This is a genomic window from Pseudoalteromonas sp. J010, assembly GCF_003934235.1.
Classification (GTDB): domain Bacteria; phylum Pseudomonadota; class Gammaproteobacteria; order Enterobacterales; family Alteromonadaceae; genus Pseudoalteromonas; species Pseudoalteromonas peptidolytica.
Window position 1 is genome coordinate 1 of the sequence record NZ_RDBW01000052.1, and the last position, 50,325, is coordinate 50,325.

Annotated in this window: 47 protein-coding genes and 5 tRNA genes; 27 read left to right on the top strand and 25 right to left on the bottom strand. The window is 42.2% G+C overall.

Annotation, left to right across the window (positions count from 1 at the left end; genetic code table 11):
- Positions 1 to 67: 67 nt before the first annotated feature.
- From EAG18_RS20930 to EAG18_RS20950, 5 genes are all read right to left on the bottom strand, one after another.
- Positions 68 to 143, bottom strand: a tRNA-Gly gene (locus EAG18_RS20930).
- Between the two features lie 210 nt (positions 144 to 353).
- Positions 354 to 899, bottom strand: coding sequence for a CDP-diacylglycerol--glycerol-3-phosphate 3-phosphatidyltransferase (pgsA, locus tag EAG18_RS20935; RefSeq protein WP_125254293.1), 546 nt, complete (start codon positions 897 to 899; stop codon positions 354 to 356).
- Positions 900 to 941: 42 nt separating this feature from the next.
- Entirely contained in the window at positions 942 to 2,765 is a 1,824-nt protein-coding gene (gene uvrC, locus EAG18_RS20940; protein WP_125254294.1) for an excinuclease ABC subunit UvrC, read from the bottom strand.
- A gap of 13 nt (positions 2,766 to 2,778) precedes the next feature.
- Positions 2,779 to 3,429, bottom strand: coding sequence for a UvrY/SirA/GacA family response regulator transcription factor (uvrY, locus tag EAG18_RS20945; RefSeq protein WP_125254295.1), 651 nt, complete (start codon positions 3,427 to 3,429; stop codon positions 2,779 to 2,781).
- A gap of 221 nt (positions 3,430 to 3,650) precedes the next feature.
- Positions 3,651 to 4,796: a dicarboxylate/amino acid:cation symporter gene (locus tag EAG18_RS20950; protein WP_125254296.1), complete on the bottom strand. Its 1,146-nt coding sequence runs from the start codon at positions 4,794 to 4,796 to the stop codon at positions 3,651 to 3,653.
- A 216-nt stretch (positions 4,797 to 5,012) separates the two neighbouring features.
- Between EAG18_RS20950 and EAG18_RS20955 the strand changes: the two genes are divergently transcribed.
- The 3 genes from EAG18_RS20955 to EAG18_RS20965 all read left to right on the top strand — a co-directional run bounded on the left by EAG18_RS20955 (position 5,013) and on the right by EAG18_RS20965 (position 9,420).
- Entirely contained in the window at positions 5,013 to 7,307 is a 2,295-nt protein-coding gene (locus tag EAG18_RS20955; RefSeq protein ID WP_125254297.1) for a carbohydrate binding family 9 domain-containing protein, read from the top strand.
- Positions 7,308 to 7,435: 128 nt separating this feature from the next.
- On the top strand, positions 7,436 to 8,404 hold the full coding sequence (gene cysK, locus EAG18_RS20960; protein WP_125254298.1) for a cysteine synthase A: 969 nt from the start codon (positions 7,436 to 7,438) through the stop codon (positions 8,402 to 8,404).
- Positions 8,405 to 8,520: 116 nt separating this feature from the next.
- Positions 8,521 to 9,420 (top strand): transporter substrate-binding domain-containing protein, encoded by a 900-nt coding sequence (locus EAG18_RS20965; RefSeq protein WP_125254299.1) that lies wholly within the window; start codon positions 8,521 to 8,523, stop codon positions 9,418 to 9,420.
- A gap of 259 nt (positions 9,421 to 9,679) precedes the next feature.
- Here the strand turns inward: EAG18_RS20965 and queE are convergent, their stop codons facing one another.
- A complete protein-coding gene (gene queE, locus EAG18_RS20970; RefSeq protein WP_125254300.1) occupies positions 9,680 to 10,345 on the bottom strand; it encodes a 7-carboxy-7-deazaguanine synthase QueE in 666 nt (221 codons plus the stop codon).
- Between the two features lie 123 nt (positions 10,346 to 10,468).
- Between queE and queC the strand changes: the two genes are divergently transcribed.
- Positions 10,469 to 11,125, top strand: coding sequence for a 7-cyano-7-deazaguanine synthase QueC (gene queC / locus EAG18_RS20975; RefSeq protein WP_125254301.1), 657 nt, complete (start codon positions 10,469 to 10,471; stop codon positions 11,123 to 11,125).
- A gap of 438 nt (positions 11,126 to 11,563) precedes the next feature.
- On the opposite strand, the gene cysB is transcribed toward queC, so the two are convergent.
- Positions 11,564 to 12,541 carry an HTH-type transcriptional regulator CysB gene (gene cysB, locus EAG18_RS20980; RefSeq protein WP_125254302.1) on the bottom strand — a complete coding sequence of 326 codons (978 nt, stop codon included), beginning with the start codon at positions 12,539 to 12,541 and terminating at the stop codon, positions 11,564 to 11,566.
- Positions 12,542 to 13,197: 656 nt separating this feature from the next.
- On the opposite strand from cysB, the gene EAG18_RS20985 reads away from it, so the two are divergent.
- Entirely contained in the window at positions 13,198 to 13,959 is a 762-nt protein-coding gene (locus EAG18_RS20985) for a hypothetical protein (protein ID WP_125254303.1), read from the top strand.
- 301 nt (positions 13,960 to 14,260) lie between these two features.
- Here the strand turns inward: EAG18_RS20985 and EAG18_RS20990 are convergent, their stop codons facing one another.
- On the bottom strand, positions 14,261 to 15,550 hold the full coding sequence (locus EAG18_RS20990) for an NCS2 family permease (protein WP_125254304.1): 1,290 nt from the start codon (positions 15,548 to 15,550) through the stop codon (positions 14,261 to 14,263).
- 122 nt (positions 15,551 to 15,672) lie between these two features.
- On the opposite strand from EAG18_RS20990, the gene EAG18_RS20995 reads away from it, so the two are divergent.
- The 3 genes from EAG18_RS20995 to EAG18_RS21005 all read left to right on the top strand — a co-directional run bounded on the left by EAG18_RS20995 (position 15,673) and on the right by EAG18_RS21005 (position 17,498).
- The gene (locus EAG18_RS20995) at positions 15,673 to 16,122 is read left to right on the top strand and encodes an SEL1-like repeat protein (protein WP_125254305.1); all 450 of its coding nucleotides are present in this window, start codon (positions 15,673 to 15,675) and stop codon (positions 16,120 to 16,122) included.
- A 476-nt stretch (positions 16,123 to 16,598) separates the two neighbouring features.
- Positions 16,599 to 16,994 carry a hypothetical protein gene (locus EAG18_RS21000; protein ID WP_125254306.1) on the top strand — a complete coding sequence of 132 codons (396 nt, stop codon included), beginning with the start codon at positions 16,599 to 16,601 and terminating at the stop codon, positions 16,992 to 16,994.
- A 42-nt stretch (positions 16,995 to 17,036) separates the two neighbouring features.
- A complete protein-coding gene (locus tag EAG18_RS21005; protein WP_275557362.1) occupies positions 17,037 to 17,498 on the top strand; it encodes a YchJ family protein in 462 nt (153 codons plus the stop codon).
- A gap of 251 nt (positions 17,499 to 17,749) precedes the next feature.
- On the opposite strand, the gene EAG18_RS21010 is transcribed toward EAG18_RS21005, so the two are convergent.
- Entirely contained in the window at positions 17,750 to 18,271 is a 522-nt protein-coding gene (locus EAG18_RS21010) for a VC2046/SO_2500 family protein (protein WP_125254308.1), read from the bottom strand.
- 112 nt (positions 18,272 to 18,383) lie between these two features.
- Here EAG18_RS21010 and EAG18_RS21015 point away from each other — a divergent pair.
- From EAG18_RS21015 to EAG18_RS21040, 5 genes are all read left to right on the top strand, one after another.
- Positions 18,384 to 18,468, top strand: a tRNA-Tyr gene (locus EAG18_RS21015).
- Positions 18,469 to 18,493: 25 nt separating this feature from the next.
- Positions 18,494 to 18,578: transfer RNA gene (locus EAG18_RS21020), tRNA-Tyr, on the top strand.
- 28 nt (positions 18,579 to 18,606) lie between these two features.
- Positions 18,607 to 18,691: transfer RNA gene (locus tag EAG18_RS21025), tRNA-Tyr, on the top strand.
- Positions 18,692 to 18,719: 28 nt separating this feature from the next.
- A tRNA-Tyr gene (locus EAG18_RS21030) sits at positions 18,720 to 18,802 on the top strand.
- Between the two features lie 444 nt (positions 18,803 to 19,246).
- Positions 19,247 to 19,648, top strand: coding sequence for a helix-turn-helix domain-containing protein (locus tag EAG18_RS21040; RefSeq protein ID WP_125254309.1), 402 nt, complete (start codon positions 19,247 to 19,249; stop codon positions 19,646 to 19,648).
- Positions 19,649 to 19,658: 10 nt separating this feature from the next.
- Here the strand turns inward: EAG18_RS21040 and EAG18_RS21045 are convergent, their stop codons facing one another.
- Entirely contained in the window at positions 19,659 to 20,276 is a 618-nt protein-coding gene (locus EAG18_RS21045; RefSeq protein ID WP_275557363.1) for a YgjP-like metallopeptidase domain-containing protein, read from the bottom strand.
- A 263-nt stretch (positions 20,277 to 20,539) separates the two neighbouring features.
- Between EAG18_RS21045 and EAG18_RS21050 the strand changes: the two genes are divergently transcribed.
- Complete coding sequence (locus EAG18_RS21050; protein ID WP_125254311.1) at positions 20,540 to 21,520, top strand: ion channel; 981 nt, start codon at positions 20,540 to 20,542, stop codon at positions 21,518 to 21,520.
- Between the two features lie 109 nt (positions 21,521 to 21,629).
- Here EAG18_RS21050 and EAG18_RS21055 read toward each other — a convergent pair whose 3' ends face one another.
- Positions 21,630 to 22,271 carry an HD domain-containing protein gene (locus tag EAG18_RS21055; protein WP_125254312.1) on the bottom strand — a complete coding sequence of 214 codons (642 nt, stop codon included), beginning with the start codon at positions 22,269 to 22,271 and terminating at the stop codon, positions 21,630 to 21,632.
- 138 nt (positions 22,272 to 22,409) lie between these two features.
- Here EAG18_RS21055 and EAG18_RS21060 point away from each other — a divergent pair, with 138 nt between their 5' ends.
- Positions 22,410 to 23,600: a class I SAM-dependent methyltransferase gene (locus tag EAG18_RS21060; RefSeq protein WP_125254313.1), complete on the top strand. Its 1,191-nt coding sequence runs from the start codon at positions 22,410 to 22,412 to the stop codon at positions 23,598 to 23,600.
- Positions 23,601 to 23,908: 308 nt separating this feature from the next.
- On the opposite strand, the gene EAG18_RS21065 is transcribed toward EAG18_RS21060, so the two are convergent.
- Entirely contained in the window at positions 23,909 to 24,373 is a 465-nt protein-coding gene (locus EAG18_RS21065) for a DUF3291 domain-containing protein (protein ID WP_125254314.1), read from the bottom strand.
- Between the two features lie 119 nt (positions 24,374 to 24,492).
- On the bottom strand, positions 24,493 to 25,575 hold the full coding sequence (locus tag EAG18_RS21070; protein WP_275557364.1) for a phytanoyl-CoA dioxygenase family protein: 1,083 nt from the start codon (positions 25,573 to 25,575) through the stop codon (positions 24,493 to 24,495).
- Positions 25,576 to 25,752: 177 nt separating this feature from the next.
- Here EAG18_RS21070 and EAG18_RS21075 point away from each other — a divergent pair, with 177 nt between their 5' ends.
- Both EAG18_RS21075 and EAG18_RS21080 read left to right on the top strand, forming a co-directional pair.
- Positions 25,753 to 26,202: a carboxymuconolactone decarboxylase family protein gene (locus EAG18_RS21075; protein WP_125254315.1), complete on the top strand. Its 450-nt coding sequence runs from the start codon at positions 25,753 to 25,755 to the stop codon at positions 26,200 to 26,202.
- A complete protein-coding gene (locus tag EAG18_RS21080; RefSeq protein ID WP_125254316.1) occupies positions 26,192 to 26,941 on the top strand; it encodes a helix-turn-helix domain-containing protein in 750 nt (249 codons plus the stop codon). The genes EAG18_RS21075 and EAG18_RS21080 overlap by 11 nt, the downstream gene beginning before the upstream one ends.
- 270 nt (positions 26,942 to 27,211) lie before the next feature.
- Here the strand turns inward: EAG18_RS21080 and EAG18_RS21085 are convergent, their stop codons facing one another.
- Positions 27,212 to 27,772 (bottom strand): helix-turn-helix transcriptional regulator, encoded by a 561-nt coding sequence (locus tag EAG18_RS21085; RefSeq protein WP_125254317.1) that lies wholly within the window; start codon positions 27,770 to 27,772, stop codon positions 27,212 to 27,214.
- A 110-nt stretch (positions 27,773 to 27,882) separates the two neighbouring features.
- On the opposite strand from EAG18_RS21085, the gene EAG18_RS21090 reads away from it, so the two are divergent.
- Both EAG18_RS21090 and EAG18_RS21095 read left to right on the top strand, forming a co-directional pair.
- The gene (locus EAG18_RS21090) at positions 27,883 to 28,656 is read left to right on the top strand and encodes an SDR family oxidoreductase (RefSeq protein ID WP_125254318.1); all 774 of its coding nucleotides are present in this window, start codon (positions 27,883 to 27,885) and stop codon (positions 28,654 to 28,656) included.
- 80 nt (positions 28,657 to 28,736) lie between these two features.
- Positions 28,737 to 29,486 (top strand): carboxymuconolactone decarboxylase family protein, encoded by a 750-nt coding sequence (locus EAG18_RS21095; protein WP_125254319.1) that lies wholly within the window; start codon positions 28,737 to 28,739, stop codon positions 29,484 to 29,486.
- 94 nt (positions 29,487 to 29,580) lie between these two features.
- Here the strand turns inward: EAG18_RS21095 and EAG18_RS21100 are convergent, their stop codons facing one another.
- The 11 genes from EAG18_RS21100 to EAG18_RS21150 all read right to left on the bottom strand — a co-directional run bounded on the left by EAG18_RS21100 (position 29,581) and on the right by EAG18_RS21150 (position 41,468).
- Positions 29,581 to 30,540: an ATP-binding protein gene (locus EAG18_RS21100; protein ID WP_125254320.1), complete on the bottom strand. Its 960-nt coding sequence runs from the start codon at positions 30,538 to 30,540 to the stop codon at positions 29,581 to 29,583.
- Positions 30,541 to 30,544: 4 nt separating this feature from the next.
- Positions 30,545 to 31,084: a heme NO-binding domain-containing protein gene (locus EAG18_RS21105; RefSeq protein WP_125254321.1), complete on the bottom strand. Its 540-nt coding sequence runs from the start codon at positions 31,082 to 31,084 to the stop codon at positions 30,545 to 30,547.
- Positions 31,085 to 31,520: 436 nt separating this feature from the next.
- The gene (locus EAG18_RS21110) at positions 31,521 to 32,939 is read right to left on the bottom strand and encodes a hypothetical protein (protein WP_125254322.1); all 1,419 of its coding nucleotides are present in this window, start codon (positions 32,937 to 32,939) and stop codon (positions 31,521 to 31,523) included.
- Positions 32,940 to 33,323: 384 nt separating this feature from the next.
- Positions 33,324 to 33,728 (bottom strand): VOC family protein, encoded by a 405-nt coding sequence (locus tag EAG18_RS21115; RefSeq protein ID WP_125254323.1) that lies wholly within the window; start codon positions 33,726 to 33,728, stop codon positions 33,324 to 33,326.
- Positions 33,729 to 33,842: 114 nt separating this feature from the next.
- On the bottom strand, positions 33,843 to 34,604 hold the full coding sequence (locus EAG18_RS21120; protein ID WP_125254324.1) for an SDR family oxidoreductase: 762 nt from the start codon (positions 34,602 to 34,604) through the stop codon (positions 33,843 to 33,845).
- A 6-nt stretch (positions 34,605 to 34,610) separates the two neighbouring features.
- Positions 34,611 to 35,498, bottom strand: coding sequence for a 3-hydroxyisobutyrate dehydrogenase (gene mmsB / locus EAG18_RS21125; RefSeq protein ID WP_125254325.1), 888 nt, complete (start codon positions 35,496 to 35,498; stop codon positions 34,611 to 34,613).
- Between the two features lie 12 nt (positions 35,499 to 35,510).
- Positions 35,511 to 36,650, bottom strand: a complete 1,140-nt coding sequence (locus EAG18_RS21130) for an enoyl-CoA hydratase/isomerase family protein (protein WP_125254326.1) — start codon at positions 36,648 to 36,650, stop codon at positions 35,511 to 35,513.
- Complete coding sequence (locus tag EAG18_RS21135) at positions 36,650 to 37,426, bottom strand: enoyl-CoA hydratase (protein WP_125254327.1); 777 nt, start codon at positions 37,424 to 37,426, stop codon at positions 36,650 to 36,652. The genes EAG18_RS21130 and EAG18_RS21135 overlap by 1 nt, the downstream gene beginning before the upstream one ends.
- A gap of 10 nt (positions 37,427 to 37,436) precedes the next feature.
- The gene (locus tag EAG18_RS21140) at positions 37,437 to 38,594 is read right to left on the bottom strand and encodes an acyl-CoA dehydrogenase family protein (protein ID WP_125254328.1); all 1,158 of its coding nucleotides are present in this window, start codon (positions 38,592 to 38,594) and stop codon (positions 37,437 to 37,439) included.
- A gap of 107 nt (positions 38,595 to 38,701) precedes the next feature.
- The gene (locus tag EAG18_RS21145; protein ID WP_125254329.1) at positions 38,702 to 40,192 is read right to left on the bottom strand and encodes a CoA-acylating methylmalonate-semialdehyde dehydrogenase; all 1,491 of its coding nucleotides are present in this window, start codon (positions 40,190 to 40,192) and stop codon (positions 38,702 to 38,704) included.
- Positions 40,193 to 40,289: 97 nt separating this feature from the next.
- Positions 40,290 to 41,468 carry an acetyl-CoA C-acyltransferase gene (locus EAG18_RS21150; RefSeq protein WP_125254330.1) on the bottom strand — a complete coding sequence of 393 codons (1,179 nt, stop codon included), beginning with the start codon at positions 41,466 to 41,468 and terminating at the stop codon, positions 40,290 to 40,292.
- A 316-nt stretch (positions 41,469 to 41,784) separates the two neighbouring features.
- Here EAG18_RS21150 and EAG18_RS21155 point away from each other — a divergent pair, with 316 nt between their 5' ends.
- Genes EAG18_RS21155 through EAG18_RS21190 form a run of 8 tightly spaced genes read left to right on the top strand, consistent with a single transcriptional unit; the run spans position 41,785 to position 50,044 of the window.
- Positions 41,785 to 42,177, top strand: coding sequence for a MerR family DNA-binding transcriptional regulator (locus EAG18_RS21155; RefSeq protein ID WP_099643874.1), 393 nt, complete (start codon positions 41,785 to 41,787; stop codon positions 42,175 to 42,177).
- Positions 42,178 to 42,201: 24 nt separating this feature from the next.
- On the top strand, positions 42,202 to 43,377 hold the full coding sequence (locus EAG18_RS21160; protein WP_125254331.1) for an isovaleryl-CoA dehydrogenase: 1,176 nt from the start codon (positions 42,202 to 42,204) through the stop codon (positions 43,375 to 43,377).
- Positions 43,378 to 43,386: 9 nt separating this feature from the next.
- The gene (locus EAG18_RS21165) at positions 43,387 to 44,994 is read left to right on the top strand and encodes a carboxyl transferase domain-containing protein (protein WP_125254332.1); all 1,608 of its coding nucleotides are present in this window, start codon (positions 43,387 to 43,389) and stop codon (positions 44,992 to 44,994) included.
- Between the two features lie 9 nt (positions 44,995 to 45,003).
- Positions 45,004 to 45,786 carry an enoyl-CoA hydratase-related protein gene (locus EAG18_RS21170; RefSeq protein WP_125254333.1) on the top strand — a complete coding sequence of 261 codons (783 nt, stop codon included), beginning with the start codon at positions 45,004 to 45,006 and terminating at the stop codon, positions 45,784 to 45,786.
- An 8-nt stretch (positions 45,787 to 45,794) separates the two neighbouring features.
- Positions 45,795 to 47,738 (top strand): acetyl/propionyl/methylcrotonyl-CoA carboxylase subunit alpha, encoded by a 1,944-nt coding sequence (locus EAG18_RS21175; RefSeq protein ID WP_125254334.1) that lies wholly within the window; start codon positions 45,795 to 45,797, stop codon positions 47,736 to 47,738.
- On the top strand, positions 47,738 to 48,646 hold the full coding sequence (locus tag EAG18_RS21180) for a hydroxymethylglutaryl-CoA lyase (protein WP_125254335.1): 909 nt from the start codon (positions 47,738 to 47,740) through the stop codon (positions 48,644 to 48,646). The genes EAG18_RS21175 and EAG18_RS21180 overlap by 1 nt, the downstream gene beginning before the upstream one ends.
- Positions 48,647 to 48,673: 27 nt before the next feature.
- On the top strand, positions 48,674 to 49,372 hold the full coding sequence (locus tag EAG18_RS21185) for a CoA transferase subunit A (protein WP_125254336.1): 699 nt from the start codon (positions 48,674 to 48,676) through the stop codon (positions 49,370 to 49,372).
- 9 nt (positions 49,373 to 49,381) lie between these two features.
- Positions 49,382 to 50,044, top strand: a complete 663-nt coding sequence (locus EAG18_RS21190; RefSeq protein ID WP_125254337.1) for a CoA transferase subunit B — start codon at positions 49,382 to 49,384, stop codon at positions 50,042 to 50,044.
- The last annotated feature ends 281 nt before the right edge of the window (positions 50,045 to 50,325 follow it).

Genomic DNA, 50,325 nt, shown 5'->3' on the forward strand with positions numbered 1-50,325 from the left:
CCGGAGTCGAACCGAGGTAGACGGATTTGCAATCCGCTGCATGGCCACTCTGCCATTCCGCCAAATTTGGAGCGAGTAACGAGGTTCGAACTCGTGACCTCGACCTTGGCAAGGTCGCGCTCTACCAGCTGAGCTATACTCGCATTCCAACATTTAAAACTATTTAAATTATTTATCTAGCTTTAAACTTTTATCATTAGGAAGTGTTATCAAAATTTCATTTCGATGACACACTGCCCTCTCAACACGGACGCATTCTACAGAAGTTCTTGTACGCGTCAACATAAAAAATGAATGTTTTTAATCGTTTGCTCAATTTTTATCTAAACCGATGAGTTAATAGACTATAACAGTCAAGAATTAGTCAATTCTCCTTTCGCAGCATATAGATACTGCACCATAGAAACTAAAGTTAGTATGGTAGCAATAGCTAAAAGCGCATAACTTAGCATTGTCATCCAATCAGAGAATTGCCAAATTAGCCCGATGATTGCGAGCATCTGCGCAGCTGTCTTGAATTTACCTAACCAGGACACTGCAACACTTCCCCTCTTGCCTTGTTCCGCCATCCACTCTCGCAATGCAGATATAACGATTTCTCTACTAATTATCACCAGCGTTGATATTGTAATAAAGTAATCATTATAGTGTGTGGCAAGAATAACAAGTGCAACACTGACCATCACTTTATCAGCAACTGGATCAAGAAAAGCACCAAACGGTGTTGACTGTTCAAGCTTTCTCGCCAGATATCCATCAAGGATATCAGTAACTGAAGCTAACCAAAAAATAAACGCGGCGGCAAAAAATGCCCATGAATATGGTAAATAAAAAACGACTGCGAATACAGGAATGAGCAGCAACCGAAATGCTGTGAGCGTATTTGGAATATTCCACATAACTACTTGGTATTGTCTTTTTTTCTATGTTCGCATGATTGCTTAAGCTTTGTCATGCAAATGATTAAATATCTTTTCAGCCATGTCAGGGCTGATCCCAGGAACTTGCTTTAATTGATGTATATTTGCAGATTTAACTCCCTGCATGCCTCCTAAAAATTTAAGTAGTGCTTGACGTCGTTTTTGACCAATTCCTTCTATCTCTTCCAGCATTGACTGTGTTCTTTGCTTTTGTCTTTTGTTACGGTGTCCTGCAATTGCAAACCTATGAGACTCGTCGCGGATATGTTGTATCAAGTGTAATGCCGGAGAGTCACTGGCTACATTGATAGTTTTACGGCCACCATCAATCAGTAGCGTCTCCAAACCGGGTTTTCTACTCGTGCCTTTTGCAACACCGATTAAAATAGGCATTTTATCAAGTTGCCAACTTGCAAAAAATGATTCAGCCCTACCTAATTGCCCCTTACCACCATCAATAAAGATAATATCAGGGACTTTGCTCTCATCAGCCATTTTGCCGTAGCGTTTTTTTAACGCAAAATCCATAGCTGCATAATCATCACCTGGCGTAATCCCTGTGACATTATAACGGCGATATTCTTTATTGTTTGGCCCTTGACCGTCAAACACTACGCAAGATGCTACGGTATTTTCTCCCATGGTATGACTGATATCAAAACACTCCATTCTTTGAATGTCAGATAGCCCTATTGCCTCTTTTAGTTTTGCATAGCGCTTTGTGATCGAATCCTGTGCACTTTGTTTTACTTCAATGCTGTTTTGAGCATTTTTATTTGCCAATGCAAGATACTGGGCGCGCTCACCACGCACATTAAACTTAAAGCTTACTTTGCGTTCCGATACCTGACCTAAAGCAGCTTCTAGTGCAACGTAATCATCAACCTTAAACGGCAAAACAATTTCTTTTGCAATTCGAGATTGATTGCCAGATGAAATATAGTATTGTCCTAAAAATGCAGTGAGAACCTCATTTGCACCTGAATCTTTAGGCACCTTGGGAAAATGCGTTTTAGTGCCTAGTACTTTGTGCTCTCGGATCATAAGTACATGAATTGCAACCAAGCCATTTTTTTGCTCAAAGCCAATTACATCCAGCTCTGCAAAATTGCCAGCAATAGACTGCTGCTCTTGCATTTGCCGAAGCAATACGATTTGGTCTCGATATTTAGCAGCCATTTCAAAGTCAAGTGAAATACTTGCTTGCTCCATTTTCTCTACAAGTGCAGCTATCACATCTTGCGAGCGACCAGTTAAAAATTGGCGTACCATGGATACTTGCTCTTGATATTCACTATCCTTGACTTTGCCGACACATGGGCCAGAACACCTTTTTAGTTGGTACTGCAGACAAGGCCTACTCCGAGCGCGATAATAAGCATCTTCACATTGTCTTACTGGGAAGATTTTTTGCATTAGCCGAAGACTTTCAGATACCGCAGAGCTGCTGGGGAATGGCCCGAAGTACTCACCTTTTAACTTTCTACTCCCCCGGTGGAAGGCCAACCTTGGATGTTGATGAGCACTCAAAAAGATATAAGGATAGCTTTTATCATCTCTTAGTAAGATATTATATCTAGGCTGATATTTTTTGATTAGGTTGTTTTCTAGTAACAGCGCCTCTGTTTCTGTGTTTGTCAGGGTAACTTCGATACTCGCTATATTTCCGACCAATACCCTCGTTTTACTGTCGGTGATATTCGCCCGAAAATAACTTGAAACACGCTTTTTTAGGTTTTTTGCTTTGCCAACATAAATAACCTGACATTCCACATCATACATGCGGTATACGCCAGGCTCTGTCGTTAATGTCTTTAGAAAAGATTGATAATCAAATGCTGTCATTTAAAAAATGAACTTAATGATTGCTGTCAATATCTATCATTTTATGGCGGATCGCTAGGTGGGTTAACTCTACATCACCGTTAACATTGAGTTTTTCAAACATTCTGTATCTATAACTATTTACTGTTTTAGAACTTAGGTTTAATCGGTCTGCTATATTTTGCGCTTTTTCGCCTTTTGTGATCATAAGCATTATCTGCAATTCTCTTTCAGATAATGATTGGAACGGATTTTCATCATTTCGACCACTAAATTGAGCAAGTGCTATTTGTTGCGCGATTTCAGGTGCGATATAACGCTGTCCTGCATTAACAGCACGAATGGCGTTAATCATTTCATCTGGCCCAGCTCCTTTGGTCAGGTAGCCGTGCGCACCTATTTGCATCACTTTACTTGGAAATGGATCCTCACAATGTACAGTCAGCACAATCACTTTGACATCTGGACAATAACGGCAAATCTTTTTAGTCGCTTCCAATCCACCAATACCGGGCATGTTCATGTCCATAAGTACTATATCAGGCTCGCTTTGGCGGCAAAAAGTTACAGCTTCTTCACCTGTTTTAGCCTCTCCGACAACTTTAAAACCACGCACATCATCTAAAATGCGTTTTATGCCAGTCCTGACAAGTTCATGATCATCAACTAAAAGCACATTAATCAATGGCACACCCTCTACATATATTTTAGTAAACGGAGCAAAGCAACCTATTACTTCACTTCCTGAAGCATGAGGTTACCACATATTTTTTAAAAGCATAACGATAGAAACAAGAGAAAAATACAAATTTGATATGAAATAACTAAATTGTTAAGAGCTGAAGAAATGTTTGCATATAATTTAAACACCGCTATCGAATTTAATGGCGATAGCGGTGTTTTTGATTAATCTTTTTTGGAAAATTTGTCGACCCAAAGCGCAATAACGCCGTCACCAGTCACATTACATGCAGTACCAAAGCTGTCTTGAGCTAAATACAAAGCAATCATTAATGCGACAGCCCCTTCATCGAATCCAAGCATCGATGTTAATAGTCCTAAAGCAGACATAACAGCGCCGCCCGGTGCCCCAGGAGCAGCTATCATGACGATCCCTAACATAAAAATAAACGGCAAAATTTCAGTAATTGACGGCACAACCATCTCAGGTGATAGCAGCATCACAGCCATGGCACAGGTCACTATCGTAATTGTAGAGCCTGACAGATGGATAGTCGCACACAATGGTACAGTAAAGTTTGCTACTTCATCATTCACGTTATTTGCTTTACTCGCACACAGTGATACAGGAATTGTCGCAGCACTCGACATGGTTCCTATCGCTGTAAAATACGCAGGCAGCATATTTTTTATTAGCTCTATGGGGTTTTTACCCAGCAAGACACCACTTGCCAAAAACAGCACGCTAAGCCATAACCAGTGCATTACGATTGCTGCTAACAGCACAATACCGAAAGTGCTTAAGGTATCGAAAACAGTTCCTGCTACCGCCATTTCAGCAAACACCCCAGCAATATAGAATGGCAAAACAGGGATAATCACTTTGGCAAGCAACATGTCAATAACATCCCTTGCTTCGTCAGTGACCTGCTTTAAATTACTCAAGCCACACTGGCTCATCGCGATACCAAAAATAAAAGCGCTAGCCAGAGCAGTCATTACCCCCATCAGCGGTGGGATTTCTATATTGATGAAGCTCGTAAGATGAGACTCCTCGACAACTTGATAAGCAACTCCACCTTCAAAAAATGGGATAAAGGCATTAACGAGTAAAAATGCCAAAGTTCCGGCAATAACAGTAGAGCTATATGCAAAACCTACTGTTTTACCCAGAAGATGACCCGATCCCTTTGGTAAGCCTGCTATGCCAGAGGCGATAAAAAACAGGATTATCAGAGGAATTGTAAAATTAATGAGTTGCCCTATGATGACTTTAAAAGTGTATAACAGCTCGACCAACACTGTTGGCATGTAAAGCCCTGCCAACATACCAGCAACGATACCCGCCACTAGCTTTAATACGAGAGACATAGATTACTTCCTAGCATATTTTTAAAGACGCTGTTTTAACATGTTTTTGACCCATTTTGCTATTAATTCGATAGAGATAAACTAATTTGTACATTTTATGTATACTGAGTAGCTATCTAACGTAAATAATTGCAACCCAACGAAAACAAATTGTTTCTCTTTATTGCATATCATCTAATAAGCAGTATTCAGTCTCTGTAATCTACTTTTGTCCTTATGTTAAAAGCTGTAACCTGCTCATTCGCTGCACTTTTGTTGTCTAAACCAGTATCCGCCTTGAACACCAATCAAATCCCATTTATTCAACAGGCTGCCAAAATCGATGGGCTCATTGATGATAATGTCTGGCATCAAGCGCTAGAAATTGATATCAACAACGTCACTTGGCCGTATGAAAATGAAAAGAGTCCAGTAAAGACAAGAGCCTATATCTATGAAAATGGTCAATCACTATTCGTTGCTTTTGATGCAAAAGATCCAAACCCAAACTTGATCAGGGCATTTTACAGGGATAGAGACAGGGCGTGGGAAGACGACTTAGTCGGGATCAAAATAGACTCTTTCAATAACGCACAAAGCGCTTATCAGTTTTTTATCAACCCGCTTGGAGTACAGCAAGATTCAATTGAAAATGAGCTGACAAAAAGTGAGAACGGCTCTTGGAATGGTATATGGGATAGTGCTGGTACAATAAACGAAGATGGTTTTATAGTAGAAATTGAGATACCACTGCGTGTACTTAATTTTAGTAATTCAACTGGCAACAAAACCATGGCGATGGAGTTTCTACGATTTTTTCCTAGAAATGAACGACTACGTATCTCTAGCATGACACTGCAACATGCAAATCCCTGTTGGATTTGCCAAATGCCTAAATACCAAGGGCTAGCCAACGCGAAGCAAAGCAGTGATATCGCGATCATTCCCACTTTAGTCGGTAATAGCCAAGAAACTCGCGATATTGAACAAGGCAAAGCAAAACCATGGCAAAAAGAGCACAATATTGAGCCTGGCCTAGACATAAAGTGGGCAATCACCCCCGACACTACTTTCAATGCAACGCTAAATCCTGACTTCTCCCAAGTTGAAGCTGACACTGGTCAATTAAGTGTTAACAATAGTTTTAGCTTATTTTTTCCCGAAAAACGCGCTTTCTTTTTGGATAACTCAGACTATTTCTCATCACACCTAAACCTGATCCATACACGTAACATTTCAGCACCTGACTACGGAGTAAAATTAACTGGCAACAAAAGCGGTCACACTTTTGCTGGCTTTATCGCGAATGACGAGCGACTCAATGTTGTCATTCCCGGAAATCTGGGCTCTCGTGTGGTTTCATTGGAACGCAAAAGCGAAAACATGGCACTTAGATATCGTCGTGACGTAAATAAAGCTTTTTCATTTGGGCTTACATCAACAACGAGGCAGAGTGAAACATACAAGAACCAAGTGGCAAGTTTTGACGCAAAATATAAACCAACGAAAAGTGACTTATTTGAGTTACAACTGCTTGGTTCTGATACCCAATATGACCAACAATTTGTAGATTACCTATGTGACAGCACGCTTGCTAACTGTGATTTAACAGAAAGCGTACTGCGCGTAACAGATGATGATGCGCGTGGTGTAGGCTACTACCTAAATTATGAACATAACCAAAAACACTGGAAAGCATTCTCAAGTTATCAGTCACGCGATGCCGCCGTAAGAACAGACATGGGGTTTATCACTCAAGTAGATTTCAATAAGTTTGTATTTGGAGGAGAGTATCGCTGGTATGGCACTGAGCAAAACTGGTGGAATCGAGCAAAATGGTATGGTGATTGGGATATTTCTCATAATGAGAACGGTGAACTACTAGAAAAGGAAGTGCAAACTAATTTTTCAATTAATGGACCACTCCAAAGCTTTATTGATTTCGGTGTGGAACATAGAAAGCGTACTGGATTAAGGCATGACGAAACCCGCATAGCGATTGATGGTAACACCAGCTTATTCACCGAAAACTCGCAATGGACTTATTTGGAGCTAAAACCAATGGCTGGTATCTTTGCAGGGTTAAAATTAAGTAAAAGTAATCGCGTTGATTTAGCGAATAACAGACTTGGCGATCTAACTTTTGTTCGACCCGTTATTAACCTCAATATTGGCAAGCACTTCGAACTTAGGTTTCGACATACCTATGAGAAAATGAATGCTGAGGGTGCTGATGTATATTCAGCCAACTTAACCGATGTCAGATTAACTTATCAATTTAATATAAATAGCTACTTACGGTTGGCCATCGTCAACACTAACATATCGAGAAACCCCAATAATTATATCAATGAAGTTGACGCAACCTATAAGAGTCTAAGTACGCAGCTACTGTACTCGTACAAGTTAAATCCTCAAACGGTATTCTTTGCAGGTTATTCTGATCATGGCTTCCAAGATGATGATTTATCTAAAATTATTAAAGACGATAAGCGTATTTTCATGAAGTTTAGTTATGCCTGGTTGATGTAAAAAAGCACTTTTAAATAACAATTGGCTATAAGCAAAATTGATATATCTTATAGCCAATCTTTCCTTTTATTTTGTGAAATGCGCRGTAAAGTGATGGAATACAAGCAAACCTAGATTAGGGAACACAAATGACTAAAGTATACTCAGATAACAGTCTCACTATCGGTAATACGCCTTTAGTAAAAATTAACCGCGTTTCTGGTGGTAACGTTTACGCAAAAGTTGAAGCGCGAAACCCAAGCTTCAGCGTAAAGTGTCGTATTGGTGCTTCTATGATCTGGGAAGCTGAAAAATCTGGACTATTAACGGAAGGTAAAGAGCTAATTGAGCCTACTTCAGGTAACACAGGTATTGCATTGGCTTTTGTTGCTGCTTCACGAGGCTATAAATTAACATTAACGATGCCAAATACAATGAGCCTTGAACGTCGTAAACTGTTAAAAGCACTTGGTGCAAACTTAGTACTCACTGAGGGTGCAAAAGGCATGAAAGGTGCTATCGAAAAAGCAAATGAAATCCAAGCAAGTGACCCTGATAAGTACATTCTGCTTCAACAATTTGAAAACCCAGCAAACCCTAAAATCCACTTTGAGACGACAGGTCCAGAGATTTTTGAAGCGCTAGAGGGCAATATTGACTACTTCGTCGCAGGCGTAGGTACTGGTGGTACAATCACGGGGGTTTCTCGCTACCTTAAAAATGAAAAGGGCTTAAATGTTAAATCAATTGCAGTCGAGCCTTCTGACTCACCTGTGATAACACAGACATTGGCAGGCGAAGAAGTTAAACCCGGTCCTCATAAAATCCAAGGTATTGGCGCAGGTTTCATACCTGGCAACCTTGACCTTGAGCTTATCGACGGAGTCGAGTTAGTTTCTAACGAAGACGCTATTGCCATGGCTCATCAGCTAATGAAAGATGAAGGGATCCTTGTTGGTATTTCTTCTGGCGCTGCACTTGTTGCCGCCAAGCGCATTGCTGAATTACCTGAAAATGCAGATAAGAATATTGTTGTTATCTTACCAAGTGCCGCAGAGCGCTACCTTACCAGTCCTCTATTTGCAGATACATTCTCTGAGCAAGAACTAGTGCAATAGGTAAACAGCGGTATATATCAAAATAAAGGGGCCTAGGTGCCCTTTTATTTTTTAAGTTGTTCCTTTTAATTCCCTTCACTACACTTTAGCTATCTTTTACTTTTACGGTTTAGATCATGGTTAGAGCCTTCATTCTTGTATTTCTTTTCTTTCTAAACAACAGCAGCTACGCCGAGAATTTGAATGTAGCCTACTTTAAAGAGGGACAGTTTAGAATTGTTGCAGGTGAGAAATATCAAGGTGGCTATCTATATAATAAAAAAGCCAAAAAACCTCTCATTCACCTTGTAACACTCGATTGGCCACCATACATCGGTGCGGATCTGTGTAATAAAGGATGGGCTTTTCAATTTGCGGTGGCCGTTCTGACAGATTTAGACTATCAAGTTTTTGTCGAGTTTTTACCTTGGGCACGAGCAGTAAGAGCCGTTGAAACAGGCAAAGCCGATATTCTCTTTCCTGAGTATTATATTGAAGATTCAGCGCCATCGGATAATCACAAAGACAAAACTCGTCGAGAGTTACTCGCATTATCTAACGCATTTCCTGGCGGTGAGATTGGGTTTCTTAAACGCCGTGGTGAAGAAGATAGATTTGATGGTAACTTAAATTCAGTCAAGAATGAGCTCATCGGGGTGGTCAGAGGTTATCAAAATACCCCTGAGTTTGATGCTATGATGGACAATGGTGAGTTTATTACTGTTGAAGCTGTAAACGACTTACAGCTTGTAAAGCTGCTAGTTGGAAAGCGTGTTAACTTGGTGATCGGCGATCCTAAAGTCCTTCGATTTACGGTTAACTATTCTGATTTACCGCGTTCAGAAAAAATAGAGTTATTGCGAAATATCGAAAATGTTACTCCCCCAATTCAGTACAACCATCTTTATTTTGCATTGAGTAAGCAAAAGCCCCATTGGCGTGAATTACTTAAGGACATAAATCGCAACCTTTATCAATTCGAAAATAGTGGTGAAACACAAAGGATGATCGATATGGTTAGTAGTGAATGCTATTAATATTAGTAATTTATTAAAAGCAAAGTCATTGGTATGGGGACTTAGTAACTAGCAGCTTCCGTGCTATCAAAAAACAGTTGATTATCATCGTAAATTTGAAGCCAAAGTCTTTTCATCACTTTGCTCATACCAAAGAGCCTACACATTTTGTAGTCAAATCAACACCAATAAGTGCCTAATTTAGAAGTGTATTCACGTGATTTGTGTCAAACTGACTGTTATGGATTGCTGCTAGTTAACCTGCACTCGGGGTAATTAGTTAGTTAATACCAAGGTATTTATGAACTTGAACAGACAGACGCCAGTTTTTTGCCTTACAGTTGTCAATCGCCAACTTAGTCGCTTTTGCTTTTTGACTAATAGGTTGAAGATAAACTAACTTAGGCTCAATATTGGTGTCTTTAAATAATCGCTCTAACTCTTCAATATGCTTTTGCATCGCTACAGGATGTTTAATTTCATCTGCTCGAGCCATCGCGCTTGGCAACACTTTATAACCGCCACGCATATTAATCTTTGGCGATACTGTCACCCATGTCTCTTTAGGGGCTAAAATTTCGAAAGTGCCACTGGTCTCGATTTGTGTGCTATACCCTTTATCATGAAGCAAGGTACACAATGGCCTCAAATCAAACATGCAAGGCTCACCACCGGTGATAACAACATGCTTTGCTTGATAGCCTCGCGATTCGAATGTAGCCAAAATATCATCGGCGCTGGCATTTGCCCAAAACTCTGAATCTGCCTTTTTTTCAACTGTTTCGTTTAAGGAAACGATGAATGTATCGTTTGTTTCCCAGGTTTGTTTTGTATCGCACCATGAGCAACCTACGGGACATCCCTGTAAACGGAGAAAGATCGAAGGTGTACCTGTAAAGCTAGCCTCCCCCTGAATTGTTTCGAATATTTCGTTAACCTTGTACAAAATGGCCCCGTGTTTAAGATAAAATTGTCGAAAATTACCGCTAGAAAATTGTTATTTACCCAGCGGCCGTGTAGTATATCGCGCCCTGAAGTAAACCTCTATCAAAATCGAGGCAAAACACCTATGAGCGAAAAAGTTGTCGTAATTTATTCTGGCGGAATGGATTCTTACACCGTGTTAAACAAGGCCGTCAACGAGGGGCATGAAGTCTACGCATTATCTTTCAATTATGGTCAACGACATGTAAAAGAGCTACAAGTCGCCGCGAATGTTTGTAAAAAGCTTGGCGTCGCTCATAAGGTTGTTGATATTTCAGCGATAAACCAACTGCTAGCAGGCTCGAGCTTAACCGATGACATAGAAGTCCCCGAGGGACACTATGAAGRGGAAAGCATGAAGAGCACAATTGTGCCTAATAGGAATATGATTTTACTCTCTCTTGCTGTTGGATATGCGGTTTCTTTACAGGCGAGTAAAGTATTTTACGGTGCGCATTCTGGAGATCATGCTATTTACCCCGACTGCCGTCCTGAGTTTGTAAAAAAAATGGATGATGTTTGCCGCATCGCAAACTACGACGCTGTTGAAATCGTGAGCCCGTACCTTAACAACTCGAAGATTGATATTTTAACAGACGGACTAGAGATGGGATTAGATTACGCTGACACTTGGACATGTTACAATGGACGTGAGAAAGCCTGCGGTAAGTGTGGAGCATGTCAAGAGCGCCTTGAAGCGTTTGAGCTTAACAATGCTACGGATCCTCTCCCGTACGAGTAACCATCTTTATGAAGGGGAAGCACAAAGTATTTAAGTGACTTGAGCCCCCCTTCGCTACACGCAACTATAATAAAAAAGCTTGCTTCGTATTGTCAGAAACAATACGAAAAACACTGCCCTTCCCTGTTTTACTCGTAAGTTGAAAAGCAGTGTTCAGTGTTATACCGGTTAGTCTTAATACTTGTTCAATTTGAAGGGTCAAATCTGACGCTGACTACGTTAAAAATTTCTTTTTAGARCAACTAAGTAGCAAAATTTTGACCTTAACTATACCTTGGCGTGAGCAGGACCCAGAAGCGAAGTTATCGACAAAGTTTTCTCGCCTCAAAATACATCACTTAATTAAGACAATTGGTATAAATGAGCACGAGCATACCTTATTTGCGCTAATTACAGATCCTACAGCCAAGTATAAGCTTTTATGCAAGGTCAGGTGCATTACTTAACCGGTAATGTAACGCCTTCAAATAGCTTATCAATATCATCCTGATTGCGTAGTAAACTTGCCCGCTCAACAACATCCTTTGTTAAATGTGGAGCAAACCGCTCAATAAAGTCATACATGTACCCCCTTAAAAAACTTCCCTTTCTAAAGCCAATTTTTGTGGTACTAGCTTCAAAGAGGTGACTGGCATCGATACAAACTAAATCGCTGTCTGACTTTTCATCCAATGCCATAGAGGCCAATACACCTACCCCCAATCCCAAACGAACATAGGTTTTTATTACATCAGCGTCTGTCGCAGTAAACACGATATGTGGCTCTAATCCATGTGCATTAAATGCTTTATCAAGCTCAGAGCGACCTGTAAAACCGAAAACATATGTGATCAACGGGTACTTCGCTACATCTTGAACCGTCAATGCTTTACCTTTTTGTGCCAATGGGTGATCTTTAGCGACCACAATACTTCGATTCCAGTGGTAACAGGGTAACATGACCAAGTCGCTATATAAGTGCAAAGCTTCCGTCGCAATCGCAAAATCAGCATCGCCCCGGGCCGCTGCATCAGAAATTTGCTGAGGTGTGCCTTGATGCATGTGTAAAGATACCGCTGGGTATTTTTGCATAAACCCCTGTATAACCGGAGGCAACGCATAGCGAGCCTGAGTGTGCGTTGTCGCGATATTTAACTTTCCTTGATCCGGCAAAGTATGTTCGTTTGCGACCGCCTTAATTCCCTCAACTTTACTCAAAATTTCGCGCGCAATATTAATTATTTCATTTCCCGCCCCAGTTACGTGTGTTAGATGTTTGCCACTGCGGCCAAAGATTTGTACACCCAACTCATCCTCGAGCATACGTACTTGCTTCGAAATACCTGGTTGAGAAGTATATAAGCTTTCCGCCGTTGCTGACACATTTAAGTTGTGATTCAACACTTCGACGATGTATCTCAATTGTTGTAATTTCATATTGCTTTTATTCTTATGATCTCTATTAAGTCGGGTATCAGCCAATGGCTGACTTGTATAAGTTTGCTAAGTTTAGCGTATAGTATTGTTGTTCGCCCACAACAACACCTACACAGTGCACTTGCTTGGCTTTTCGGTCAGTCGTAAGGACCATTGCTTTGTCATAACTACGTAAGGTGTTAATTCACAAACTGAAAACGGCTTGTAGTTTTAAAGCGGATATCACTTCTGCGTCGGTTTAGAAAATATACTGTTTTACCTTATTGGGCTTTGATACCAAGTCATTGCATGAACATTTAATGTAACGAAATCAAGTGCTATTAGGATAAAATGACACGCTAACATTTTAAACACCTAAGCTCTAGGCTAGCATATTTGCTTATAATGAGGTAGACGAGGAGGTGTAAATATCTTTATTTTCCTGTTCAATTTTGCTTTTCGTTTTCTGCGCACGCTCAGAGTCTTCAAACGCCCTTTGTTTAGTGTTCAACTATATTTTACTAAAATTAAGCATGCGCGTTAGCATCAGCTATACTAAAAAATGATGAATTCCTTATCTTTTTTTTCGTTGAATTGTCGTAAACCTGTTCAGAATAGTAAGAATTCATGTAAGATAAAAAAATTAGACTGGTTGTTTGCATGAAAGAGATTTCAGTATGTTTGTTTCGATTATAATAATGTTGATTGTTGCACTTATCGTCATAGCTGTGTGGGTGAGCGCAATCCAGCAACATAAAGAGAAACAAGAAGCAGAGAGGCGCAAGGAGCTTGCTAAGCAAAAGCGCGTAATAGAAGAAGCCGAAGACGTCATTATGAATGGCAGTAATATCCCGATGTCTGAAGCGATGATTCGGATTATTCAGCGTCGAGTGCACGATGCGCTTGCGGCGATGGTGGAGTTGTCGCCAACATCAAAAGAGTTAAAAAGTCGATTACACGAGTCTCAAGAGCGTTTAAACTCTACACCTGAAAAGACCGCAGACTCTGATACTATTGCCCTACCCGATAACGACAAACAAATAATCTCTTTAGTCCAAGGGATAAAAAAGCTACGTCAGTTACTTCGCTCTGAGCACAGTAAGGGTAAAGTTGATACGCAGCTATTTGTAAATGAAGATCGGAGGCTTGAGCGCTTTCAACTGAGAATAAATGTAGAAAGTCAAATCAAACGAGGCCTCTCAGCACGTACTGCAAACATGGTCGGTTCTGCTAGGCAATACTTTGAAAAAGCGTACGCGACAATATGTGCAGTTTCACATAACGACGAATATGTAAAAGAAAAAAAAGCACAGCTTGAAAGCTATTTGGAAGAGATAAGTAGCGAGCTTAGAGCCTCTAACGCATCGGCTGTGAAAAAGAAAGCAGAACAAGAACAAGATGATTTAGACGTTTTGTTTGCGCCTAAGAAGAAGTGGTGATCCCAGAGTTTTAAGTAAAAGGTTGGCAATCCAGCCTTTTACTAATAAACCTGAGCTTCTGATAATTAATACCTTTCTAGCAGCCAGTTAGCGCTGACTGCGTTAAATTCACTTCTAACAGCCAACTAGTGGTGCGTAAACTCGCCTTGTCTATATAATGTAGCTACCTTAGCGGAAGCGATGTTTTCCCTAAAACTCTCAGGTCTAGACAAGGAACAAAACTAAGCTGTGCTCTAGCAACAATGAGTTAGCTCATTCCTTATCCCAACCTCAAGTTAATTAGTTATATATTGCGTGTTGGTTACGTCACTGCGAACTTGATAATAAACAAAAAGGTCAATATCCAGACACTGATACTTATTTCATTGGCTTTATTACACATCAATTTTACCGCTGTATAGGAAATAAAGCCCAATGCGATGCCATGAGCAATAGAAAACGTCAGCGGCGTCATTAACAACACGACACTCACAGGTATAGCATCACTCATTTCATCCCAGTTAATCAGCTTTAAGTTTTGCAGCATCAAGACAGAAACATACAATATTGCCCCGGCAGTCGCATAAGCAGGAACCATTTGAGCTAAAGGCGCAAAAAACATCATTAACAAAAAGCATAAACCAACAACAACGGCAGTTAAGCCTGTACGCCCGCCTACTGAGACTCCCGAGACCGACTCAATATACGATGTTGTCGTTGACGTACCAAGAACCGAGCCGGCTATTGTTGCCGTGCTATCGGCAGAAAGCGCTCGACCTAAACGCGGCATTCTGCCATGTTCATCAGACAACCCCGCTTTTTGAGTAACTGCCACAAGTGTGCCACTGGTATCAAATAAATCGACGAATAAGAATGCAAAAACAACACTTAGCATTGAGAGCTCAAAAATTCCGCTTAAGTCTAACTGCATATAAGTGGGCGCTATACTTGGTGGTATATCTACGACTCCATGGTAGTCAACCAAGCCCATCCACCATGCAATAAGGGTTACTAGCAAAATGCTTATCAAAACGCCGCTTTTAACTTCGCGATACATCAACGCTGCGATAACAAAGAAACTCGCAATGGCTAATAAAGGTCCAGGAGAGGTAATATCACCAAGTTGTACTAAGGTGGCAGGACTGGCCACAATAATTTGCGCATTTTTAAGCGCTATCAAGGCCAAAAACGCGCCAATACCAGCTGCAATCGCGCGTTTTAAAACGAGAGGTATTGCTTGAATTACCCATTCTCTTATTTTGAATATACTCAATAACAAAAAAAGGCAGCCAGACATGAAAACGGCACCTAAGGCACTTTGCCACGTGTATCCCATGCCAAGTACTACACCATAAGTGAAAAAAGCATTTAACCCCATACCTGGCGCTAATGCCAATGGGTAATTAGCCCATAAGCCCATGATAAAGCAACCAATTGCAGCTGCGATACAAGTTGCCACAAAAGCAGCGCCATGATCCATACCTGCTTCTGCAAGCATTGCTGGGTTGACAAAGACAATATAAACCATGGTGACAAATGTTGTTAAGCCTGCGATCACCTCTGTTTTTACATTGGTGTGCATGGCTTGTAGTGAAAATAAGCGTTCGAGCATAAGTATAATTTACGATTTAGAGGAACAAGTGGTTGGATTTTAACACGAATCACTTTAAAACTCGGACAAATTAGTTAAAATTCAGCTACACTCTGCTTATAAATATTATTGCGAATATAGATATGGATCAAAACAGCACTGATAACTCAGCAAATCATGATTTAGAGCAGCAGCTGCTGAATGTGCTTGAATTTGTCACTTCACCATTAACAGCAGATGCAAAATTTCCAGATACCCTTGATAATGCACAAGCGCTGAAGAAAGGTTTATATTATTTAAAAGAAAAGTCCTTTCCACTTGCAGCAAAGTGGCTACGTTTAGCAGCCATGTCGGGAGAATTAAAAGCACAGTTCTTTTTGGGATTACTATTTATGAAAGGTCAAGGCGTTCCACCTAGTCCGTTTCATGCAGCAGCATGGCTTACTCTGGCAAGTAGCCAAGGTCATAAAGGGGCTGAGCAAGTACTACAGGATGTGAGAAGGTTTCTGACGACTAAACGCTATCGCGATGCCCAATGTTACGCGGCAACGCTTTACGAGCAAATTCATCAACTTCAGCATATAAGCCGCTAGCTATTGCAAACTAACTGACTCACGCGCCACAGTGACGGTTTCAAATGCGTCATACTAAGAAACAGTCACTGCAAAATATCTAATACTTTAACCCATGTTGTCTGTCGTACACCCACCGTTATTACACGTCAGTAGAAACAATTTGACTGACTTAATTGATATTTTGACATCCACAAACATTAGCAATGTAAAACACAATAGACTTATTATATCTTTATTTTCAGATGGTTAATACTTCAACAGCTGAGACAAGAGAGTCAATTAAGAGTTATTTAAAAACTATAAGTTACCTCTTTGCATAGCCAAACCACGGATTATTGAAATAATCTAAGGTTAAATAAAAAAGCTTGCGTTCGACGCATTGAACTTGGTGCTGCCTAGGTAAAGTTGTCTAAAAAATTCACAATTGTTCTTGCATTAAACAACTGTATAAACTACTGTATACACATACTGTATAAATAGCCAGTGAGTTAATTATGTTACGTACCGACGCATCTCTCATCGCAACACCTACTACGTACAATGCAGCAAATCGCATAAATGAAGTGTGGGTAGAAGATGAAATTACCGCAAGTCTTGCGCTACTAAAAGTCTTACATACATGCCAAAACAAGCATGCTTGGACATTGCTCATCGCTCCGGACAACGTACCTAACAAATCTTTACTAGAGAGTGGTTCTGTTGATACGAGTAAGCTACTAGTGATTAGGAAAAAACATATTTATGACCTTGAGTACGTGCTTAAAAGTGCTATCAGCAATGGAAATTTTGCGTCGGTCGTATTGTGGAAGGACTTTTCATCAGCGAAGGCAATCAAAGAGATGCAGCTTCCGGCTTCTGATGTCATAATCCATTGTTTTCAAGGTATGTAAAACGCTACAATAGCGAGACATAACCTCAGATAAAATGTCACTATGTTTTGCTATTGCAACTCTTCTACTTCATATTCACAATGTTGTGAACCCTATATAACTGGTGTAAAAACCGCAGAAACACCTCAAAAATTAATGCGCTCTCGCTACAGTGCGTATTGTGTTAAAGATGCAGATTACATCCATAATACATATAGTTCCGCAAAACGGCCTGATAATAGTGTTGGAGATATTGCTGCTTTTGCAGACTATGCCAAGTTCATCAAACTTGAGGTGCTCGAAGAAATAGCAAATGATCCATCGGGAGTTGTTGAGTTCAAAGCATATTATATTGCTGAAAATTGTCTCTATACCTTACATGAAAGGTCAAACTTTATCGTTGAACAAGGAGCATGGAAATACGTTGACGGTGAGCTTTATGACACACCAGTTACTAAAGTTGGGAGGAATGACCTTTGTCCGTGTGGTAGTAATAAGAAGTACAAAAAGTGCCATGCCACTTGAGCAATCTCAGCCCCGCGTATTTGCCTCAGCCTGCAATAACCCTATAATGATTAGTCTTATTGCATGCTCAAGCTGATCTATTTGAGTTAAAAATAGTTGACGCACACCAATTATCTTAATCAAGAAAGCTATTTTGAGGTAAGGAAATATTGTCGATAACTAGGCTATTTTATTGGTATTGATGCTGGTGCGGTAAAATAAGGGCAAAATGTACAAGGTGGTGTGAACAGATCCGCGAGATTTCACAGAGTTTAGGCACTAGTACGCAGCATTTCTTGCATTCCCCCCACTGCGACCTGATCATAAAATGCCGCAGCATCTAGTTGTTTATCTGCCACAAGCGTGAGCTTACCCAACGATTTAGCAAGCCTGTTTTTAGCTGCAGGCTCAAGGTTTTCAACAACTTCCAGTGGAATATGTTTTTTGTCATTTCGCGCTGCAAGAGGCTCGGGGTGTAGGTTTTCTTTCAACCTAAATGTTGTCATCGCACCAGAAGCAATGAGCTGTGCATTATGCTGCCCAATAAGCATATTGTACTGTTCAGGAGCAAGGGGTTTTTGAGGGCCAATTTCAAATTGCCTTTTTAACGCTGCCTCGGAGCTGTCTTTCTCACTTTGTTCGGATTTTGGTAAATGAAATTGGCTAAAATCTAGTGCATCTGTTGATAACATAGACAACAGCATTGCAAAGTCAGCTGAACGCGTTTCATGAACACAAACGTTCAACGCTGATCCTAGTTGCGACTCTGAGATTAAAATGCCATCAATTTGCATGTATTCCAACCGATTATTTTACCGTTTAAGAATATATCGACATTTTTCAGAAAAACTTTAGTACTTTTCTTTACTTCGAAAAAAACTTTGTTATTATCACCGCCGTTGTTTAGGAGGGGTTCCCGAGCGGCCAAAGGGATCAGACTGTAAATCTGACGGCTCTGCCTTCGCTGGTTCGAATCCAGCTCCCTCCACCATCAAACAACACCTACAATTTGTTCAGGAGGGGTTCCCGAGCGGCCAAAGGGATCAGACTGTAAATCTGACGGCTCTGCCTTCGCTGGTTCGAATCCAGCTCCCTCCACCATTGACAAATTGTAACGCTTTAAAAATATGGAGGGGTTCCCGAGCGGCCAAAGGGATCAGACTGTAAATCTGACGGCTCTGCCTTCGCTGGTTCGAATCCAGCTCCCTCCACCATTTTTCAAAGCATATCTCCATCTAGGAGGGGTTCCCGAGCGGCCAAAGGGATCAGACTGTAAATCTGACGGCTCTGCCTTCGCTGGTTCGAATCCGATGCCGCGATCCCCATTCCAAAGCATGGCTGCATAATGAAATAGGGAAAAACAGTTGTTAACGCACCAAAAGCCAGAACAGACCAAAGGTCTGGATTATAAACCCAAGCCTTTCCTTGATATACAAGAAATAAAAATACAAAAACCACCCCAGTTACATAATGAACCAACCATCCCAGTATGGTTTCTCTTGCAATAGGCGCACTTCGAGCAATTCCATTATGGCTCACTTTTCCTTTTAAAAAGTGCCCAACCCATCGACCGAGCAAGGCATAGTCCAATCGCGCAATCGCAAATATTCGCATTAACAGAGCACCGTATATGTCCATAACAATTGTAGCGCCAATGCCAATAACGGATGCGAGTAACAAAATTTCTAGTTTTTCCACGTTTTCACTCCTTATTTTGATCTTTCCACGCTATCCTACAAGTTAAAGCTAACTTTAAGTCAAGGTAATTGATGGATATCATTGCGGTTGTAAAAGAGTCAGGGCTACCTGCGTCTACACTTAGGTATTATGAAGAAAAAGGCTTGATCCGCTCTATTGGACGGCAAGGTTTAAAACGTGTTTTTGCACCTTCGACTGTTGAGCGTCTAGCATTAATCACCTTAGCCCGTAATGCAGGCTTCTCGTTAGATGAAATCGCAACAATGTTTACGCCACAAGGCGACATCGATATAGACCGCGTAAAGTTACAAAAGAAAGCAGAAGAGCTGGATAATACCATCAAGCATTTAAGCGCTGTTAGGGATGGACTTTACCACGCAGCAAAGTGTCCAGCTCCCAGTCACTTCGAGTGCCCGACATTCAAAAAGCTATTAGCAAGAGCCGGAAAAGTTAGACCAAAAAGACGAGATTGATATGAACAAGTTAATTTTCAATCATTAATGCTCTGCCATGCTCCCTAAGGTATTTACGTGCATCTTGGTACTTTTCACCGTAGTGGATATTTACCAAACTCCAGAACGAGGAGTTATGCGCCATGACATGATAGTGACACAGTTCATGTACCACGACATATTCAATGACCCATTTGGGTGCACCAACCAATAAGGTATTAAATGCAATTACTCCTTTTGAGGAAAAGCTTCCCCAACGGCTTTTGTATAGTCTTATTTTTAAAGTATCAAATTGAGCATTAATATCAGGTTGGTACTTAGCGATAGCCATATCGAGATAGTCACTTAATGTCATTTCCAATAACTTTAAAAGCTCACCCCAACTATCTTTTCTCTCATCTAAATTCAATGTCTTTTTATCAAAGTCGATAAATGAAAGCGCCTGCGCTTGTTTGATGATCGTAAACTTATCACCAAATATTGCTATTTTGTTCGTAGTAAGAGGCCTATTCTTTGTATGCTCAACGCCCTGCGCCAATTTTGATGCAATCCAATCTGATTTACTGTTTACCCAGCTATAAAGCCATTGTTCACATATGTGCTCTGGTGCATAAACTATGACCTTACCTGACTTTATTTTTATCGCCACGGTCTTACGTTTTCGGCTTTTTTTTAACAGATATTGCAAGAAATTAGACTCTCTGCTGTTGAAAGCGCGTAGTATAGTATGAGTTAATCACTAAAGTCATTTCACTAACCTAATTGACACAACAACGCTTCGCTTATTCAGCTCTTATGGTTATCTATAAATTTCTAACACACTAGAAATTGGAAAGATTTTTAGTCAAATCACCGTAAATATTATTTTTTGCTGCTACGCTTAGTGAAAAGGTACTTTAGATTAGGCAACCAATGGCTGAAAAACCTACTTGCCAATATGTGTCACCTGAGGGAAAGAAGTGCAGTGAAATAGATATGGGCTCAGGTTACTGCTTTTGGCATGATAATAAGTTTGATAAAAGCGGCTTAGAGCTGAGTCAAAAGCTTGAGCGTTATGCAAAGCGTGGCGGGCTGCTGCAAGGCTTGGAACTGAAGCGAGCAAATTTAGAAGGACTCAACTTAGTAAACTTCGAACATCATCACGGCTATGATTTATCTTACAGCAACTTTTACCGAGCCAACTTAAAAGGTGCTCACCTTTTCAACAACACCATGAAGAACGCTTCCCTCATGAAAGCTGATCTTAGAGAAGCAAGTCTCCACTGCTGCAACTTAGAGAACACGAACCTGCTGGGCGTAAAACTGGAAAATACACGCATAGATAATATGGAGCTTGGAGAGCAATTATTACAAGAACAGCAAGCGTTAGAAGCCCGCAAAAACCGAGCAACTGAGGAGGCTGAAGATTTGTTTTTACAGTCTGAAGAAATCTATCGCTTGCTGCGCAAAGGTGCCGAAAACCAAGGGCTTTTTGAGATGGTTGGGCGCTTTACGTATAAAGAGCTACGTATGCGCCATGCGCAATACCCTAGATATTCAAAACGTCACCTAATATCTAGTTTCGTTGATCTATTGTGTGGCTATGGTGAAAAGCCAGAGAACGTTATCCGCTTTAGCCTTGGGATGATAATTACCTGTGCGTTTTGTTATTTCTTGTTCGGTGTTTCTTTCCAAGATCAAATCATGCAGTTAAATTTAACCAACAGTTTATCAGATAATGTCACAGCACTACTCAATAGTTTTTATTTCAGCGTCGTCACTTTTACTACATTAGGCTATGGCGATATCACACCTGTGGGGATTTCTAGGCTGATCGCGGCAATCGAGGCATTTACTGGAAGCTTTTCACTTGCGTTATTTGTGGTGGTCTTTGTTAAAAAAATGACCAGATAGGTGGCCTTTACGGCCCCATTGGTATAATAGTATGCCAGCCAATACAATGATTAGCTGGTTATGATATATAGCTAATGGGATTAGAGGCTGCTGCCGCTTAAGCGCTTAGCTAGCGAGTGATTTCTGATTGCAGCTGCGCTAGGAAATCTAACATGTATTGAGTCCGACGCTCTGCTTCTTGATATGCAGATTTTGTATGCATATTATCTTTGATGTGTAACAGCTTAATGAAAAAGTGATCTAAGGTGTACTTGCTGTCATCAGCCACTCTTTGTGTACAAAACGGATCATCAATATGATAAAGATTTCTAGCTATTGCACCACCCACTTTCATACAGCGGCTAATACCGATAGCACCCAGTGCATCCATACGATCAGCATCTTGAACCACTTTTGCTTCGAGTGTTGTGGGCGCAACGCCCGCGCTAAAACTATGCGCGACAATTGCATGATGAATTGCGTCGAGTTTAGATGGATCATAATTCAATGAGGCCAAAAACTGTATCGCCTTGTCCGCCGCCAGCTTTGAGGCAAGCGGTCTATCAGGATGATTTTTTGCAACTGCGACACAATCATGCAGCCAAGCTGCTGGGATCACTACAGCAGGATCGGCTTTTTCACCGTCACAAATTAATTTAGCCACGTGCACTACACGCTTGATATGGGAGAGATCGTGCGCTGTATCTGCACAAGGCGTTGTCAGCATGAACGCTTCACATGCTTGTTCTAGTTCTGGTATTTTCAGTGTCATTAAGCTCAACTTTTATCTACTTTCTATCAAAACGGTTTTGCTTTACAAGCATTCAATTAGATGAGTGGTGATTACTCATTGTATGTTGCCACACCCTTCTCTAAAATGGCAGGTATCAAGAAAGATTAGAGAAAATTTATGACTTGCGCGTTATATCTGCAACCTGGCAGAGAAAAATCCTTGAACAGAAAGCACCCTTGGGTTTTTTCTAAAGCTATTAAAAAAGTCAAAGGTAAGCCAGCACTTGGCGATATCGTCAAAATTTACAGCAGTGATGGTAAATACCTTGCAACTGCAGCTTACAGCCCTGATTCACAGATCAGAGCCAGAGTTTGGACTTTTGATGAATCACAAAATATTGACCAAACCTTCTTTGAGCAAAAACTTTCTCGAGCGCTAGACGCGCGCAAGTACGTCATCGATGAAGGAGAGTTAACTGGATTTCGTCTATGTGCAGCAGAATCAGATGGCCTTCCTGGAGTAACAATTGACAAATTTGATAACTACTTGGTTTGTCAATTACTCAGTGCTGGTGCAGAGCGTCACAAAGGCGAAATTGTCATGGCGCTTAAGTCATTGTTCCCTGAATGCAATGTCTATGAGCGTTCTGATGTAGATGTACGCAAAAAAGAAGGCTTAGACAAAATCACCGGTCCCCTTCTAGGGGATACGCCCAAAAACCCAGTTATCATCAATGAAAATGGCCTAAAAATTGAAGTCGATATTATTTCTGGGCACAAAACTGGGTTTTATTTAGACCAGCGAGATAGTAGAGCAGCCCTTGAGCGATTTGTTAAAGACAAAGAAGTGCTAAATTGCTTTTGCTACACGGGCACTTTTGGCCTGTATGCGCTACGTGGTGGCTGTGCTAAGGTCATTAACGTCGATGTATCACAACCAGCGCTTGACACCGCAAAACGAAATGTCGAACACAACGCGTTAGATATTTCACGGGCAGAGTTTGTTAAACAGGATGTGTTCAAATTGCTACGACAATATCGAGATGAAGGCCGTCAATTTGATACCATCGTAATGGATCCACCCAAATTTGCAGAGAGCAAAGCACAACTTACTGGAGCATGTCGTGGTTATAAAGATATCAATATGATTGCGATGCAAATTTTAAAGCCAGGCGGGACTTTGTTAACATTTTCGTGCTCGGGCTTAATGGAGCAAAACCTGTTTCAAAAAGTCGTTGCAGATGCCGCTTTGGATGCAGGAAGAGAGTTACTTATCATGGAGCGTTTAAACCAAGCAGCTGATCACCCTATTGCAGGTAACTATCCCGAGGGCTTTTATCTAAAAGGACTGATTTGTAAAGTCTACTAGAAATAGTATTAAGCCAACCAGAGTAAGTAAAAAGCAGTGACTCGGTGATAAAAAACACCAGTTGCTACAGTACTTACTCTGGTCAATACCAGACCCTGTCGCTCCTTCAAATTTGTTTTTGCAGCGGTTTGATTGGTATTTATAGAAGGCAGCACCTGCGTAGCATTGTTATGCTGTGTGAGTCAGGCGATAAAGACTCTGTGCTCCCGCAAAATCACCTTACCCCACATCCTTGTGGGCCAACAAGCCCTAATATCCCTACAACTATACGGCATAAAAAGCGCAATGCGCTTTATAGCTTTAAGGTGTCACGCTAACAGATCCTGTTGCGATGATAGTTGATATTCGCTATATCCATTACAATTGAACGCATAGTCTGAACTACCAAAACGACGTAAATAATCAAGCCTCGCCTTAGCTTCATGTAAAGTAGGTAGCGTATCATTTTCTAGGCGCCAAACAACGTAATGTTCTGGATCTGAGCCATCTAAAAAGACAGTTGAGCGGCTAAACACCTTTTGGCAAAGAGAGTGAGACATAAATTCCCTCAAGGCTCTCTCTGAGCGCCAGACAGCCAAAGTAACAAGCACATCAGTACAACCAAATAAATCTGTCGCTGCCACAGACTCGCAATCTTCACCTATGTGACACACAAAACCCGGACTACTCTCTGCCAGTGAGTTGAGCTGCTTAAGGCTATTCCTATCTAGTTTACGCAACGCGCCATTTGTTGGACTTTTAGTTGTAAATATACTAAAAAAAGCAAGTCGCATCGGAGATCCTTGTGTTATATCAACTATTTATGACGTTAACTGCAACACTCATTACATCAGTGATGTTAACACTAAGTTCACTCAGAGTAAAAACTGTTAAATTTAGATTTTTTCACCTCTTAAACCGTCGGTAACGGTTGCATATTAATGTATTGTACGATCCTTGGCATGGTGGCTTTGTTCGGGCTGCCGCCATGGGGCAAAAAATGATGCCAAATTACCAAGTCACCTGCATTAGCAGCAATTGCTTGAGAACCTTGTTGGTGAAAATAATCTGGACGAGGTTGATTGGGATCAAATGGCATATCATCGAGCCAATTGGCAAGTCTATGATGAAACCCTGGTACAACCGTAGTGGCACCTTGGTCTTTAGATGTATCTGATAAGTACAAAATACCCTGGGTGCCAAAAGAGAGCGGCTGAGAAAAATCGAGATCCCAATGAAGGTCAGTCCCCTGATAAACATCATTTACGGTTTCAGGTGGGTTAAAACCGCATCTATCAGCAGATACTTGTAAACGTTCAGTTTGCCATAATTGACTAAAGGCTTTATGTATTCTTGCCGCGTTTCTATTTTCTTCTAGAGCACTATGCTGTACTAAGTGCACCATCGTTTTACTGATCTTGTCACCATCCAAGTTATACCAAGTATCGGGATTACTTATATCAACTTCTAAAAAATCGCAAATCACGTTTAGGGCACGCTGGCAGTTTAATGGACTAATCGCATTTTTGACGACAACATAGCCGTTTGTATTCCAGCATGCTAGATCGTCGACAGACAATACATCAGCCATCTGTTTTACCGTATTTAGTTTATTTTGGTAACTTTGCGGGCACGAAGCTCCACACGTAATATGCTGTAGTAATTCGAATTTTTCCGTCGTTTGTGGTGCTAATTTTATAATCGCTTCGACAAACTGTGTATAGCTATGCGCATACTGATACTTTAACTTATGTGCTTGATCCTGACTAATACCTATGATGTCAAAAACGGTTTTAGCAAGCGCAAAATCAACTGGCACAAAGCGCTGCTCTTTGTTCATAACTTGGCAATTTGCTTCGCTCCATATCCTGTCTAAAATTGACAACCGATACAGCTTCTGATTTGGTGTGGATTCTCGCATTACAACAACTACATCCTTTTTATTCTGATATATATCAATGCCATTAATGATCCTAAATATAGACTTATCTGGCACATTGCTCTGATTTACCTTACTTTAATTGACCTTAGACGTAATGAAAACATGGATGAGGTAAAGAAATTACATTGTTTGCGAACTGCTTTTTATTTTACACAAAGACGTTTTTTTTCAATTTTTTCCTCTTATTGGTCACTACACTGGCCGCATAACCAATTCAGAGGGAAACAAAAAATGAAAAGAGCAGATTATTTCAATCAAGCACCACAATTAATTCAACATTTATTAGGTCAGGAAGAGCTACTTAAACAACAAGCCGAAGCCACTTTCGGACTTAAAATTTGGGAGCTTGTAAAACTTAGAGCATCACAGCTAAATCAATGCGCATTTTGTATCGCAATGCACACAACTCAAGCTACTGATAGCGGTGAGTCAACAAACCGTATTATCGGTCTTAGTGCATGGAAAGACATGACATTTTACACGACTAAAGAAAGATTAGCGCTTTCGCTATGCGAAAAGTTGACAAACGCAGAGGTAATTGAAGATACTTTCTACCAAGAGTTAGCGTCTGAGTTTGACGACAAGAGCCTAGTAACACTAACTATTGCGATCAACGCTATCAACAGCTGGAATCGCATAGTTAAGATGTTTAAACCAACAGTTGAGTTTAATGATAACTGATTTATGTCTTAGTATGTATCGCCCAGAGGGTGAAATAGCAAATTATGTGCAAGCTGTTTGGTTTGCACAAACATCGCTTCAGGGCGAAGCATGGCTGCCAAGTGATGGTGCCAATGGCATCATCATCCCCATTAGTGGTGAAGTATGGCTAAATAATAACAGAGTCACTGCTCCTTTTTATATTCAGCCAACAGCAACAAAGTCAGTAAAAGTATTTTATTCGGAAGCGACATGCTTTTGCGGTATCCGTTTCAAGCCTGCTGGGTTTGCATTTTTAGAAGCAGTTAACCATCCTCTAGTTGACCCCTGTAAAATAGCAACTATGGTCGAAAGCCTGCAATCTCATGCTAGTTTTGAGTTACTTTTGACGCTGCTACATCCAATGCTTTCAGTGCAAGTACCCCAACATCACTCAGCCTTGTACACACAAACTCTACTCAGTCATATCGCAAAATTAACACCTCTCGATGAAGCATATACTCAAACTCCAATCGGTAAACGTCAATTAGAAAGAAAAGTTAAGCTCCACTGTGGGATCACCCCAAAGCATCTCGCACGCATCTATAGAGCGCGACAAGCAAGACAGAGATTAAAAGAAAACCCAAACATAAATCTTGCCCAACTTGCCCTTGAGTGTGACTACGCCGATCAAGCCCATCTCATCCGAGAGTTTAAATCAATCATGCAAATAACCCCTGCAAAGTATAAAAAGCTACTGCAAGCCTCAACCGTAACCTAAGATATTATCTGCATAAAAAATCCATCTTCCTCAGTGCAGAATTAGCGTGTTGACCTCTTTTAGGTATGTAACTTGCTGTGAGTATAGAGCCGGCCACTTAGCGTTTATCCTTCGTAACATGGCAATCGATACACTCTCTCGCCCCGAATCCAGATTACACACGCACCACTCTTGGTTAAAAGGTAAGGAAGTCTGTTGCCTGCAATCGGTTCGGTTTTTATTCTCGTTCCTTTCTGACTTATGGCTGCACTAGCCAAAACGCAAACTTAGTTAATAAACAACAAAGAAAAGTCCCTTAGCAAGTGGCTCCGATCTAGATTCTAATCTATGCGGGATATTTGCATTAAAAGTAGTTAAACAATTTTGTTGTGCACTTATTTTATTGCCTGCTACATAAATATCTAATTTACCTTGCTGCAACCATAGGTGTTTGATTGAACCTCTCACATTAGCTGAAAAGGATGTTTTTCCAGCCTCATTAAAATAAAATTGATAAATTTCAGTAGTAAATAAACCACTTTGCTTTTTCAATATATGGCAGGTAAATGGGCTGTCAACTTTACTGATAATATTATCTTTTGCTGCTCTAGAGGTACTGATATTCAAAGCTCGTTCGGGCGGTTGAACTAATGTTGCTAGCTCATAGTTCATGGCTTCTGCCAGTTTTGCCAGTACCGCAATTGTTGGTACGGTTTGACCTGACTCAATTTGAGCTATCATTGAGCGACTAACGCCAGATCTATCCGCCAATGCTTGTAAGCTTGTGCATTCAGCAGAACGATAGCTACGGATCAACTTGCCTATGTAATCGAAACTTAAACCATCACTCATAATATTAACTCTCGAATTTCCGTTATATTGGATGTTTAATCCAATATATTACACACATTTACTGTAAATGATAGAGTGGAGCTGAATAAAACATATACAAGGTATGAACGATGCTATTAAAAGGTAAAAAGATTTTAGTGACGGGCGCAAGTTCAGGAATAGGTATGGCAGCAGCTAAGTTATTCTCTTCAGAAGGCGCAGCTGTCGCACTAGCTGCACGTAGAAAAAATAAGTTAGATGCGTTAGTTGCAGAAATAAAAAGCGCAGGAGGCATCGCAGTAGCGATTGAGGCCGATATATCTAGAACTAAAGGTGTTACAGAAATGATGGAGCAAGCAGTTAACCGTTTAGCTGGTCTTGATGGCGCATTTAATAATGCAGGTACCATAGGCAATTTTTCCCCAATGTTGAATCAGTCTGAGCAAGATTGGGATGAGACGATAAATGTGAATCTAAAATCGGTCTGGCTCAGCAGTCAATGGCAGATGAGATACTTTCAGACCAATGACATCAAAGGCTCGATTGTAAACACTTCCTCATGGTTAGCTTCCGGTGCCTTGTGTGGTTCGAGCGTATATTCAGCATCCAAAGCTGGCATTGACGCATTTGTTCGCGCAGCTGCTATTGAGGTTGCCAACAGCGGCATTCGTATAAATAGTGTGAATCCTGGTGGCATCAATACCGAGATGACAAGAGAAGCATTTAACCATGACAAACTTATTCTAGATATGTTTTCACAACAGCATCCAGCAAAACGTTTAGGTGAGCCTACTGAAGTTGCCGAGCTCGCCTGTTGGTTGCTTAGCGAACGTGCAAGTTTTGTTAACGGCCAAGCAATCCATGTTGATAGTGGCTACACCATAGGTGGCCAACGGGGCAGTTAGCTACGTTGTTTAATAGCTGTATTACCCAATAAAAAACAGGCTTAAAAACGATATTAGAAAACCAAAGTAGAGAAATATTTATGTTTAAAAAGATACTAGCCATTTCCTTATTGATAACCTCAATTTCCTCGTCACATGCCACTGAGGGCAACTTTTCAATAACCAAATTTAGGGCGGAGAGGGACATTAAAAAGGTATTAACCCTTACACAACGCCAGCAGGCTATTGTAAAAATATCTGCGCTGTCGGCTCTTGAATTAACAGAAGCCCTTCAACAAGTTGTCGCTACATCATTAGAAAAAAAATTTATAGGGCAGCAAGAAGTGGTGCTAATTTTGACTCAGCTTACTTCATACTATGGCTTTCCTCGGGCAGAAAAATCCATTGATGCACTTGCTTCTTCAATTGATAAACATTTATCACTCACATTACCACCCGATACAAGTAAAGCGCGATATAAGAAAGGAGTAGAAGAGTATACTAAGCTGGATAAGAATGGGTATCAAACAATTATTACAGCATTTAAACCTATGTCAGTAGGGTTAACAGACACGACTTACCAACTGTTTGGTGATGCTTTTGGTATACCAGGGCTTACAATTAAAGAGCGGCAATTAGCGACAATTAGTGCACTCGCCGCACTGGGTACAGCAAGACCTCAACTTCAATATCACTTAGGTACAAGTATACAAGTAGGCTTAACTAAAGCGGAAATAATGGATATGGTAATATATATGCAATTTTTAGCTGGCATGCCAGCTGCTTACAATGCAGCTCTGGCGGCAAAAGAAGTGTTTGCAGCAAAGTCAGAAAACCCTTATACGGACTAACTTGTACTAACTCTACAACAAGCGCTGCTGTATTGTGGCGCCTTGATAATAAAAACGCAAAAGCCACGAGTAATTGACGATTTGTAATTCCAAACTACTCAGCTTCGATATGTTCAGTAGGAAAAGTAATAGTAAAGTGACTCCCTACCCCCTCTTCACTTTGCACCGTAATACTTCCACGATGTTCCTTTATAATTGCATGTGTGACAGCAAGCCCCATCCCCGTTCCTTCACCCACAGGCTTGGTAGTAAAGAATGGGTCAAATAGTCGACTTATAATATCTGGGTCAATGCCAATACCATTGTCACTGATACTCAAAATGACTTCTTTGTCATTGCCCGGAGCAAGCAGAACTTCTATTGTTTTATGGGGCTTATGATCCCTATCAACCGCATACTTGGCGTTTGCAAGTAAATTAATGATGGCTTGCTTTATAGCACCATCCTTACCAAGGATTGGCGCAACATCTTCAATAGCAATGACTAAATCGTAACTCTTAAGCTGTCCACTCAGTAAGCGTAACGTGTCTTCTACTATAGGTTTTAGCGCAATGCTTGAGAAGCTATCATTATTTGAACGCGAAAAATTCATCAGATCACTAACTATGATTTTTATACGTTCACAACCGTGTAGCGTATCGTTGATGAGATCTGGTAGATCTTCCGAAATATCATTGAGCCGTTGAGTAACATACACCTCTTTTAGTTGCGTACTTAGCATCTGATCGTTGTCAGTATGTCCTGCCATACTCGCTAAATTAAGTAGTTCTTGTAATGCAGGTAAGTAGTGATTTAGCGACTCAAGGTTACCTCTAACGTAGGCTAGAGGGTTATTTAATTCATGAGCAACACCAGCAGACAAAGAACCCAAGGTCGCCATACGTTCATTATTAATAAGCACAGCTTGCTGGTTCTTTAGCTGCTCCAATTGGCGCTCTAGTGTTTGATTGGCAAGATATAAGGCTCTGGTTTTTTCTTCAAGTAAAGACTCTACTTCATCTCTCGCTTGCTTTTCGCGAAGGTACGCTTTTTTGTAGTCATTAGGATCAGACATCAACTTAATCCAAATGCAAAATCAGTACACAGTGATCGGCGCCTTCGTGCATACATTGGGGGTGCTCTATTCTGAGTACTCTATTATAATGTTGCGCTGCACCATGGAGGAGGCCTTCCGCGCAAAAGCATAGCTTTCGGTTTGACTTGTACTTGAGTATGATGGTTTTATCGTTCTCAATAGTTGTGGTGATGGAAGGCAAGTTAGGTTCGTCATATAGCTTTTTAACTTCCATGTGAATGACGCTGTCAATCGACACCACCAGCTCTTCAAATGAACTAAACTTAGACGAAATCCCCACATGCTTTTTAGCCAAAAATCCAAACAAAGACTGTCCAAATATCGCTAATACTTCGGTTAATGGTTTATCAAGTTTACTTGCGACACCCTGAGCTAATGCAAATAATTCCTCGTCTGGATATGCCGTGGGCGACACATATACTCTCCCCTGCGGCGCGTAGGTTTCAAGTAATTCATCCCACTCCTGCATACCGATGGTTTCGATGGCTAACTCTTCTAGACCTCTGAACACAACACCACGCATCACGCTCTCCTATCACAAGGTTATTCCGTTTTTTAATTCAATATTTGTCAGGTTAAGAGGGTAGTGTTGATACCAAGTGTATTACCGTTGACATATACAACCAACAAACAGCATGCCTTTTGCTGCACTAGAAAAAGATATATACCCATCTTTAGTCAGACACAGCGCAGTACTATCAACAAGGCAAATTCCAGTGAAAAGCACTGTAAGATTAATGCCTTATAGTGCACACCTTCGACAGCGCCTTTAATATCCTATCTGCCAATTTTACTGACTTTGGTACATTCTGTTCATCAACTTGATTGACTCTTTGGTTTAATTCTACTCACTCTTTGGCAAAGCACTCAGTGCCACATTAAAAGCGTGACTTTCAAAAGGTAGTGCACTTTGTGCTTTATGTAAGTGTAGAACATGAATAAAGAAATACAGTATATTTCTACTCGTTCACTGATGTATTCGCCGCATCGCCAAGTTCAGCTTCTTCATCACTTTGACTGTCTAGTGTAATTCTCTCAAGTCCCGACATGATAAGTGGAAGATCCTGTTCATCATTATGCCTGAACAGCTTTTCCTTAATACCCTGATAATAGTTACTAACAATTCCTGCTAGGTTGTTTTCCATCCAGGTCTCCACTGAGTCAGAGCGCTTAAATGCTTCTGGATTTTCTTCAACATCTTCTAATACAGATAACCACATGTCTAATTCAGCCCTGACAGGCATTCCCTGTGACTCTTCCATCACGTCATTCATCCATCCTAATCCTTGGTTTTCATAGGCTTTAATTAACTGTTTATATAAACGGCTTTTTTCGTTGTCATCGGCGGGTTTACCCTCAAACTTTATATACTCTTGATTATTTGTTTTAAAATACTCTGTATTCTCATTTTCATAATTGAGCTTACTGAGTCTTGCAAATAAATTACCGGGCTCCTCAGTATCTATTTCGCTCAACATTTCCATAAAACTTGTACGATCATTTGGCTTCACTAAAGTCGCCATATCCAATAGACCTCGACTCGTGTCGAAATCAGCACTAACGAACTTAGCATTGAGGTCTAAAATTTCTCCGTCAGAAAACTTATTACTAATAACAAATTGAGCAAAATCATTTAAAAGCTGATTGTTCATATCCCCATATGTATTTACATGTTCAAAAATGCCACTTTCGGTATATTGCAAGTCCGTGTCTACTCGGCCATCTTCATCAAGTAAATAAGGTGGAAAAACGGGATCCTCAAACACTTTATTATCGGCTTGCTCCATTAATTTAGACATCGTCTGAATGGTGTCTTGTAACACCTCATCACTCATACCGTTAAGTTTGTTTATTAACTCTGTTGAATAGTCATTTCTACGTTGTTCAAAGCTATTTACCGATAGAGACTGGACAATAAAATCCGTTAGTTGTCCTAGCTCCTCATCACTCAGTCTATTGGCAACATCAAGAAGCGCTTGTGTTGGTTTGAAGTGCGCAAATTCAAATTGTCTTTCTTCACTTAAACGATCGAATATTGACAAGAATTCATCAATTTTTTCTCGCCCTTCAAAGTCGCCGTAGGTATCTTTATAAACGCGCCCATTTTCATCTGTTCCAATGTGCTCTCGATGAATACCATAATGCTGTAATCCGATTGTCCTAAGCTCAATACCACGGATCATTCGAGGATCATAAGTAACTGGAGGCTGAGTGTAAGAAAAGTCTATAGTGAAATTGCTATTATTTTTCAATAGCTCAGAGTTATCGTCATTTTTTTTATCATTTGCGAATGCTGTCAGTGCCTCAGTCATTTTGTCTGATGAATTCGACGCGCTCACTTTCACATTACTTGTATGGAGTTGTGGCTTAATGTTCATAACTTGGATCCTTGTTATGGTAGCAACTGCATTAAATTTCTGCTCAACTTTGAAAATAATACGGTTTTATCTCAATACTTGCTCCATTTGCGCAAGTAAATCACACGCTAGCCCCGTTAAAAACTTCTTATTTAAAACACCGTAACTATCGGCAATATAACTCTGGTTAGGCTAGCGCTTGAAGAGCAACAAACCATTGCTACTAAAACTATTTTTTCATTTCAAATTAATGCGTTTGCGTAATGAAGTTATTACAAAATCGGTTGGCGCAAGCGCCATTACCTTTTATCGACAAAGACAGAATAAACTTTACCCAATTTGTTCCTTTATTTAAGACCCACCTAATATCTGTCATTAAGACTCTATACATAATTGTGTATCTTTTCAGAGGTAGTGGTCGCAACCTTGTTCGTAAAGCTCCAGTGGTAAACCGTCTGGATCGCTGAAAAAGGTAAATCGTTTACCCGTATATTCATCTATTCGAATGGGCTCAACAGCGACTTGATTCTGTGAAAGATGCGCAATACAAGCATCTATATCATTCACCCTAAATGCTAAGTGTCTCAATCCTTGCGCTTCTGGATGTGATATCCGTCTTGGTGGATTTGGAAACGAGAACAACTCAATTTGGCTGCCGTCAGGTAACGCCAAATCTAATTTATATGATTCTCTATCTTTGCGGTAGTTTTCATTAAGTATACGAAGACCGAGTACTTCGGTGTAAAACACCTTAGATCTTTGGTAGTTGGAACAAATAATGGCGGCATGATGTATTCCAGACAATTTCAAACATTTCTCCTCGAGCATTCAATATCTTTAAAATAAAAAAGCGGTAATTTACATTACCGCTTCACACACTCAAATAGGAACTTGGAATACACGCTGTAAAACCAAGCCTTTTCGTTACAAACGAATACCGCCATCAATTTCGACGACACGCCCTGTAAAGAAATCATTTTCAATAATATATTTTGCGGTATGGGCAATTTCTTGCGCTTCACCAAGACGTCCGACTGGTTTCATTTTTACCAAACGTTCTTTGGCTTCAGGCTTCATTGCATCAGTCATCTTTGTTCGGATGACACCTGGGGCGATTGCCCCTACTCGAATACCAAAGCGACCTAATTCTTTCGCCCAGCTCGTTGTCATCGCAACGACACCTGACTTTGCCGCTGAATAGTTGGTTTGCCCCATATTACCAGCGCGTGCAACGCTCGACATATTTATGATCACACCACCATTACCAGCTTCTACCATTTTGACAGCAGCTTCACGGCCGCACAAGAAAACACCGGTTAGATTAACATCAATAACGGACTGAAATTGCGATAGCGACATTTTATCAATAATTTGACCATCTTTCGCTTTGAGTAGCAAACCGTCACGCAAAATACCTGCATTATTTATCAATACCGAAATATCGCCGAAGTCATTTACGATGGCATTAAACACATTTTCGACGTCTGATTCTTGACTAACATTAGCGACATACGTGTTAACTTGTGTGCCGAATTGAGCAAGTTCGTGCTTCGCTTCTGCTAAAACGTCTTCTTGCATATCAATTAGCGCAAGATTTGCACCTTGCTTTGCCATTTCAGTCGCCATTGCAAGACCTAAGCCTTGCGCACCACCGGTGATCACAACTGTTTTACTGTTAATATCCATAATGTTCTATTTCTCTGAATAAAGCTTAAAAATCGCGCTAAAGTCTTCATTGCCTTTACCCTGATTTTGCATCAGGTTATACAAATTCTTTGCAAGTGCCCCCATCGGCGTCGCTGAATTTGTTTGCTGCGCAGATTGCATCGCTAGACTAAGATCTTTAGCCATTAAGTCAACCATAAAGCCCGGCTTATAACCATTCGAAGAAGGCACATTTTCTAGTACATCAGGACATGGGTTGTAAAGCTCAAGTGTCCAGTTACGGCCTGAGCTATTGAGCATGATTTCGCTTAATACTTTCGGATCTAAACCATGATCGACCCCCATTTGCAGCGCTTCACTTGTGCCCGCCATCAGTATTGATAACAGCATATTGTTACATATCTTAGCGACTTGTCCTGCGCCAATGTCGCCTGCATGGAAAATGTTCTTACCCATATTGGTCAGTACCACATGCGCACGTTCAAAGTCTGCTTTATTACCGCCGACAATAAAAGTTAAGGTACCGGCCGCTGCACCTGCCACACCGCCAGACACAGGCGCATCGACAAATGAAATACCCGATTCTGCTAATGTTTTCCCAACAAACTGAGCGGATGCAGCATCAATGGTAGAGCAGTCAATCACCTGTGTGTTTTTAGACAAATAGTTAATGAGTCCATCTTCAGCTGTATATACCGTACGCACGTGTTTGCCTGCAGGTAGCATGCTTATCACATAATCTGCTTCACGGCACACATCGCTAACAACCGCCGCCTTTGTTGCACCACTTGCCTCAAGTGCCGCTACAGCCTCAGGGTTCAAATCAAAAACACATACTTGGTGGCCAGCCTTTAATAAATTAAGGGCCATTGGAGCCCCCATGTTACCTAAGCCGATAAATCCTACTTGTGCCATTTATGTCACTCCTTATAAGTCACGCAAAGGATGATCGTTTTCATCCCATCGAGGTGCGAAAAAACGTTCTATTACGTCATTAGGAACCTCTGCAACCGATTTAAATCGCCAATTTGGTTTGCCATCTTTATCGATAAGCAGCGCACGAACACCTTCTTGAAACTCACCAAACTCGCCAGCAGTCACCGACATTCCTAATTCTTGCTTAAAACAGTCTTTAAGTGTTTTACCTTCACTTCTAGCAAGCTGTGCTTTTACCAGTGCGGCACTCAATGGTGAGCCATGTTTTAACGCCATTTGAGCTTTGCTCAACCACTTGTTGTCAGTACTATCCAGTCCTAAAATAAAATCAACCTGCTCTGATAAATCATCTTTCTCATCAAGCGCTTCGAACGCTTTAATCAGTGGTTTAATTTCGCTTTTTGGTGGTGCATGGGAAGCCTCATCTAGAGATAACAACAACTGAGTCAGCTTTTCGTGGTTTAGCACATTGGTTTTTCCCCAGTTGACTTCACCTAAGTTTTGTAAAAGTAGGCCGAGTTTTTCTGAGTCCATAAAGTGATCGGCAAGTCCAACCAACTTGGCATCCGAAGCGTTAATGTTTGCAGCTGTGAGTCCCAAAAACAATCCAACACCTTTTGGCATCTTGTTGAGGAAATAGCTACCGCCAACATCAGGGTATAAGCCAATGGTGATTTCTGGCATAGCAATACGTGAAGTCTCTGTCATCACTTTATGACTTGCGCCAGCCGTTAAGCCTAGTCCGCCGCCCATGATGATGCCATTACCCCAAAGTAGGATTGGCTTATCATAGTTATGGATTTGATAATCCAACCGATACTCTTCACCGAAAAAAGTTTCGATTAATGCGTTACTCGTATCTGATGACATTTCGCGATATAAGCTCACTACATCGCCGCCAGCACAAAACGCTTTTTCTCCAGCTCCTTTTAATACCACCATTGCAATTTGTGGGTCGTTTGCCCAAATATCCAGTTGTGGTGCAAGCAAACGGATCATATCGAGGTTTAAAGCATTTAACGCTTTTGGTGCATTTAATGTCGCCAGCGCTATCTTCATCCCGTTATGGCATGTTGCTTGCTCGAATAAAACCGGTGCCTCTTCGTGATTTATTAACTCGAATTCAATCATTAGCCATTTACCCAATTCGCTTTGCGTTTCTCTAAAAATGCGTTTACGCCTTCTTTTTGATCTTGGGTATCGAATAAGGTTACAAAGAGTTCACGTTCAAGAGGCAATGCACTATTGATTGTGCCTGTGCGGCCTTTTTGAATAAGAGCTTTACAAGCCGTCACTGCAACAGGGCTTTGATCTTCTACTTTCTTTGCCAATTCGAGCGCAGCTTCCAGCGCTTTACCCTGCTCGACCACTTCTTCAACTAAGCCAATTTGCTGTGCTTTGTCGGCTTTTAAGCGTTCGCCGCATAAAATCATACGCTTTGCCCAGCCTTCGCCTACAAGCCATGACAAGTTTTGTGTGCCGCCAGCACAAGGCAACAATCCAACTTTTGCCTCAGGAAGTGCCATTTGTGCTTGAGCTTCGGCGATGCGGATATCGCACGCTAGTGCGACTTCTAAACCGCCACCCATTGCAAACCCATTGATGGCGGCAATGGATACGCCTCTAAAGTCGCTGAGTGTTTCAAACGCTTCGCCAAATACTCGAGACATGTCCGCAGCAACTCCTTTGTCACCGTCGGCAAATACATTGAGATCCGCACCGGCTGAAAAGAACTTTTCGCCTTCACCAGTGATCACTAAAGAATAGGTTTCTTTATCCGCGTTCAATTCGATTACTAGATTTTTAAGTGCCGTTAGTGTGTCTTTCGTCCACGTATTCGCAGGTGGATTTGACATAGTAACAACAGCAGTATGGCCTTGTTTTTCGAGTTTTAATTGTGCAGTCATGATGCTCTCCTTATAGGACGCTTGCCGCGCCTTCAGCTAAGATCCGACGTGCAATAATTACACGCATGATTTCGTTTGTACCTTCAAGGATCTGATGAACACGTACGTCACGTAGGTGGCGCTCCAATGGATACTCTTTGATGTACCCATAACCACCGTGAATTTGCAGTGCATCGTCACACACCTTAGTGCCTACATCAGTGGCAAATCGCTTTGCCATAGCGCAATAAGTGGTCTTTTCTGGGTCATTGCTATCCAGTTTAAATGCCGCCAATCGAACCATTTGGCGCGCAGCCACAAGTTCTGTATTCATATCTGCAATTTTAAATTGTAGTGCTTGGAACGCCGCTAACGGTTTACCAAACTGAGAACGCTCCTGCATATACTGCTTGGCGGTATTGAGCGCCTGCTGGGCTGTGCCAATCGAACAAGTTGCAATATTAATGCGACCACCATCAAGGCCTTGCATCGCAAATTTAAAGCCTTCGCCTTCTTGGCCTAGCAGATTTGCAGCTGGGATCCTGACATTTTCAAGCGTGATAAGGCGCGTGGGTTGTGCATTCCAACCCATTTTTTCTTCTGCTTTGCCATAAATAACGCCTTCAGCATCGGCAGGAACAACAAAGGCTGAGATACCTTTAGGGCCTGCTTCACCTGTTCTTGCCATTACCACTAATACGTCCGTTTCACCTGCCCCTGAGATAAACATTTTAGAACCAGACAAGACATACTCATCACCTTCTTTTATCGCTTTTGTTTTGAGTGATGCAGCATCTGAGCCAGATCCTGGTTCTGTTAGACAGTACGAGGCCAATAATTCACCCGTTACTAACTGATCCATATACTTTGCTTTGGTTTCGTCAGTTGCAAAGCTCGCTATCATCCACGTTGCCATGTTATGAATAGTCAACATGGCGGTTGTCGCTGTACAACCCATTGAAAGCTGTTCGAAAATAATACTTGAGTCAAGGCGAGATAAACCCAGACCACCTGCCTCTTCTGGTGTATATAGACCGCAAAAACCAAGCTCACCTGCTTTTTGAATTACGTCTTTTGGAAAAATGTGCTCTTGATCCCATTTTGCAGCATGTGGAGCAAGCTCGCTCATTGCAAATTGGTACGCCATGTCGGCAAATGCTTGTTGATCTTCGTTTAGGTTAAAGTCCACGGTAGACCTCTCTTGCTGTTCTGACACCCTGAATGTGTGTCGGTAATTCTTATCGTTTTGGTAAAAATAAGCGTGCTCCCCCTGCAGAGCACGCTGCGCAATATGAGTTATCTAAGGTTGATACTCATATTTGGACCACTGACTGCCTCATCGTCAAACCAGCGTGAGGTAATCGTTTTGGTTTCGGTATAGAAACGCACGCCTTGTTTACCATAGGTATGTTGGTCGCCGTAGAATGAGTTCTTCCAACCGGTAAATGAGAAGAACGGCAATGGCACTGGAATAGGAATATTAATCCCTACCTGACCCACTTCAATTTCACGCTGGAACTTGCGCGCTGCACCACCGCTTGCGGTGAATAATGAGGTGCCGTTACCGTACGGGTTGTTATTAATAAGGGTAATTGCTTCATCTAAACTATCGACAAATACACAACAAAGGACTGGGCCAAAGATTTCTTCTTTGTAGATATCCATGTCAGTTGTGACGTTTGAAAACAGCGTTGGACCTACCCAGTTACCATTTTCATAACCCTCAACGGTATACTCAGAGCCATCTAGCAAACACGTTGCGCCTTGCTGCTTACCACTGTCAATCAGCGATAGAATCCGCGCTTTAGCCTGCGGAGTCGTTTGCGGACCATAAGCAGCTTCTGGATCATCCCACACGCCAGGACGAACCTTCGCCATGGCGTTTTTTAGTTCATCGACCCACTGTTGTGATTGCCCTACAAATACCGCGACTGAGATCCCCATACAGCGCTGACCACCCGCGCCAACCGAAGAACCAACAAGGTTATTGATCACTTGCTCTTTTTTCGCATCTGGCATGATAACCATATGGTTTTTCGCACCTACACACGCTTGAACACGTTTAAGATTCTGCGTACCTTTGCTGTAAATGTACTGACCGACACCACAAGACCCCACAAACGAAACCGCACGAATTTCCGGCGCTTCAAGAATTTGATCAACCTGATCTTTACTCCCGTGCACAACTTGAAGTACGCCTTTTGGCGCACCGGCTTCTTCAAACAATTCAACCAAGCGCATTGGCGTTAGTGGGTCTTGCTCTGATGGTTTAAGTACAAAGGTGTTACCACATACAATTGCCATTGGGAACATCCACAGCGGGATCATCGCTGGGAAGTTAAATGGCGTAATACCTGCACAAACGCCTAGTGGTTGGGTATATGAATAGGTGTCGATATTTCGGGCAACGTTTTCTACCGTCTCGCCYATCATCATTGAAGGGGCATTACATGCTTGCTCGACCACTTCGATACCGCGCCACACATCCCCTTTTGCATCTTCAAACGTCTTGCCTAATTCATGACAGATTATGGTTGCGATTTCTTCTTGATGCTCCTTAAGTAACGCCGCATAACGCATCATAATTCGCGCACGCTCGGTTACCGGCACATTACGCCACGTTTTAAACGCTTCTTGAGCTGAATGAATTGCAGCTTGTACTTCCTCGTTAGTCGCACAAGGCACTTTTGCTAATACTTCTTGATTAGCAGGGTTAACAACGTCTAACCATTTGTCAGACTGAGACTGTGAAAATTCACCGTTGATGTATAAAGGTACTTGGTGCATGAAGCACTCCTCCCCATAAAACGAGTTAATGCGCTGCGTGAATGATTAGAATTATGGAAGACGCAGCGCCCCTTGGAACGAAATAAATTGCAGAGACTTAAACTTCTACTGCGAGTGCGACAGCTTCACCACCACCGATACATAGTGACGCCACACCTTTTGATAAGCCACGGTTTTTCAGTGCATGGATAAGTGTAACTAAGATACGTGCACCGCTCGCGCCGATTGGATGACCAAGCGCACAAGCACCACCATTGACGTTGACTTTATTGCTATCTAAGTGCATTTCGTTGATAGCCAACATAGTCACCATGGCAAACGCTTCATTGATTTCCCAAAGGTCAACGTCGGCAGTCGACCAACCTGCTTTTTCAAGCAGCTTATTCATCGCACCGACTGGCGCAACGGTAAATTCAGCTGGCGCTTGTGAATGAGTCGCATGAGCAACAATCTTACAAAGTGGTGTCAAACCGTGCTTTTTCGCTTCTGTTTCACTCATTAGAACAAGCGCTGCGGCACCGTCTGAGATAGATGATGAGTTAGCCGCGGTGATCGTGCCATCTTTTTTAAATGCTGGACGAAGTGATGGAATTTTATCTGGGCGGGCATTACCTGGTTGCTCGTCAGTGTTTACCTCAACATCCCCTTTGCGCGTGCTAATCACATGAGGAGCAATTTCATTGGCAAAACTGCCATTTTCGATTGCCGCATTTGCTTTACTCAATGAGCCCAAGGCAAATTCGTCCATGTGCTCACGAGTAATGTCATATTGGTCTGCTGTATCTTGCGCAAAGCAGCCCATCGCCTTGTTGTCATAAGCATCTTCTAAGCCATCAGCCATCATATGGTCTTTGATTTCGCCATGACCCATACGCATGCCGCCACGGGCTTTTGGAATAAAGTAAGGCGCATTAGTCATGCTTTCCATGCCGCCTGCAATGGCAGAATTAATGCTACCTGAGCGGATGAGATCATGCGCGAACATCGCCGCCTTCAGGCCTGAACCGCACACTTTGTTGATTGTCGTCGCTCCTGTTGAACGGGCAAGACCTGCATGCAGCATAGCTTGACGTGCAGGCGCTTGACCAAGACCTGCGGGTAACACGCACCCCATGATCACTTCATCTATACTGGCGTCATTGAGACCTGTTTCATTCATCACTGCTTTAATAGCAGTGGCGCCTAACTCTGTCGCAGCAGCGCCAGATAGGCTTCCCATAAATCCACCCATTGGTGTACGCTTAGCAGCGACGATGACAACAGCTTCGTTACTCATTGCAAAACTCCTGTAGACAAGCCATGCTTTGGCTCATTAATATTTGACTCTGTATTCGAGCATACATAATATTTACGTTTACGCCAACGTAAATCTAAAATCAAGGCAAATGAGATTGCTGCAACTGTAAAGATTAATTGCACAGATTTATTGCCAACGCTTATTCTGTCTAGCTCGAGTTAAGGTTTGATGACATTTCATACAAGCCTAATTGCTGCTTTTATACGACTAAAGCAGGATCTACCATTCTTACTTTACCTTTACGTAAACTTCACTTATATTGGTCTAATCAGTGACGTTGTAAGTGTAAATAGAAATGCAAGAAATAAATGAACCAACCTATTCAATCAGCGAGCTAGCTAAAGAATTTGATATTACTACTCGCAGTATTCGTTTTTACGAAGATCAAGGACTCCTTTCTCCTAAGCGCCAAGGACAAACGCGTATTTACTCCAAACGCGACAAAGTCCGTTTAAAACTTATCCTTCGCGGAAAACGCCTTGGCTTTACACTTGCTGAAACTGGCCGCTTATTTGAGCTTTATGATGCCGACAAATCTAGTGAAAAGCAGCTTAAAACCATGTTGCAACTCATTGAAGAGAAAAAAGCCGATTTAAGCCAACAAATGGACGACATCAAAGTTGTCTTAATGGAATTGGTAACGGCTGAACGTCGTTGTCGCGATACATTACACGAGCTCGAAAAATAAACTCTCACAACAGGATGAATACCGATGAGCACAGTATCTTTATATAAAGAATTGAACTTTGGACTAGGTGAAACAGCAGACATGATCCGAGATCATGTCAATAGTTTTGCTACCAGCGAAATTGCCCCACTGGCTGAAAAAACAGATCAGGAAAACGCGTTTCCGAACGAGATGTGGCCAAAGTTTGGTGAAATGGGTCTACTTGGGATCACCGTCCCTGAAGAATTTGGCGGCTCAAATATGGGATACCTTGAGCATGTAATTGCAATGGAAGAGATCAGTCGTGCAAGTGCCTCAATCGGCTTAAGTTACGGCGCACATTCAAACCTCTGTGTAAACCAAATTAACCGCAACGGTAACCAAGCGCAGAAGGAAAAGTACTTACCTAAGCTAATTAGTGGTGAGCACATCGGTGCCTTGGCAATGAGTGAGCCAAATGCAGGTTCTGATGTCGTTTCAATGAAGCTGCGTGCTGAAAAGCAAGGTGATAAGTTCATCCTGAACGGAAATAAGATGTGGATCACTAATGGCCCTGATGCAGACGTTTTCGTCATTTATGCAAAGACAGACGTCAATGCAGGACCTCGTGGGATCACAGCCTTTATCGTAGAAAAAACCTTCTCCGGTTTTTCAACAGCACAAAAGCTAGACAAACTTGGCATGCGTGGCTCAAACACTTGTGAGTTGGTGTTTGAAAACTGCGAGGTACCCGCTGAAAACATCCTAGGTGAATACAACGAAGGCGTAAAGGTGCTGATGAGCGGCCTTGACTATGAACGTGTAGTATTGGCCGGCGGCCCGCTGGGTATCATGCAGGCTTGTATGGATGTTGTAGTCCCATATATTCATGAGCGTAAACAATTTAACCAGTCAATCGGTGAATTTCAGCTAGTGCAAGGTAAAGTTGCTGATATGTATACGCAAATGAATGCAGCACGCTCATACGTCTATACTGTAGCAAAAGCCTGTGACCGTGGCGAAACCACGCGTAAAGATGCCGCAGGGGCAATTTTATATGCCGCAGAACTTGCAACCAAACTTGCACTTGATGCCATTCAATTACTAGGTGGAAACGGCTACATCAACGAATACCCTACAGGCCGCCTACTTCGCGATGCCAAGCTCTATGAAATTGGCGCTGGTACGTCTGAGATCCGCCGTATGCTTATCGGACGTGAGCTGTTCAACGAAAGCCGCTAGGAGCGCTGTATGACGGTACTAAATTCTGCGGTTAATCCTCATGATCCGCAATTCAAAGCAAACAGCGATGCCATGACATCGCTGGTTGCTGATCTTAAAGATAAAGTGGCAACACTAAGCCAAGGTGGCGGTGAAGCACTCATCGCTCGTCATCAAAGTCGTGGTAAGTTATTTGTCCGCGACCGCATTGAAACTTTACTCGACGAAGGCTCACCATTTTTAGAAATCGGCCAGTTCGCCGCTTTTGGTGTTTATGAACAAGATATTCCCTGTGCCGGTGTCGTTGCAGGGATCGGACGCGTGAAAGGTGTTGAGTGTATGATTGTGGCAAATGATGCGACAGTCAAAGGTGGGACTTACTTTCCACTGACGGTCAAGAAACACCTACGAGCACAAGAAATCGCTGAGCGCTGCCACCTTCCGTGTATCTATTTAGTAGACTCAGGTGGTGCAAACTTGCCAGAGCAAGATGAAGTATTTCCAGACAAGCTGCATTTTGGTCGGATATTTTATAATCAGGCTCGTATGTCTGCTAAAGGGATCCCGCAAATTGCTGTGGTTATGGGATTATGTACCGCAGGCGGCGCCTATGTGCCAGCAATGGCTGATGAAAGTATTATCGTTAAAGAACAAGGCACCATTTTCTTAGCAGGCCCGCCACTTGTTAAAGCGGCCACGGGTGAAGAAGTGAGTGCAGAAGACTTAGGCGGCGCAGATGTGCATTGTAAAGTGTCAGGCGTGGCCGATCACTATGCAGAAAATGATGAACATGCACTGTCTATCGCAAGACAATGTATATCGCGAATTAATCATCAGCGCCCAACGAGGTCACTACTCCAAGATGCCAAACCGCCACGTTATGATATCAGTGAGGTATATGGCATTGTCGGCACAGATCTGAAAAAACCGTTCGATGTCCGTGAAGTCATTGCCCGTATCGTCGATGACTCGCAGTTTGATGAATTTAAGCGCTACTTTGGTGAAACGCTAGTGACTGGTTTTGCCGAGATTTATGGTCACCCTGTGGGGATCGTAGCAAACAACGGTATTCTCTTTTCTGAATCTGCACAAAAAGGCGCACACTTTATTCAGCTCTGTGCACAGCGCAATATTCCACTACTGTTTTTACAGAACATTACTGGATTTATGGTCGGCCAAAAATACGAAGCTGAAGGTATTGCCAAACATGGCGCCAAAATGGTTACAGCGGTTTCCTGTGCTGATGTGCCTAAATTTACGGTATTAATTGGCGGCTCATACGGTGCTGGTAACTATGGTATGTGTGGTAGAGCATACGAACCAACTATGATGTGGATGTGGCCAAATGCACGGATCTCTGTGATGGGTGGCGAACAAGCTGCAGGTGTATTAACACAGGTAAAACAAGATGGTTTAGCGCGCAAAGGGCTTAGCATGAGTGATGCCGAAGTGAGCGAGTTTAAAAAACCGATCATTGAGCAATACGAAAAACAAGGCCACCCCTACTACGCGAGTGCTCGGCTTTGGGACGATGGCGTTATAGACCCTGCGGATACACGCACTGTACTTGGTCTTGCCTTAGAAGCTGCGAGCAATGCGCCGCAAAAAGAGTCTAAATTTGGCGTATTCAGAATGTAAGGAGCACCGATGCCTGTCACTTTAACGATAACAAAAAACAAAGTGGCGATCTTAGAGCTAAGTCGCCCAGAAAAACACAATGCCTTTAATGCAGAGGTGATTGCCGAACTTATCAAAAATATCGACTATGCCAGCGGCCTGGATGTGCGCGCTTTGATATTTAAAACCGAAGGCAAACACTTTTCAGCTGGCGCTGATCTGGCGTGGATGAAATCCATGGCAGACAATAACTACGACGAAAACGTCGCAGACTCACTAGAACTTGCCAAATTAATGCAGGTTTTAGCTACTTGTCCCCACCCGACATTATGCCTAGTGCAAGGAGCAGCTTTTGGCGGTGCACTAGGATTAATCGCCTGTTGTGATATCGCCATTGCACAGCACAACTCCAAATTCTGTTTAAGTGAAGTCAAGCTTGGCCTTATTCCGGCTGTGATTAGTCCTTATGTTATAAAAGCCATTGGTGAGCGCCAAGCAAGACGCTACTTTTTAACTGCTGAGGTATTCAACGCTGAAAAAGCTCTTGAAATGGGATTAATCCATGAGCTCAGTGACGATTTAGTTAAAAGTGAGTCTGACTTCACACAGCTGCTGCTAAATAATGGCCCTGCTGCGGTTAAAAATGCCAAAGCACTTATCAACGAAGTTGCAGGCAACGAAATCAACGAAGCGTTGATCACCCATACAGCAAAGCGTATTGCTGAGATTAGAGTCAGTGAAGAAGGGCAAGAAGGTCTTAGTGCCTTTTTCGATAAACGTGCGCCACGCTGGCAAAACGCCGCGCACGAATAGGAGTCAATATGCTAACTAAAATTCTAGTCGCAAACCGGGGTGAAATTGCCTGTCGCGTGATGCGTACCGCGAAGAAAATGGGACTAACCACTGTAGCGGTTTACTCTGATGCTGACGCCAATGCGATGCACGTTAAGGCCGCTGATGAAGCTTACCACATTGGTCCAGCACCATCTAAAGAGTCTTATTTGGTGGCAGAAAAAATCCTTGAAGTGGCAAAGGCTGCTGATGTGGATTGTATTCATCCAGGCTACGGGTTCTTATCTGAAAATGAAGTATTTGCCAAAGCGTGTGAGGCGGCGGATATTGCGTTTATTGGTCCGCTGGCAAGTTCAATTGAAGCGATGGGTTCAAAAACCCGTGCTAAGGAAATCATGAATGACGCCAATGTGCCTCTAGTTCCCGGGTATTATGGTGACAAACAAGAAGATGATTTCTTACAAGCCGAAGCGGAAAAAATCGGTTTTCCGGTACTTATCAAAGCCGCATACGGCGGCGGCGGTAAAGGCATGCGCGTGGTACGTGAGAGTAGCGAGTTTCTATCCGCTCTACATGGGGCTAAACGTGAAGCGGCGGCAAGTTTTGGCAATGACTTAGTACTGCTTGAACGCTTTGTAGATAAACCTCGTCATGTTGAAGTACAAGTTTTCGCTGATAGCCACGGTAACTGTGTTTATCTCGGTGACAGGGACTGTTCACTACAGCGCCGCCACCAAAAAGTGATTGAAGAAGCGCCCGCACCAGGTTTGAGTGATGCGATGCGCAAAGCCATGGGTGAAGCAGCAGTACGCTGTGCGCAAGCGATTAATTACCGCGGCGCTGGTACTGTGGAATTCTTACTTTGTGGTGATGAATTTTTCTTTATGGAGATGAATACTCGCCTACAAGTAGAGCACCCAGTAACAGAAATGGTAACTGGTCTTGACTTAGTCGAATTGCAATTAATGGTCGCGGCGGGTGAACCGCTGCCGCTGACTCAACAGCAGGTTTCGTTATCTGGTCATAGCTTTGAAGCACGTATTTACGCAGAAGATCCTGAAGAGAACTTTATGCCGTTTTCAGGTGTACTAGCTCACCTTAGCTTCCCTGCAGCCAAAGATGGCGTAAGAATTGACACAGGCGTGCAGCAAGGCGATGAGATCAGCCCGTTTTACGATCCTATGATCGCAAAGCTGATTGCTCACGGCAAAAACCGCGAGCAAGCATTACTCAAACTAAAATCAAGTTTAGAGCAAGTCCATCTGTGTGGTTTAAAATCCAATATCGCATTTTTGCACCACCTAGCTGGACACCCTACTTTTACAACCGGTGCACCAGATACCCACTTTATTGATACGCAAACTGAGGTGCTAACTCAATCGAATACGCCGTTGGATAAAATGGTGCTACTAGCAGGTGCAGCCTATCTTAGCCACCAACAACCACGTAAAAAGACGGTGTGGGGAAACTTAGGCTTTAGACTTAATCAAACCGCGAAAGTGGATTTGCCATTTGTGGATCATGCTGCCTGTGCCTATCAATCTCAAGATGGTTGGAAGATTTCGTTAAACGAGCAAATCCATCATGTTGAATGTGAATTAGAAGGACACCAGTTAACGGTAATCATTGATGGTGTCCGATTACGCGCAAGTGCGATTGTCACCGAAACCGCCATTACCATTATGTATGGCCCTCATCAACATACCGTTGAGCTTAAGTCAAAGCATTATATTAGCGATCATGAGCACGAAGCTGCGCCTTTGGCTGCCCCATTAAACGGCACTGTCGTTAAGCATTTATTGTCCGTCGGCACCCAAGTCAGCAAAGGTGATGCTGTAGTGATAATAGAAGCCATGAAAATGGAATATACCCTCAATGCGCCTTTTGATGGCAAGTTGACTTCATACTGCTTTGCAGAGGGTGAGTTGGTCAGTCATGGCGATATGCTGGCGATTGTTGAGGAGCAAGACTAATGGCTGACTATCCGGCTCGCGTAAAAATTGTAGAAGTAGGTGCACGGGATGGCTTACAAAATGAAGTCAGTGTTGCCACTGAAGCTAAAATAGCGCTGGTTAACGCACTTAAAGATGCTGGCCTCAAGCACATTGAAGCTGGTGCATTTGTGTCACCCAAATGGGTGCCACAAATGGCTGACTCAGCTGCGGTTATTCAAGGCTTTACGCGTAGTGATGACGTTGAAATAAGTGCGCTGACGCCAAACCTCAAAGGCGCTGAGCTTGCACTTGAGAATCAGGTTGACGAATTTGCTATTTTTACAGCAGCTAGTGAAACGTTCACCCAAAAAAACATCAACTGCACTATTGAACAGAGCATTGAGCGCTTTCGCCCCGTTGTTGACCTTGCACAAAAAAACAACATAAAAGTAAGAGGTTATGTAAGCTGTGTGGTTGGCTGCCCATATCAAGGAGCTGTACAACCAGAGCAAGTTTTAGCGGTATGTAAACAATTGTTGTCACTTGGTTGTTATGAAATTAGCCTAGGTGACACTATCGGTGTTGGTACACCTAAAAAAGTCCAGCAGTTGCTCACCTTGTTACTCCAACATATCCCAGCTGACAAGCTTGCGGTGCATTTCCATGATACTTACGGACAAGCGTTAACGAATATTCACACTGCTCTACAAATGGGGATCGCGACTGTTGATAGCGCCGTTGCAGGGCTCGGTGGTTGCCCTTACGCCAAAGGTGCGTCAGGAAATGTTGCCACTGAGGATGTAGTTTACTTGCTGCAAGGGCTTGGCATTGAGTGTGGAATTGATTTAGAAAGGCTAGCAAAAGCAGGATGGACAATTTGTGATGCGCTAGGTAAGACACCAAGCAGTAAAGTGTCGTTGGCACTCAAACAAACTTGTCAATCTTAAAACAATAACATCATTAGGAGTGGGCTTATGGCCGGTTTCGATAAAGTCGTATCAAGCTACAGCGAAGCGATGGCAGGTCTGAAAGATGGTGATACCATCATCGCAGGTGGCTTTGGCTTGTGTGGTATTCCAGAAGGCTTAATTGCAGAAATTAAGCGCATGCAAACAAAAGAATTGACTGTTGTTTCAAACAATTGTGGCGTCGATGATTTTGGTCTAGGTATTTTGCTTAAAGATCGTCAGATTAAGAAAATCATTGCATCTTATGTCGGTGAAAATGCGCTGTTTGAACAGCAACTTCTTGACGGCATTATCGACGTTGAGTTGACACCACAAGGGACGCTTGCAGAGAAAATGCGCGCAGGTGGTGCTGGGATCCCAGCTTTTTACACAGCAACAGGTTATGGTACACCTGTCGCACAAGGTAAAGAAGTAAAGGAATTTGATGGCCGGCCGTATATTTTAGAAGAGTCGATCACCGGTGAATTCGCTATTGTTAAAGCGTGGAAAGCTGACCGCTATGGCAACTTAGTATTTCGCCATACCGCAATGAACTTTAACCCGATGGCGGCAACAGCTGGGAAAATCACGGTAGCTGAAGTAGAAGAAATTGTGGAGCCCGGCGAGCTTGAGCCGAGCCAAATCCACACCCCGGGCATTTATGTCAATCGCGTGATCAAAGGTGACTTTGAAAAACGTATTGAACGTGTCACAACGCGCAAATAGGAGGCAATCATGGGTTTAAATCGTGAACAAATTGCGATGCGCGTGGCGCAAGAGCTAGAAGATGGTTACTACGTAAACTTAGGCATAGGCATTCCAACCTTAGTTGCTAACTATGTACCTAGCGGCATTGAAGTAATGCTGCAATCAGAAAATGGCTTGCTAGGCATGGGTCCCTACCCAACCGAAGACCAAGTTGACGCTGATATGATAAACGCTGGTAAAGAAACCGTGACAGCTGCGACGGGTGCAGCAATTTTTAATAGTGCAGAAAGCTTTGCCATGATCCGTGGTGGTCATGTAGACTTAACGGTACTAGGTGCATTTGAAGTTGATCAGCAAGGCAATATCGCGTCTTGGATGATCCCGAAAAAATTAATCAAAGGCATGGGTGGTGCAATGGATTTAGTTGCTGGTGCACGCAACATCATAGTGACCATGACCCATGCTAGTAAACACGGCGACTCTAAACTACTTGAATCATGCACACTCCCGCTTACTGGCGTGAACTGTGTAAAGAAAATTGTCACTGATTTGGCTGTGTTAGAAGTAAAAGATGGCGCATTCCATTTGCTAGAACGCGCACCGGGTGTTAGTGTTGATGAAATAATCAGCAAAACTGCGGGTAAACTTATCGTTGATGGCGATATTCCTGAGATGCAGTTTGAGGCTTAATAAGCCGCCACATTACCCAAAAATGTACCGACCTCATTCCYAGTGCCAAAGGCGCTGAGTTACCCAAAACCCCTCGCAAGAGGGGTTTTTTTTCTTGTTCTCATTAAAAAACCTTCACTTTATACCAATTTTCTTAATTAAGTGGTCTATTTTGAGGTGAGAAAATCTTGTCGATAACACCGCTTCCGCGTCCTGCTCACGCCGAGGTACCTACGTCCTGTAGGCAAGGCAAAAATTTTGCTATTTAGTTGTTCTAAATAAGAAACTTTTAACGCTGTTAG

Excerpts from the sequence above, each read along its gene's own strand:
- EAG18_RS21185 (WP_125254336.1), top strand. The coding sequence starts at position 48,674 with ATGGCCGGTTTCGATAAAGTCGTATCAAGCTACAGCGAAGCGATGGCA.
- EAG18_RS21000 (WP_125254306.1), top strand. The coding sequence starts at position 16,599 with ATGTTACGTACCGACGCATCTCTCATCGCAACACCTACTACGTACAAT.
- EAG18_RS21190 (WP_125254337.1), top strand. The coding sequence starts at position 49,382 with ATGGGTTTAAATCGTGAACAAATTGCGATGCGCGTGGCGCAAGAGCTA.
- EAG18_RS20995 (WP_125254305.1), top strand. The coding sequence starts at position 15,673 with ATGGATCAAAACAGCACTGATAACTCAGCAAATCATGATTTAGAGCAG.
- EAG18_RS21085 (WP_125254317.1), bottom strand. The coding sequence starts at position 27,772 with ATGAGTGATGGTTTAAGTTTCGATTACATAGGCAAGTTGATCCGTAGC.
- EAG18_RS21155 (WP_099643874.1), top strand. The coding sequence starts at position 41,785 with ATGCAAGAAATAAATGAACCAACCTATTCAATCAGCGAGCTAGCTAAA.
- EAG18_RS20955 (WP_125254297.1), top strand. The coding sequence starts at position 5,013 with ATGTTAAAAGCTGTAACCTGCTCATTCGCTGCACTTTTGTTGTCTAAA.
- EAG18_RS21080 (WP_125254316.1), top strand. The coding sequence starts at position 26,192 with ATGATAACTGATTTATGTCTTAGTATGTATCGCCCAGAGGGTGAAATA.
- EAG18_RS21005 (WP_275557362.1), top strand. The coding sequence starts at position 17,037 with ATGTTTTGCTATTGCAACTCTTCTACTTCATATTCACAATGTTGTGAA.
- EAG18_RS21160 (WP_125254331.1), top strand. The coding sequence starts at position 42,202 with ATGAGCACAGTATCTTTATATAAAGAATTGAACTTTGGACTAGGTGAA.
- pgsA (WP_125254293.1), bottom strand. The coding sequence starts at position 899 with ATGTGGAATATTCCAAATACGCTCACAGCATTTCGGTTGCTGCTCATT.
- cysK (WP_125254298.1), top strand. The coding sequence starts at position 7,436 with ATGACTAAAGTATACTCAGATAACAGTCTCACTATCGGTAATACGCCT.
- EAG18_RS20965 (WP_125254299.1), top strand. The coding sequence starts at position 8,521 with ATGGTTAGAGCCTTCATTCTTGTATTTCTTTTCTTTCTAAACAACAGC.
- EAG18_RS20950 (WP_125254296.1), bottom strand. The coding sequence starts at position 4,796 with ATGTCTCTCGTATTAAAGCTAGTGGCGGGTATCGTTGCTGGTATGTTG.
- EAG18_RS20990 (WP_125254304.1), bottom strand. The coding sequence starts at position 15,550 with ATGCTCGAACGCTTATTTTCACTACAAGCCATGCACACCAATGTAAAA.
- uvrC (WP_125254294.1), bottom strand. The coding sequence starts at position 2,765 with ATGACAGCATTTGATTATCAATCTTTTCTAAAGACATTAACGACAGAG.
- EAG18_RS21090 (WP_125254318.1), top strand. The coding sequence starts at position 27,883 with ATGCTATTAAAAGGTAAAAAGATTTTAGTGACGGGCGCAAGTTCAGGA.
- EAG18_RS21150 (WP_125254330.1), bottom strand. The coding sequence starts at position 41,468 with ATGAGTAACGAAGCTGTTGTCATCGTCGCTGCTAAGCGTACACCAATG.
- EAG18_RS21135 (WP_125254327.1), bottom strand. The coding sequence starts at position 37,426 with ATGACTGCACAATTAAAACTCGAAAAACAAGGCCATACTGCTGTTGTT.
- EAG18_RS21060 (WP_125254313.1), top strand. The coding sequence starts at position 22,410 with ATGACTTGCGCGTTATATCTGCAACCTGGCAGAGAAAAATCCTTGAAC.
- EAG18_RS21055 (WP_125254312.1), bottom strand. The coding sequence starts at position 22,271 with ATGACACTGAAAATACCAGAACTAGAACAAGCATGTGAAGCGTTCATG.
- EAG18_RS21110 (WP_125254322.1), bottom strand. The coding sequence starts at position 32,939 with ATGAACATTAAGCCACAACTCCATACAAGTAATGTGAAAGTGAGCGCG.
- EAG18_RS21105 (WP_125254321.1), bottom strand. The coding sequence starts at position 31,084 with ATGCGTGGTGTTGTGTTCAGAGGTCTAGAAGAGTTAGCCATCGAAACC.
- mmsB (WP_125254325.1), bottom strand. The coding sequence starts at position 35,498 with ATGGCACAAGTAGGATTTATCGGCTTAGGTAACATGGGGGCTCCAATG.
- EAG18_RS21180 (WP_125254335.1), top strand. The coding sequence starts at position 47,738 with ATGGCTGACTATCCGGCTCGCGTAAAAATTGTAGAAGTAGGTGCACGG.
- cysB (WP_125254302.1), bottom strand. The coding sequence starts at position 12,541 with ATGAAATTACAACAATTGAGATACATCGTCGAAGTGTTGAATCACAAC.
- EAG18_RS21120 (WP_125254324.1), bottom strand. The coding sequence starts at position 34,604 with ATGGATATTAACAGTAAAACAGTTGTGATCACCGGTGGTGCGCAAGGC.
- EAG18_RS21040 (WP_125254309.1), top strand. The coding sequence starts at position 19,247 with ATGGATATCATTGCGGTTGTAAAAGAGTCAGGGCTACCTGCGTCTACA.
- EAG18_RS21100 (WP_125254320.1), bottom strand. The coding sequence starts at position 30,540 with ATGTCTGATCCTAATGACTACAAAAAAGCGTACCTTCGCGAAAAGCAA.
- EAG18_RS21170 (WP_125254333.1), top strand. The coding sequence starts at position 45,004 with ATGCCTGTCACTTTAACGATAACAAAAAACAAAGTGGCGATCTTAGAG.
- EAG18_RS21165 (WP_125254332.1), top strand. The coding sequence starts at position 43,387 with ATGACGGTACTAAATTCTGCGGTTAATCCTCATGATCCGCAATTCAAA.
- EAG18_RS20985 (WP_125254303.1), top strand. The coding sequence starts at position 13,198 with ATGTTTGTTTCGATTATAATAATGTTGATTGTTGCACTTATCGTCATA.
- EAG18_RS21010 (WP_125254308.1), bottom strand. The coding sequence starts at position 18,271 with ATGCAAATTGATGGCATTTTAATCTCAGAGTCGCAACTAGGATCAGCG.
- EAG18_RS21050 (WP_125254311.1), top strand. The coding sequence starts at position 20,540 with ATGGCTGAAAAACCTACTTGCCAATATGTGTCACCTGAGGGAAAGAAG.
- EAG18_RS21175 (WP_125254334.1), top strand. The coding sequence starts at position 45,795 with ATGCTAACTAAAATTCTAGTCGCAAACCGGGGTGAAATTGCCTGTCGC.
- EAG18_RS21075 (WP_125254315.1), top strand. The coding sequence starts at position 25,753 with ATGAAAAGAGCAGATTATTTCAATCAAGCACCACAATTAATTCAACAT.
- EAG18_RS21130 (WP_125254326.1), bottom strand. The coding sequence starts at position 36,650 with ATGATTGAATTCGAGTTAATAAATCACGAAGAGGCACCGGTTTTATTC.
- EAG18_RS21095 (WP_125254319.1), top strand. The coding sequence starts at position 28,737 with ATGTTTAAAAAGATACTAGCCATTTCCTTATTGATAACCTCAATTTCC.
- EAG18_RS21065 (WP_125254314.1), bottom strand. The coding sequence starts at position 24,373 with ATGCGACTTGCTTTTTTTAGTATATTTACAACTAAAAGTCCAACAAAT.